48 protein-coding genes and 1 pseudogene (1 of these 49 running past the window's edge) are annotated in these 57671 nt (G+C 72.0%); 32 read left to right on the plus strand and 17 right to left on the minus strand.

Annotated features, from left to right (window positions below; genetic code table 11):
- The 18 genes from H0E84_RS16805 to H0E84_RS16890 form a co-directional block, all read left to right on the plus strand.
- A partial coding sequence (locus H0E84_RS16805) for a cation diffusion facilitator family transporter (protein ID WP_219339803.1) occupies positions 1-959 on the plus strand: 959 nt, incomplete at its 5' end.
- A gap of 105 nt (positions 960-1064) precedes the next feature.
- Positions 1065-1622: a ribosome recycling factor gene (frr, locus tag H0E84_RS16810; protein WP_180679808.1), complete on the plus strand. Its 558-nt coding sequence runs from the start codon at positions 1065-1067 to the stop codon at positions 1620-1622.
- 81 nt (positions 1623-1703) lie between these two features.
- The gene (gene uppS, locus H0E84_RS16815; RefSeq protein ID WP_180679809.1) at positions 1704-2510 is read left to right on the plus strand and encodes a polyprenyl diphosphate synthase; all 807 of its coding nucleotides are present in this window, start codon (positions 1704-1706) and stop codon (positions 2508-2510) included.
- A complete protein-coding gene (locus tag H0E84_RS16820; protein WP_180679810.1) occupies positions 2507-3343 on the plus strand; it encodes a phosphatidate cytidylyltransferase in 837 nt (278 codons plus the stop codon). The genes uppS and H0E84_RS16820 overlap by 4 nt, the downstream gene beginning before the upstream one ends.
- A gap of 100 nt (positions 3344-3443) precedes the next feature.
- Entirely contained in the window at positions 3444-4622 is a 1179-nt protein-coding gene (gene dxr, locus H0E84_RS16825; protein ID WP_180679811.1) for a 1-deoxy-D-xylulose-5-phosphate reductoisomerase, read from the plus strand.
- Positions 4623-4632: 10 nt separating this feature from the next.
- On the plus strand, positions 4633-5988 hold the full coding sequence (gene rseP / locus H0E84_RS16830) for an RIP metalloprotease RseP (protein ID WP_180679812.1): 1356 nt from the start codon (positions 4633-4635) through the stop codon (positions 5986-5988).
- Between the two features lie 61 nt (positions 5989-6049).
- The gene (bamA, locus tag H0E84_RS16835) at positions 6050-8584 is read left to right on the plus strand and encodes an outer membrane protein assembly factor BamA (RefSeq protein ID WP_180679813.1); all 2535 of its coding nucleotides are present in this window, start codon (positions 6050-6052) and stop codon (positions 8582-8584) included.
- Positions 8585-8609: 25 nt separating this feature from the next.
- Positions 8610-9635 (plus strand): UDP-3-O-(3-hydroxymyristoyl)glucosamine N-acyltransferase, encoded by a 1026-nt coding sequence (gene lpxD, locus H0E84_RS16840; protein ID WP_180679814.1) that lies wholly within the window; start codon positions 8610-8612, stop codon positions 9633-9635.
- Positions 9632-10093 carry a 3-hydroxyacyl-ACP dehydratase FabZ gene (gene fabZ / locus H0E84_RS16845; RefSeq protein WP_180679815.1) on the plus strand — a complete coding sequence of 154 codons (462 nt, stop codon included), beginning with the start codon at positions 9632-9634 and terminating at the stop codon, positions 10091-10093. The genes lpxD and fabZ overlap by 4 nt, the downstream gene beginning before the upstream one ends.
- The gene (gene lpxA, locus H0E84_RS16850; RefSeq protein ID WP_180679816.1) at positions 10090-10878 is read left to right on the plus strand and encodes an acyl-ACP--UDP-N-acetylglucosamine O-acyltransferase; all 789 of its coding nucleotides are present in this window, start codon (positions 10090-10092) and stop codon (positions 10876-10878) included. Before fabZ ends, lpxA begins: the two co-directional genes overlap by 4 nt.
- Before the next feature lie 39 nt (positions 10879-10917).
- Complete coding sequence (lpxB, locus tag H0E84_RS16855) at positions 10918-12126, plus strand: lipid-A-disaccharide synthase (RefSeq protein WP_180679817.1); 1209 nt, start codon at positions 10918-10920, stop codon at positions 12124-12126.
- Positions 12123-12761, plus strand: coding sequence for a ribonuclease HII (locus tag H0E84_RS16860; protein WP_180679818.1), 639 nt, complete (start codon positions 12123-12125; stop codon positions 12759-12761). The genes lpxB and H0E84_RS16860 overlap by 4 nt, the downstream gene beginning before the upstream one ends.
- Positions 12762-12865: 104 nt before the next feature.
- The gene (gene dnaE, locus H0E84_RS16865) at positions 12866-16441 is read left to right on the plus strand and encodes a DNA polymerase III subunit alpha (protein WP_180679819.1); all 3576 of its coding nucleotides are present in this window, start codon (positions 12866-12868) and stop codon (positions 16439-16441) included.
- Between the two features lie 91 nt (positions 16442-16532).
- A complete protein-coding gene (locus H0E84_RS16870) occupies positions 16533-17492 on the plus strand; it encodes an acetyl-CoA carboxylase carboxyltransferase subunit alpha (RefSeq protein WP_180679820.1) in 960 nt (319 codons plus the stop codon).
- Between the two features lie 38 nt (positions 17493-17530).
- Entirely contained in the window at positions 17531-18265 is a 735-nt protein-coding gene (locus H0E84_RS16875) for a tetratricopeptide repeat protein (RefSeq protein WP_180679821.1), read from the plus strand.
- 210 nt (positions 18266-18475) lie between these two features.
- Complete coding sequence (gene tilS, locus H0E84_RS16880; protein WP_180679822.1) at positions 18476-19852, plus strand: tRNA lysidine(34) synthetase TilS; 1377 nt, start codon at positions 18476-18478, stop codon at positions 19850-19852.
- A gap of 52 nt (positions 19853-19904) precedes the next feature.
- On the plus strand, positions 19905-20192 hold the full coding sequence (locus tag H0E84_RS16885) for an exodeoxyribonuclease VII small subunit (RefSeq protein WP_180679823.1): 288 nt from the start codon (positions 19905-19907) through the stop codon (positions 20190-20192).
- Positions 20185-21171, plus strand: coding sequence for a polyprenyl synthetase family protein (locus H0E84_RS16890; RefSeq protein WP_180679824.1), 987 nt, complete (start codon positions 20185-20187; stop codon positions 21169-21171). The genes H0E84_RS16885 and H0E84_RS16890 overlap by 8 nt, the downstream gene beginning before the upstream one ends.
- A 5-nt stretch (positions 21172-21176) precedes the next feature.
- Here the strand turns inward: H0E84_RS16890 and H0E84_RS16895 are convergent, their stop codons facing one another.
- From H0E84_RS16895 to pmbA, 3 genes are all read right to left on the minus strand, one after another.
- Positions 21177-21605: a magnetosome magnetite crystal formation protein family gene (locus H0E84_RS16895; RefSeq protein ID WP_180679825.1), complete on the minus strand. Its 429-nt coding sequence runs from the start codon at positions 21603-21605 to the stop codon at positions 21177-21179.
- 148 nt (positions 21606-21753) lie between these two features.
- Complete coding sequence (locus H0E84_RS16900) at positions 21754-22206, minus strand: DUF4870 domain-containing protein (protein ID WP_257644271.1); 453 nt, start codon at positions 22204-22206, stop codon at positions 21754-21756.
- A gap of 92 nt (positions 22207-22298) precedes the next feature.
- On the minus strand, positions 22299-23666 hold the full coding sequence (pmbA, locus tag H0E84_RS16905; protein ID WP_180679826.1) for a metalloprotease PmbA: 1368 nt from the start codon (positions 23664-23666) through the stop codon (positions 22299-22301).
- 71 nt (positions 23667-23737) lie between these two features.
- Between pmbA and yjgA the strand changes: the two genes are divergently transcribed.
- Entirely contained in the window at positions 23738-24277 is a 540-nt protein-coding gene (gene yjgA / locus H0E84_RS16910) for a ribosome biogenesis factor YjgA (RefSeq protein ID WP_180679827.1), read from the plus strand.
- 169 nt (positions 24278-24446) lie between these two features.
- Here the strand turns inward: yjgA and tldD are convergent, their stop codons facing one another.
- The 4 genes from tldD to H0E84_RS16930 form a co-directional block, all read right to left on the minus strand.
- On the minus strand, positions 24447-25934 hold the full coding sequence (tldD, locus tag H0E84_RS16915) for a metalloprotease TldD (protein WP_180679828.1): 1488 nt from the start codon (positions 25932-25934) through the stop codon (positions 24447-24449).
- 46 nt (positions 25935-25980) lie between these two features.
- Complete coding sequence (locus H0E84_RS16920; RefSeq protein ID WP_180679829.1) at positions 25981-29850, minus strand: YhdP family protein; 3870 nt, start codon at positions 29848-29850, stop codon at positions 25981-25983.
- A gap of 165 nt (positions 29851-30015) precedes the next feature.
- Complete coding sequence (rng, locus tag H0E84_RS16925) at positions 30016-31506, minus strand: ribonuclease G (RefSeq protein ID WP_180679830.1); 1491 nt, start codon at positions 31504-31506, stop codon at positions 30016-30018.
- Complete coding sequence (locus tag H0E84_RS16930) at positions 31503-32141, minus strand: Maf family protein (protein WP_219339805.1); 639 nt, start codon at positions 32139-32141, stop codon at positions 31503-31505. Before H0E84_RS16930 ends, rng begins: the two co-directional genes overlap by 4 nt.
- Before the next feature lie 122 nt (positions 32142-32263).
- Between H0E84_RS16930 and H0E84_RS16935 the strand changes: the two genes are divergently transcribed.
- The 3 genes from H0E84_RS16935 (at position 32264) to H0E84_RS16945 (ending at position 34145) form a co-directional block, all read left to right on the plus strand.
- Positions 32264-33001, plus strand: coding sequence for an SIMPL domain-containing protein (locus tag H0E84_RS16935; protein ID WP_180679832.1), 738 nt, complete (start codon positions 32264-32266; stop codon positions 32999-33001).
- A 1-nt stretch (position 33002) separates the two neighbouring features.
- Positions 33003-33194, plus strand: a complete 192-nt coding sequence (locus H0E84_RS16940) for a hypothetical protein (protein ID WP_180679833.1) — start codon at positions 33003-33005, stop codon at positions 33192-33194.
- A 219-nt stretch (positions 33195-33413) separates the two neighbouring features.
- Entirely contained in the window at positions 33414-34145 is a 732-nt protein-coding gene (locus H0E84_RS16945) for an energy transducer TonB (RefSeq protein ID WP_180679834.1), read from the plus strand.
- Positions 34146-34149: 4 nt separating this feature from the next.
- Here the strand turns inward: H0E84_RS16945 and rlmH are convergent, their stop codons facing one another.
- From rlmH to leuS, 6 genes are all read right to left on the minus strand, one after another.
- The gene (rlmH, locus tag H0E84_RS16950) at positions 34150-34620 is read right to left on the minus strand and encodes a 23S rRNA (pseudouridine(1915)-N(3))-methyltransferase RlmH (RefSeq protein ID WP_180679835.1); all 471 of its coding nucleotides are present in this window, start codon (positions 34618-34620) and stop codon (positions 34150-34152) included.
- The gene (gene rsfS, locus H0E84_RS16955; RefSeq protein WP_180679836.1) at positions 34617-35033 is read right to left on the minus strand and encodes a ribosome silencing factor; all 417 of its coding nucleotides are present in this window, start codon (positions 35031-35033) and stop codon (positions 34617-34619) included. The genes rlmH and rsfS overlap by 4 nt, the downstream gene beginning before the upstream one ends.
- 28 nt (positions 35034-35061) lie before the next feature.
- The gene (gene nadD, locus H0E84_RS16960) at positions 35062-35751 is read right to left on the minus strand and encodes a nicotinate-nucleotide adenylyltransferase (RefSeq protein ID WP_180679837.1); all 690 of its coding nucleotides are present in this window, start codon (positions 35749-35751) and stop codon (positions 35062-35064) included.
- Between the two features lie 64 nt (positions 35752-35815).
- Positions 35816-36850 carry a DNA polymerase III subunit delta gene (gene holA, locus H0E84_RS16965; protein ID WP_180679838.1) on the minus strand — a complete coding sequence of 345 codons (1035 nt, stop codon included), beginning with the start codon at positions 36848-36850 and terminating at the stop codon, positions 35816-35818.
- 31 nt (positions 36851-36881) lie between these two features.
- Complete coding sequence (locus H0E84_RS16970) at positions 36882-37388, minus strand: LPS-assembly lipoprotein LptE (RefSeq protein ID WP_180679839.1); 507 nt, start codon at positions 37386-37388, stop codon at positions 36882-36884.
- Positions 37389-37435: 47 nt separating this feature from the next.
- Positions 37436-40198 carry a leucine--tRNA ligase gene (gene leuS / locus H0E84_RS16975; RefSeq protein WP_180679840.1) on the minus strand — a complete coding sequence of 921 codons (2763 nt, stop codon included), beginning with the start codon at positions 40196-40198 and terminating at the stop codon, positions 37436-37438.
- A 143-nt stretch (positions 40199-40341) separates the two neighbouring features.
- On the opposite strand from leuS, the gene H0E84_RS16980 reads away from it, so the two are divergent.
- Together H0E84_RS16980 and H0E84_RS16985 are read left to right on the plus strand one after the other, a co-directional pair.
- Complete coding sequence (locus tag H0E84_RS16980) at positions 40342-41649, plus strand: metal-dependent hydrolase family protein (protein WP_180679841.1); 1308 nt, start codon at positions 40342-40344, stop codon at positions 41647-41649.
- The gene (locus H0E84_RS16985; protein ID WP_180679842.1) at positions 41646-41897 is read left to right on the plus strand and encodes a SemiSWEET transporter; all 252 of its coding nucleotides are present in this window, start codon (positions 41646-41648) and stop codon (positions 41895-41897) included. The genes H0E84_RS16980 and H0E84_RS16985 overlap by 4 nt, the downstream gene beginning before the upstream one ends.
- Here H0E84_RS16985 and H0E84_RS16990 read toward each other — a convergent pair.
- On the minus strand, positions 41878-42459 hold the full coding sequence (locus tag H0E84_RS16990; RefSeq protein WP_180679883.1) for a DUF998 domain-containing protein: 582 nt from the start codon (positions 42457-42459) through the stop codon (positions 41878-41880). The genes H0E84_RS16985 and H0E84_RS16990 overlap by 20 nt on opposite strands.
- 164 nt (positions 42460-42623) lie before the next feature.
- On the opposite strand from H0E84_RS16990, the gene trxA reads away from it, so the two are divergent.
- The 5 genes from trxA (at position 42624) to H0E84_RS17015 (ending at position 49250) form a co-directional block, all read left to right on the plus strand.
- A complete protein-coding gene (gene trxA / locus H0E84_RS16995) occupies positions 42624-43514 on the plus strand; it encodes a thioredoxin (protein WP_180679843.1) in 891 nt (296 codons plus the stop codon).
- 338 nt (positions 43515-43852) lie between these two features.
- Positions 43853-44302, plus strand: coding sequence for a DUF4442 domain-containing protein (locus H0E84_RS17000; RefSeq protein WP_180679844.1), 450 nt, complete (start codon positions 43853-43855; stop codon positions 44300-44302).
- A gap of 271 nt (positions 44303-44573) precedes the next feature.
- On the plus strand, positions 44574-46631 hold the full coding sequence (locus H0E84_RS17005) for a bifunctional serine/threonine-protein kinase/formylglycine-generating enzyme family protein (RefSeq protein ID WP_180679845.1): 2058 nt from the start codon (positions 44574-44576) through the stop codon (positions 46629-46631).
- A gap of 31 nt (positions 46632-46662) precedes the next feature.
- A complete protein-coding gene (locus tag H0E84_RS17010) occupies positions 46663-47340 on the plus strand; it encodes a DUF502 domain-containing protein (protein ID WP_180679846.1) in 678 nt (225 codons plus the stop codon).
- 65 nt (positions 47341-47405) lie between these two features.
- The gene (locus H0E84_RS17015) at positions 47406-49250 is read left to right on the plus strand and encodes a DUF885 domain-containing protein (RefSeq protein WP_180679847.1); all 1845 of its coding nucleotides are present in this window, start codon (positions 47406-47408) and stop codon (positions 49248-49250) included.
- Positions 49251-49893: 643 nt separating this feature from the next.
- On the opposite strand, the pseudogene H0E84_RS17020 reads toward H0E84_RS17015, so the two are convergent.
- From H0E84_RS17020 to H0E84_RS17030, 3 genes and pseudogenes are all read right to left on the minus strand, one after another.
- Positions 49894-51287: pseudogene (locus tag H0E84_RS17020) on the minus strand (DEAD/DEAH box helicase).
- Positions 51288-51618: 331 nt separating this feature from the next.
- Positions 51619-52386 carry a response regulator gene (locus H0E84_RS17025; RefSeq protein ID WP_180679849.1) on the minus strand — a complete coding sequence of 256 codons (768 nt, stop codon included), beginning with the start codon at positions 52384-52386 and terminating at the stop codon, positions 51619-51621.
- Positions 52383-53450 carry a sensor histidine kinase gene (locus tag H0E84_RS17030; protein ID WP_180679850.1) on the minus strand — a complete coding sequence of 356 codons (1068 nt, stop codon included), beginning with the start codon at positions 53448-53450 and terminating at the stop codon, positions 52383-52385. Before H0E84_RS17030 ends, H0E84_RS17025 begins: the two co-directional genes overlap by 4 nt.
- Before the next feature lie 271 nt (positions 53451-53721).
- Between H0E84_RS17030 and H0E84_RS17035 the strand changes: the two genes are divergently transcribed.
- The 3 genes from H0E84_RS17035 to H0E84_RS17045 form a co-directional block, all read left to right on the plus strand.
- Entirely contained in the window at positions 53722-55338 is a 1617-nt protein-coding gene (locus H0E84_RS17035; protein ID WP_180679851.1) for a FecR domain-containing protein, read from the plus strand.
- Entirely contained in the window at positions 55335-56534 is a 1200-nt protein-coding gene (locus H0E84_RS17040) for a CHASE2 domain-containing protein (protein WP_180679852.1), read from the plus strand. The genes H0E84_RS17035 and H0E84_RS17040 overlap by 4 nt, the downstream gene beginning before the upstream one ends.
- A gap of 89 nt (positions 56535-56623) precedes the next feature.
- Positions 56624-57671: the 5' portion of a monovalent cation:proton antiporter-2 (CPA2) family protein gene (locus H0E84_RS17045; protein ID WP_180679853.1), read on the plus strand. 803 nt of this gene lie beyond the right edge of the window; 1048 of the gene's 1851 nt are visible here — the first part of the coding sequence; it begins with the start codon at positions 56624-56626; its stop codon lies off the right edge, out of view.

A 57671-nucleotide genomic window follows, 5' to 3' on the forward strand; every position in this document is an offset into this window, starting at 1 on the left:
GCCCCGGCGCGACTGCCGGGATGGCGCCCACCGTCACCCCGTGGCAGGCTTGCACGGTGCATGCCCACCACCATCACCACCCGAAACCCGGTTCCGGGTCGGCGACCCGGGCATTCGCTGCCGTCACCCTGATCAATCTGGCCTATACCGTACTGGAGGCCGGCTACGGCTTCGCCATCAACTCGCTGGCCCTGCTGTCCGATGCGCTCCACAACCTCGGCGACGTGCTCGGCCTGGCGCTGGCCTGGGGGGCCGCGGTGCTGGCCCAGCGCCCCGCCCGGGGGCGCCTCACCTACGGCTGGGGCCGCGCCACCCTGCTCTCGCCGCTGGCCAACGGCCTGCTGATCGTCGGCTTCGCCGGGGCGCTGCTCTGGGAGGCGCTGCGCCGGATCGCGCAACCGCCCGAGGTCCCGGGGTCGACGGTGATCGCCGTGGCGGCGCTGGGCATCGCGGTCAACCTGGGCGCGGCCTGGTTCGTGCGCGGTGGCCATACCCACGACCTGAACCGCCGCGGCGCCTACCTGCATCTGATGGCCGACGCCGCGGTGTCGCTGGCGGCGGTACTGGCGGGCGTGGGGATGCTCGTCTTCGGCTGGGCCTGGCTCGACCCGGCGATCGCGCTGCTGATCGGCGTGGTGATCGCCTGGAGCGCGGCCGGGCTGCTGCGCGAGAGCTTCGAGGCGGTGATGGATGCGGTGCCTCCGCAGGTCGACCAGGCACAGGTCCATGGTTTCCTCTCGGGCCTCGACGGCGTCCGCGCCGTCCATCACCTGCACATCTGGCGGCTGGCGGCCGGCCGGATCGCGCTGACCGCGCACCTGGTGCGCGACCCGGCCGCGGACCACGATGCCTTCCTGCGAGCAGCGGCGGAGGCGCTCGACCACCGCTTTTCGATCAATCACGCCACCCTGCAGATCGAGCACGAAGGCGCCTGCGGGGGCCCGCCGGCTGCGCACTGACCGCGAGCCACGGCCCGCGGCGCGGCGGCCGCGCCCGCCGCGCCGGGCAGCGCCCGCCTGCCCCGCTATAATCCCGCGGTTACCGATAACCGACCGGAGCCGGCGATGCTCAACGAAATCCACAAGGACGCGCAGACCCGCATGCAGAAGAGCATCGAGGCGCTGCGCCACGACCTGACCAAGGTCCGCACCGGGCGCGCCTCGACGGCACTGGTCGACCACCTCAAGGTCAACTACTACGGCTCGGAGATGCCGCTGTCGCAGGTCGCCAGCATCGCCGTGACCGATGCGCGCTCGCTGACCATCACCCCCTGGGAGAAGCAGATGGTCGCGCCGGTGGAGAAGGCGATCCTGGCCTCCGACCTCGGCCTGACCCCCAACACCGCCGGCACGGTGATCCGCATCAACATGCCGGCGCTGACCGAGGAGCGCCGCCGCGAGCTGTCCAAGCACGTCCACAACGAGGGCGAGAACGCCAAGATCGCGATCCGCAACATCCGCCGCGACGCCAACCAGAAGGTCAAGGAGCTGCTGAAGGAGAAGCAGATCAGCGAGGACGAGGAGCGCCGCAGCGAGGATGAGGTGCAGAAGCTGACCGACCAGGCGATCCGCGACGTCGACGACGTGGTCAAGGCGAAGGAGCAGGAGCTGATGGCGGTATGAAGGCCGTGATTGGTGATTCGTGATTCGTGATTCGTGATTGGCCAGAAGCCACAGCCTGGAGAGGCCATACCATTGTCTGAAATGCAGGATTCGCAGGACCGCGCTCCTTCGAATCGCCAATCGCCAATCCCCAATCACGGCGCCCTGCCCCGCCACATCGCGGTGATCATGGACGGCAACGGGCGCTGGGCGGCGCGCCGTCGGCGCCCGCGCATGATCGGCCATCGCGCCGGCGCGCGGGCCGTCAACCTGTGCATCGACTTCTGCCTCGAGCGCGGCATCGGCGCGTTGACGCTGTTCGCCTTCTCCAGCGAGAACTGGGGCCGCCCGGAGGACGAGGTGGGCGCGCTGATGAAGCTGTTCCTCAACGCGCTCGAGCGCGAGGTCGAGGAGCTCGACCGGCGCGGGGTACGGATCCGCTTCATCGGCGAACGCGAGCGCTTCGCCGCGGCGATCCGCGAGCGCATGGACGCCGCCGAAGAGCGCACCAGCGGCAACGCCCGTCTGCACCTGGTCGTCGCCGCCAGCTACGGCGGGCGCCAGGACATCGCCGCCGCGGCCCGGGCGCTCGGCACGGAGGTCGCCGCCGGCAGGCTGCGGCCCGAGGACATCGACGAGCGCGCCGTGGGCGCGCGGATGGCGCTGTCCGACCTGCCCGACCCCGACCTGTTCATCCGCACCGGCGGCGACCTGCGGATCAGCAATTTCCTGCTCTGGCAGCTCGCCTACACCGAGCTGTGGTTCACCGAGACCCTGTGGCCGGAACTCGATACCGCCACGCTCGAGCGGGCGCTGGCCGACTACGCGGCGCGCGAGCGCCGCTTCGGACTGACCGGCGAACAGAGCGGTGCCTTCCCCAACCCCCACTCGGAGCGGGCCCCGGAATGACGAGAACACGCGTACTCGCGGCGATGATCATGGCGCCGGTGGCGATCGCCGCGGTGCTGCTGCTGTCCACCCCCTGGATGGTGGCGGCGGCGGCGGTGCTGTTCCTTGCCGGGCTGTGGGAGTGGTTCCGCCTGGCCGAGATCGACGACGCGCTGGCGCGCGGCGTGCTGCTGCTGGCCAACCTGCTGCTGATGGTGGCGCTGGTCTGGGCCTCGTCCACCGACGGCAGCGGCTCGCTGGTGCTGTTCAAGCTGCTGGCGCTGCTCGGGCTGGTCTGGTGGTTGCTCGCGGCGCTATGGCTGCGGCGCCCGCAGTTCGCATCCGACCACGACACCCACGCCCGGGTGCTCAAGCTGGCCGCCGCCACCGCGAGCGTGATCCCCGCATGGTGCGCGCTGGCGGTGATCCACGCCGGCCAGCCTCACGGCCACCGCTGGCTGCTGATCGCCCTGGCGATCGTCTGGGCCGCCGACACCGGCGCCTACTTCGCCGGCCGCCGCTTCGGGCGGCGCAAGCTGGCGCCGCGAATCAGCCCGAACAAGACCATCGAAGGCCTGCTCGGCGGCATCGTCGCCGGCGTCCTGGTGGCGGTGCTGGCGGCGCCGCTGGCCGGCGCCGGCCTGGCGCAGCTGCCGCTGGTGGCGCTGGTGGCGCTGCTGACGGTGCTGTTCTCGGTGATCGGCGACCTGTTCGAGAGCCTGCTCAAGCGCCACGTCGGCGCCAAGGACTCGGGAACCATGATTCCCGGCCATGGCGGCCTGCTCGACCGCATCGACGGCGTCCTGGCAGCGCTGCCGGCCTTTGCGGTCGCCCAGATCTGGCTCGGATTCTGAGCCCGGTGCGGACCTCGACGGCCCCGCGGTTCCGGATGCCCGGCGCCGGCACGGTCCCGGCGACGGGCCTGTCCGCGGCGCACCCCGCGGGGCTGCGCACGTGACGACTCGGCGCACCGTCGCGGTACTGGGCGCCACCGGCTCGATCGGCGGCTCGGCCCTGGACGTCATCGCACGCCACCCGCAGCGGCTGCGCGCCAGCGTGCTGGCCGCCGGGAGCAACGTCGATGCCCTGCTGGCGCTGTGCCGCACGCATCGCCCCGATCACGCGGTCGTCGCCGACGAATCGCGCTTCGCGGCGCTTCGCGACGGCCTGCGCGCGGCCGGCCTGCCGGTCCGCGCCCATGCCGGCGCCGCTGCCCTGGACGCGCTGGTGGCCGGCGAAGCCTGCGACATCGTGGTGGCGGCGATCGTCGGAGCGGCGGGCCTGGACTCCACCCTGGCCGCGGCGCGCGCCGGCAAGCGCCTGCTGCTGGCCAACAAGGAATCGCTGGTGCTGGCCGGGGAACTGCTCACCGCGGCGGCGCGCGCCGGCGGCGCCACGATCGTGCCGATCGACAGCGAGCACAACGCGATCTTCCAGTGCCTGCCGGAAGGAAGGGTCGACGCGGGCGTGCGGCGCATCGTGCTGACCGCCTCGGGCGGGCCGTTCCGCGGGCGTTCGCGCGATGCGCTGGTCGCGGTCACCCCCGCACAGGCCGTGGCCCACCCGAAGTGGTCGATGGGCCCGAAGATCTCGGTCGACTCCGCGACGCTGATGAACAAGGGCCTGGAGGTGATCGAGGCTCACCACCTCTTCGGCCTGCCCGACGACCGCATCGATGTGCTGGTGCATCCGCAAAGCCTGGTGCACTCGCTGGTCGAGTTCGTCGACGGCTCGACCCTGGCGCAGATGGGCCTGCCCGACATGCGCACCGCGCTGGCGGTGGGGCTGGGGTGGCCGCGGCGGATCGCCTCGGGCGTCTGCGGGCTGGACCTGCTGGCCCACGGGCGACTGGATTTCGAGGCCCCCGACCCGCAAGCCTTTCCTTGCCTGGGACTGGCGCGCCAGGCGCTGCAGGCGGGGGGCACCGCCCCGGCGGTGCTCAGCGCAGCCAACGAGGTGGCGGTTTCAGCCTTCCTTCAGGGCCGAATCGGTTTCCTGAACATTCCCGATCTGGTCGCCGACGCCCTCGCGGCGCTGCCCGCGGGGGCGGCCTCCACCTTGGAGGAGCTGCGCGCAGCGGACGCTGCAGCCCGTCGCCACGCCCTTTCCGCCCTCCCGCGCCACGCCCCATGAGCCTGTCCGCATGACTACATTCCTCGGTTCGGTCTGGTGGCTGCTCGTCAGCCTCGGCGTGCTGGTGACGTTCCACGAGTTCGGCCACTACTGGGTGGCGCGGCGCAACGGGGTCAAGGTGCTGCGCTTCTCGGTGGGCTTCGGCCGGGCGCTGTGGTCGCGGCGCGGCCGCGACGGCACCGAATACGTCATCGCGATGCTGCCGCTGGGCGGCTACGTGAAGATGCTCGACGAGCGCGAGGCGCCGGTGGCGGCCGAACAGCTGTCGCAGGCGTTCAACCGCAAGTCGGTCTGGCGGCGGATCGCCATCGTCGCGGCCGGCCCGGCGGCCAACCTGCTGCTGTGCGTGGCGCTGCTGTGGGCGATGTTCGTGGTCGGCCGCCCGGACTACGCCCCGGTGGTCGGCCACAGCGACGGCATCGCCGCCGAGGCCGGCCTGCGCCGCGGCGACACCATCGAGGCCGTGGGCGGGCGCCAGACCCCGACCTGGAACGAACTGCAGCTGGCGCTGCTGCCACCGGCCCTGGATCGCGCCGACGTCCCGCTGCGCGTGCGCGGGGCCGATGGCGCCGTCGGCACGCGCACGCTGCCCCTGTCACGGCTGGCGGCAGATCTCGACGACCGGCAGTTGCTGTCCGGGATCGGCCTGCTGCCGCGGCACCGGCTGCTTCCGCCGGTCGTCGGGCGGGTGATCCCCGATTCCGCGGCCTGGGGCGTGCTCGCCGAAGGCGACCGCGTCACCGCGGTCGACGGCGCCGCGGTCTCCACCTTCGACGAGATCGGGCCGCTGGTGCAGGCCCTGGGCGGCGACAGCGGCATGATCGAGGTCGAGCGCGACGGCGTGCGCCTGGCCCTGGAGATCGCCCCGCGCCTGGACGAGGACCCGCGACGCGGCGAGTACTGGGTGCTCGGGATCAATCCCGCGGCCGCCACTGCGCCCCCGCGCGACGCGCTGCAGCGCCACGGTCCGCTGCAGGCGTTCCCCGCGGCCCTGCGCGAAACCGGGCACCTGACCGGGCAGCTGTTCGGCATGATCGGCCGCGCCTTCAGCGGCCGGGTGGCGGTGGAGAACACCGTGGCCGGCCCGATCACCATCGCCCGCGCCGCCAATGCCTACGCGCAGCAGGGGATCGCCTGGTACCTGACGATCCTCGCGCTGCTGTCGCTGAGCCTGGCGATCCTCAACCTGCTGCCGATCCCGCTCTTGGATGGCGGGCATCTCCTGTATTACCTTATCGAGTTGGTCAAGGGCAGTCCGTTAAGCGAACGTGCCATGGTCGCCGGGCAATATGTCGGGCTGGCGCTGCTGGCAAGCCTGATGGGACTGGCGTTCTACAACGACATCCTGCAACTGATGTACCGATGACTGCCCGCAACCCGTCCTCGCGGCTCCGCGACGGCGAGAACTCCCCAAACGGACGCACTAGATGACGCGAATTCCAAGCCGCCGCCTGCTCGCCCTCGCCCTGACCGCGGCCATCGCCGCCCCCGCCTGGGCCCAGACGGAACCGGCGCCGCCGCCATCGGGAACGTCCACCGCCAGCGCCAGCTTCACCGTCTCCGACATCCGCGTCGACGGGCTGCAGCGCATCGGCGCCGGCACGGTGTTCACCTACCTGCCGATCGAGCGCGGCGACCAGGTCGACCAGACCCGCGTCGGCGAGGCGATCCGGTCGCTGTACCGCACCGGATTCTTCGAGGACGTACGGATCGGCCGCCAGGGCGACATCCTGGTGGTGACGGTCACCGAGCGTCCGGCGATCAACCGCCTCACCCTGACCGGCAACAAGGACATCAAGACCGAGGACCTGACCAAGGGCCTGAACGAGATCGGCCTGGCCGAAGGCGACACCTTTGACCGCCTGGCCCTGGACCGCGTGACCCAGGAACTCACCCGCCAGTACAACAACCGCGGCAAGTACAACGTCGAGATCACTCCCACCGTATCGCGGCTGGACCGCAACCGCGTCGACGTGACCATCGCCGTCGACGAGGGCAAGGCCGCCAAGATCCGCCACATCAACCTGGTCGGCAACGAGGTGTACGAGCAGGACGACCTGCTGCAGAACTGGGAGTCGGCCGAGAGCAACTGGCTCAGCTGGTACCGGCGCGACGACCAGTACTCGCGCGAGAAGCTCGACGGCGACCGCGAGAAGCTGCAGAACTTCTACCTGGACCGCGGCCACCTCGACTTCAGCGAGGACGGCATCCAGGTCTCGATCAGCCCCGACAAGCGCGACATGTACATCACCGCCGGCATCAGCGAAGGCGAGGTGTACCGGATCTCCGGCGTCGAGATCACCGGCGACACCATCCTGCCGAAGGAGCAGATCGAGCAGCGCGTGTTCCTGCGCGAGGGCCAGATCTTCTCGCGCGCCCTGCTCGAGCTCAGCTCCGACTCCATCATCGCCACCCTGAGCAACATCGGCTACGCCTTCGCCCAGGTCAATCCGATCCCGGAAGTCGACCGCGAAAACCGCACCGTCGCGATCAACATGCAGGTGGTGCCCGGGCCGCGGGTGAACGTGCGCCGCGTAGTGTTCAAGGGCAATACCCGCACCTCCGACGAGGTGCTGCGCCGCGAGATGCGCCAGTTCGAGGGCAGCTGGTACTCGCAGGCCGCCGTCGACCGTTCCAAGGTGCGCCTGCAGCGGCTCGGCTACTTCGAGTCCGGCAGCGTCAACGTCGAGACCGAGCCGGTGCCGGGCAGCCCCGACGAAGTCGACGTCGTGTTCAGCGTCACCGAGACCACCTCGGGCAGCTTCGTGTTCGGCCTGGGCTACTCGCAGCTCTCCGGCGTCACCACCTCGATCCAGCTGTCGCAGAACAACTTCCTCGGCAGCGGCAACCGCGTCTCGATCGAGGCCAGCCGCAACAGCTACCTGCAGCGCTACGCGTTCTCCTACCTCAACCCCTACTTCAACGACAGCGGCCTGTCGCTGGGCTACAACCTGTGGTGGCGCGAGTTCGACAACTCGGACTTCAACACCGCGCAGTACTCCTCGACCAGCGCCGCCGGCCAGACGGTCCTCGGCATCCCGATCACCGAGCACGACAGCTTCTCGCTGCTGTTCGGCCTCGACCGCAACGAGCTGATCACCTTCCGCGGGTCCACGCCGGACTCGATCGTCGACTACATCGACGCCTTCAACCAGCGCACGTTCCACGCCTGGCGCACCGAGGTCGGCTACGCCCGCGATACCCGCAACGACTTCCTCCAGCCGACCAGGGGAACCTACCAGCGCATATCCGCCGAGGTCTCCCTGCCCGGCTCCACCGCCGAGTACTACAAGCTCAACTACGAGTTCTCCAAGTACTGGCCGATCACCCGCGCGCTCGTGCTCAACACCCGCGCCGAGCTGGGCTACGGCGACAGCTACGGCAGCGACGTGACCCGCAACGTCTGCTACAACAATCCGGTCCTCGAGGATCACGACGACGACCCGGAGACCCCGCCGGTCTGGGTCCCCGGCGCGGATCCCTCGGATCCCTGCGATCCGTCCTCCCCGGACTTCGTCAGGACGGTGACCGCCAGCGGCCTGCCGTTCTACGAGAACTTCTACGCCGGCGGCACGCGCTCGGTGCGCGGCTTCCGCGACAACACCCTGGGCCCGCGCGAAGCCGCCGGCAACAGCACCTTCCTGCAGCCGCTGGGCGGCGCGCTCAAGACCGTCGGCTCGCTGGAGATGTATTTCCCGACCCTGCTCGACTCGCCGGCGGCGCGCATCTCCGCATTCGTCGATTTCGGCAACGTCTACAGAGGCTTCGACGACTTCGAGGCCAAGGAGCTGCGCATCTCCGCCGGCGTGGCGCTGATGTGGCGCGCGCCGGTCGGCCCGATCTCGATCAGCTACGCGTTCCCGATCGAGAAGCAGGACCCGGTGCGCGGCGGTTCGGGCGACCTGATCCGCCAGGGTGACGAGGTCGAGCGCCTGCAGTTCACCTTCGGCGGCGCGTTCTGAGGGCGCGGCGACGTCCGGACCGCCGATGGATGCCAGCCACCCCCTGACCACCGCCGAACTGGCGCAGCGGCTCGGACTGGAGTTGCGCGGCGATCCCGCCGTGCGCCTGCGCGGCGTCGGCTCGCTGGAGGGCGCCGGCCCGGACGAACTCGCGTTCCTGTCCAGCCCGCAATACCGCGCCCGGCTGGCCGCCACGCGCGCCGGCGCGGTGCTGCTGCGGGAGGAGGACGCCGCCGGCCACGTCGGCACTGTGATCCTCGCCAGGGATCCCTACGCGGCCTACGCGCGGGCCGCGGCGTTGTTCCACCCGCGGGCGGTGGCCCGGCCGGGCATCCATCCCGCCGCCGTGGTCCATCCCGAAGCGGAGATCGATCCGGCCGCCGAGATCGGGCCGCTGGCGTGCATCGGCGCGCGCAGCCGCGTGGCTGCCGGCGCGATCGTCGGTGCCGGATGCGTGATCGGCGAAGACTGCGAGGTCGGCCGCGACTGCGAGCTGGTCGCGCGCGTCACCCTGGTGACGCGGGTGCGGCTGGGCGCACGGGTGCGGATCCATCCCGGAGCGGTGCTCGGCGCCGACGGCTTCGGGCTGGCGATGGACGGCGGGCGCTGGCTCAACGTGCCCCAGCTGGGCGGCGTGCGCATCGGCGACGACTGCGAGATCGGCGCCAACACCACGATCGACCGCGGCGCCATCGACGACACCGTGCTGGAGGAGGACGTCCGCCTGGACAACCTGATCCAGATCGCCCACAACGTGCACGTCGGCGCGCATACGGCCATGGCCGGCTGCGTCGGGGTCGCCGGCAGCGCGAGGATCGGGCGCTACTGCATGATCGCGGGCGCCGCAGGCGTCGCCGGCCACCTCGAGATCTGCGACCATGTGACGGTCACCGCGATGAGCATGGTCTCGCAGTCGATCCGCGAGCCGGGCGAGTATTCTTCGGGCATCTCGGTCATGCGCAGCCGCGACTGGCGCAGGAACGCGGCGCGCCTGCGCCAGCTGGACGGCTTCGCGCGCCGCGTCATCGCCCTCGAAAGGGAACAGGAATGATCCAGGAACCATCGCTGCCGATCGACATCCACGGCATCCAGCGACTGCTGCCGCACCGCTATCCGTTCCTGCTGGTCGACAGGGTGGTCGAGTTCGAGCGCAACCGCCGGGTCCGCTGCTACAAGAACGTCTCGGCCAACGAGCACTTCTTCCAGGGACATTTCCCGGGCCGCCCGGTGATGCCGGGCGTGCTGGTGGTCGAGGCCCTGGCGCAGGCCGGCGGCGTCCTCAGCCACCTGAGCAAGGACATCGAGTGCACGGGCCGGATTTCCTACCTGGTCAAGGTGGACAAGGCCAGGTTCGCGCGCATGGTGGTTCCCGGCGACCGCCTCGAGCTGGACGTGGAGATCCGCCGCGAGATCCGCAACATGACGCTGTACGCCGGCACCGCCAGCGTGGACGGCGCGGAGGTCGCCTGCGCCGAGATCCTCTGCGCCGAGGTCCAGGAGCGGGAATGACCGACGCCGCGGCGATCCACCCGTCCGCGGCCGTCGATCCGTCGGCGCGGATCGGCGCGGGCGTCTCGATCGGCGCCTTCACCATGATCGGGCCGGAGGTCGAGATCGGCGCCGGCACCAGCGTCGGGCCGCACTGCAGCATCTCCGGGCCGACCCGGATCGGCCGCGACAACCGCATCCACGGCCATGCCGCGATCGGCGGCGAGCCGCAGGACAAGAAGTACCGCGGCGAGCGCGTCGAGCTCGAGATCGGCCACCGCAACACCGTCCGCGAGTTCGTCACCATCAACCGCGGCACCGGCGAGGGCGGCGGCTGCACGCGCATCGGCGACGACAACTGGCTGCTCGCCTACGTCCATATCGCCCACGACTGCCGGGTCGGCAGCCACTGCGTGTTCTCCAACAACGCCACCCTCGCCGGGCACGTCGAGATCGGCGACCACGTGATCCTCAGCGGCTTCGTCGGCATCCACCAGTTCTGCCGGATCGGCATGCACGCCTTCGTCGGCATGGGCGCGTTCGTCAACGGCGACGTCCCGCCATTCGTGATGGTGGCGCAGGAAGGCTACGGTCGCCCGCGCGGGATCAACGGCGAGGGCCTGAAGCGCCGGGGTTTCGACGCCGCACGCACCGCGGCGATCAAGCGCGCCTACCGCGCCCTGTACCTGTCCGGCGGCAGCCAGGAGGAGATCCGCGCCCGCCTGGCGGAGATCGCCGGCGAGAGCGAGGACGTCCGCCGCATGCTCGAGTTCGTCGAGGCCGGCCAGCGCCCCCTGCTAAGATGAGCCGCCCCGGGCCGCGATGACCGCGACGACCGCCGAGCCGTGAACAGCGCATCGAATCCCGCCGCCACGGCCCCCCGCCCCCCGCCTCACGCCCCGCCCGCGCCGCGCTTCGCGCTGGTCGCCGGCGAGGCGTCCGGGGACCAGCTCGGCGCCGGCCTGATCCGCGAGCTGCGGCAGCGTCATCCGGCCGCGACATTCGCCGGCGTCGGCGGCAACGCCATGCGCGCGGCGGGGCTCGATGCCTGGCACGACGCTTCCGAACTCGCGGTCATGGGGCTGAGCGAGGTGCTCTCGCACCTGCCGCGGCTGCTGATGCTGCGTGCCGCGCTGCGGCGCCGGATCCTGGCGTGGCGGCCCGATGCCTTCATCGGCGTCGACGCGCCCGACTTCAACCTCGGCCTGGAACGCATGCTGCGCCTGCGCGGCGTGCGCACGGTGCACTACGTCAGTCCCTCGGTCTGGGCATGGCGCCGCGGCCGCGCGCGCGGCATCGGGCGCAGCGCCGACCGGGTACTGTGCCTGTTCCCGATGGAGCCGGAGATCTACGCCGGCTACGGCGTCGATGCGCGCTTCGTCGGCCACCCGATGGCCGACGAGATGGCACTCGACCCGGACCGGCGCGCGGCGCGAACGCGCCTCGACGTGCCCCGCGACGCTACCGTTCTGGCGGTGCTGCCCGGCTCGCGTCAGGGCGAGATCGCGCGGCTCGCGGAGGTGTTCCTGGAAGCCGCGGCGCTGGTGGCGGCGGAGATCCCGGGGCTGCAGGTGCTGGTGCCGGCGGCCGATGCGCACTGTGCGGAGGCGCTGCGCGCGCGGATCGCCGCCTCGCCGCTGCGCGGCGCCGGCGTACGCCTGCTCGACGGCCAGGCGCGCGAGGCGATGGTGGCGGCCGATGCGGTACTGCTGGCGTCCGGCACCGCCGCCCTGGAGGCGATGCTGGCCAAGCGCCCGATGGTGGTCGGCTACCGCATCGCCCGCGGGACATCCATCCTGGTCAGGGCCCTGGGCCTGCTGAAGATCGACCGCTATTCGCTGCCCAACGTCCTCGCCGGCGAGACGCTGGTCCCTGAACTCGTGCAGGAGCAATGCACCGCTCCCAACCTCGCGGCCGCCGTGCTCGGCTGGCTGCGCGATCCCCAGGCCGTGGCCGCGCTGGAGCCGCGGTTCCGCCAGATCCACACCACGCTGCGGCGCGACGCCTCGGCGCGCGCCGCCGACGTGGTCGAGGCGCTGGTGGCCCGCCGGTGAGCATTCTCGTCGCCGGCATCGACGAGGCGGGACGCGGGCCGCTGGCGGGGCCGGTGGTCGTCGCCGCCGTGGTGTTCGATCCGGCCCGGCCGCGCATCAACGGGCTCGACGATTCCAAGCGGCTGTGCGCGGCGCGGCGCGAGACGCTGTACGGACGCATCGTCGAGCGCGCGCTGGCCTGGCGCATCGTGTTCATCGAGGCCGACGAGATCGACCGCATCAACATCCTCCAGGCCACCCTGCTGGGCATGCGCCGCGCGCTGGAGGGCGTGCTGGAGACGGTCGGGGACCCGGCCGCCTGCGTCGCCCGCGTCGACGGCAACCAGCTGCCGCCGGGGCTGCCGTGCGCGGCCGAGGCGCTGGTCGGCGGCGACGCGCGCGAGCGTTCGATCATGGCCGCATCGATCCTGGCCAAGGTGGCCAGGGACCGCGCAATGCACGAGCGCCATGCCCACCATCCCGGCTATCGCTTCGACCTGCACAAGGGCTATTCGACGCCCGCCCACCTGGATGCCCTGGGCCGGCTCGGTCCCTGCCCGGAGCACCGTCGCAGCTTCGCGCCGGTGCGCCTGGCCGCACAGGGGTCGATGTTCGCGCTCGCCGCTTCGCCACTGCTGCCGGAAGCGTCAACCTGAACCGGCGCGACGCGGCCGGCGTCGGGCGCCGGGCCCGGCCGCTGTCAAGCCTTGTCGGCACCGCCCCCCCGCCCTACCCTGCGTGCTGACGCGACGGTCGTCCGATGTCCACACGCTTCGTTCACCTCCACCTGCACAGCGAGTACTCGCTGGTCGATTCGACGATCCGCATTCCGCAGCTCGTTGCGCGCTGCGCTGCGCTCGGCCAGCCGGCGACGGCGATCACCGACCGCAACAACCTGTTCGCGCTGGTGGAGTTCCACCGCAAGGCGGAGGCCGCCGGCCTCAAGCCGATCACCGGCGCCGACGTGATGATCGCCGAGGGCGGCGAGGCGGCCTGGCCGGTCACCCTGCTCTGCCGCAACCGCGACGGCTACCTCGGACTGTCGCGGCTGCTCACCCGCGCCTGGATGGAAGGCCATCGCAACGACGGCGTGGTCGCCCGCCCGCAGTGGCTGCGCGACGAGTGCGGCGACCTGTTCGCGCTGATCGGCCGCCACAGCGAAGCCGGACGCCTGGCCGCGGCGGGCCGCCACGAGCTGGCGCTGCAGTGGCTGGCCGACCTGCACGCCGCCTTCGGCGACCGCCTGCACCTGGAGCTGACCCGCTGCGGCCGCGAGGGCGAGGAGGCGTTCAACGAGTTCGCGCTGCATGCGGCATCGGTCCGCGGCATCCCCGTGGTGGCCAGCAACGACGTGCGCTTCATCGACGCCGAGGGCTTCGCCGCCCATGAGGCCCGGGTCTGCATCGCCTCCGGCCGGGTGCTGGAGGATCCGCGCCGGCCGCGCGACTACAGCCCGCAGCAGTACCTCAAGTCCGCCGAGGAGATGGCGGCGCTGTTCCCCGACCTGCCCGACGCGCTCGACAACACCGTGGCCCTGGCGCAACGCTGCAACTTCGAGCTGAGCCTGGGCAAGTACTATCTGCCGGCATTCCCGGTGCCCGACGACCACACCCTGGAGACCTGGATCCGCAAGGAGGCCCGCGACGGCCTGGCGGCGCGGCTGGCCAGGCACCCGCTGGCCGCCGGCCACACCCGCGAGAGCTACGCCGAGCGCCTGGAGACCGAACTCGGGGTCATCATCTCGATGGGTTTCCCCGGCTACTTCCTGATCGTCGCCGACTTCATCAACTGGGCCAAGCGACAAGACATCCCGGTCGGCCCCGGACGCGGCTCGGGCGCCGGCTCGCTGGTGGCCTGGTCGCTGGGCATCACCGACATCGACCCGCTGCCCTACGACCTGCTGTTCGAGCGCTTCCTCAACCCGGAACGCGTATCGATGCCGGACTTCGACATCGACTTCTGCATGGACCGCCGCGACGAGGTGATCGACTACGTCTCGGCCAGGTACGGCCGCGACCGGGTCAGCCAGATCATCACCTACGGCACGATGGCGGCCAAGGCCGTGGTACGCGACGTCGGCCGCGTGCTCGGCTATCCGTACGGCTTCGTCGACGGCATCGCCAAGCTGGTGCCGCTGGTGCTGGGCATCTCCCTGTCCGACGCGCTCGGCCGGACCGAAAAATCGCAGAAGGACGAGAACCTGCGCTCGGCCGAACTGATCCAGCGCTACGCCGAAGAGGACGACGTCCGCGACCTGATCGACCTCGCCCTGCAGCTCGAGGACCTGACCCGCAATGCCGGCAAGCACGCCGGCGGCGTGGTGATCGCGCCGAGCCCGCTCTCGGACTTCTGCCCGCTGTTCGCCGAGCACGACAGCGACGGCCGCGGCAAGCAGCCGGTGACCCAGTTCGACAAGGACGACGTCGAGGCGGTCGGCCTGGTCAAGTTCGATTTTCTCGGCCTGCGCACGCTGACGATCATCGACTGGGCGGTGAAGGCGATAAACGGGAATCGGGAATCGGGAATCGGGAATCGGAAAGGCGGAGATCCTGCTTCTGCCGATTCCCGATTCCCGATTCCCGATTCCCGGCCACTGGACATCACCGCCCTTCCGCTCGACGACAAGGCCACCTACGAGCTGTTCGCGCGCGGCGACACGGTGGCGGTGTTCCAGTTCGAGTCGCGCGGCATGCGCGAGCTGCTCAAGCGGGCGAAGCCGGACACGTTCGAGGACATCATCGCGCTGGCGGCGCTGTTCCGGCCCGGCCCGCTGGGCTCGGGAATGGACCGCGAGTGGGTCGACCGCAAGCACGGCAACACCGAGGTCAGCTATCCGCACCCGGCGCTGGAACCGGTGCTCAAGCCGACCTACGGCGTCATCGTCTACCAGGAACAGGTGATGCAGATCGCCCAGGTCCTGGCCGGCTACTCGCTGGGCGGCGCCGACCTGCTGCGGCGCGCGATGGGCAAGAAGAAGGCCGAGGAGATGGCCAGGGAGCGCGCCAAGTTCGAGGCCGGCGCGGCCGCGAACGGCGTCGACGCGCGCACCGCCACCCAGATCTTCGACTTGATGGAGAAGTTCGCCGAGTACGGCTTCAACAAGTCGCACTCGGCCGCCTATGCGCTGGTCGCCTACCAGACCGCTTGGCTCAAGGTCCACCATCCGGCCGAGTTCATGGCCGCGGTGCTGTCCTCGGACATGGACAACACCGACAAGGTGGTCGGGTTCCTCGAGGAAGCGCGCGCGCGCGGCCTCACCGTGCTGCCGCCCGACGTCAACGCATCGGGCTACATGTTCGAGGCGATCGACGCCGCCACGATCCGCTACGGCCTGGGCGCGGTGAAGGGCGTGGGCCGTGGCGCCTGCGAGGCGATCGCCGCCGAGCGCGCCGCCGCCGGCCCGTTCGCCGACCTGCTGGACTTCTGCCGCCGCGTCGGCACCGCACGCTTCAATCGCCGCACCCTGGAAGCGCTGATCCAGTCCGGCGCGATGGACGCGCTGGGCAGCCAGCGCGCTTCGCTGATGCTGCAACTGCCCGAGGTAGTCAAGGCCTGCGACCAGCTGGCCCGCGAGCGCGATGCCGGACAGGTCTCGCTGTTCGGCGGTGGCGAGTCGGTCCCGGCGCTGGAGATCGAACTGCCGGAAGCGGCGCCCTGGCCGCTGGCGCAGACCCTGGCCGGCGAGCGCGAGACCCTCGGCCACTATCTCAGCGGCCATCCGATCGATCCCTGGCGCGAGGAGCTGCGCGACCTGGTCGGGCACGACCTGGGCGGGCTGGATGCGGTGTGGGCGGCGCGCCCGGAGGACGCACGCAGCTGGCGGCCGGAGGTGTCCACGATCGTCGCCGGCCTGGTCACGGCGATGCGCAGGCGCGGCGAGTCGCAGGCGTTCGTGCAGCTGGAGGACGGCCGCGGCAGGCTGGAGTGCGCGTTCTTCGCCGAGGCGTGGCAGGAGTACGCACCGCTGCTGACCCGCGACCGGATCCTGATCGTCGAGGGCGGTCTGCGCGAAGACGAATTCAGCGGCGGCTTCGCGCTGCGGGCGCGGCGCTGCTGGGACTTCCAGCAGCTGTGCCCGCAGATCGCACGACGACTGTGGCTGCGCCTGGACCTGAGCGATCGTGGGCTGCTGGCGCGCATCGAGCGCCTGCTGGCCGCGCACCGGCCAGGCCAGACCCCGTTGCGCTACGACCTGCTGCTGCCGGCCGGCTCCGCCGGTTCGCTCGATCTGAACGGCGGCCAGAGCGTGCGCGTGGATGCGGAACTGCTGGGGGAACTGCGCGCGCAGCCGGGGGTGCAGGGCGTGAAGGTGTCGCTGCAGCGTCCCTGGGGATGAGCCGCGCCCCACGGGCGCGGCCATCCCTGGCCGTACGCGGGCGCGGGCCCGGTTCGGCTAGACTGTCGCCTTTCCGCGGCCGATCCCGCCGATGAACCCGAATTACCTCGATTTCGAACAGCCCATCGCCGACCTGGAAGCCAAGATCCAGGAACTGCGCCAAGCCAGCTCCGGGCCCGCGGTCAACATCGACGCCGAGATCCATGCGCTGCAGGACAAGCTGCGCAAGCGCACCGCGCAGATCTTCCGCGACCTCAGCCCCTGGCAGGTCTCGCAGCTCGCCCGCCACCCGGCCAGGCCGTACACCTACGACTACGTGCGGGTGATGTGCGACGAGTTCGAGGAGCTGGCCGGCGACCGCGCCTTCTCCGACGACGCCGCCATCGTCGGCGGGCTGGGCCGCATCGACGGACGCAGCGTGATGATCGTCGGCCACGAAAAGGGCCGCGATACCAAGGCCAAGGTGCGCCGCAATTTCGGCATGCCGCGACCGGAGGGCTACCGCAAGGCGCTCCGGCTGATGAAGATGGCCGAGCGCTTCGGCCTGCCGCTGCTGACCTTCATCGACACCCCCGGAGCCTACCCCGGCATCGGCGCCGAGGAGCGCGGGCAGTCCGAGGCGATCGCGCGCAACCTGCTGGAAATGGCGGAACTGCGCGTCCCGATCGTCTGCACGGTGATCGGCGAGGGCGGCTCCGGCGGTGCGCTGGCGATCGGCGTGGGCGACCGCACCCTGATGATGGAGTACAGCACCTACTCGGTGATCTCTCCCGAGGGCTGCGCCTCGATCCTGTGGAAGGATGCCGAGAGGAAGCGCGACGCCGCCGAGCAGCTGGGGCTGACCGCTCGGCGCCTGCTCGAACTCGGACTGATCGACAAGCTGGTGCGCGAGCCGATCGGCGGCGCCCACCGCAACCCGCGGCAGACCGCCACCCGGCTGAAGGCGGTGCTGCTCAACGAACTGGACGCGCTGCAGCAGCTTCCGCTGCCGGAGCTGCTGGAACGCCGCTACCGCCGGCTGCGCGGCTATGGCGCCTACGAGGCCGCCTGATCCGGCTGCCGGCCGTCCGCCACTGACAGGGAGCGTCGATGAGCCCGATCCTGCTGTTCTCGATCCTGCTGCAGATCGGCTGCGCGGTGCACGTGGTGCGCACCGGGCGCCCGCTGTACTGGGTCTTCATCCTGCTGATCGGTTCGTACATCGCCGTGGCGATCTACCTGGTCGCCGAGGTACTGCCCGGCACGGGCGGCGGCCGGGTCCGGCCGGTGATCCGCGGCCTGCACGACCGGATCGACCCCGAACGCGGAAAGCGCCAGGCCGCCCGCCAGCTCGAGCTGGCGGACACCGGCGACAACCGCCGCAGGCTGGCCGAGCAGAGCCTGGCCGCGGGCGACTACCAGCAGGCCTCGGAGCTGTACCGCTCCGCTCTCCGCGGCATCTACGCCACCGATCCGTACCTCATGCTCGGACTGGCGAAGGCGCAATTCGCGCTCGAACTGCCGCACGAGGCCAGGAAAACGCTCGACGGGCTGATCGCCGCGAATCCGGACTTCCGTTCCAGCGACGGCCACCTGCTGTACGCCCGCGCCGTCGAAGCCAGCGGCGACGTCGCGGCGGCGCTGCACGAGTACGAAGCGCTGGCGCCGGGCTATCCCGGCGAGGAAGCGCGCGTCCGCCATGGCCTGCTGCTGAAACGGACCGGCGATCGCGACGCGGCCGCCGAACTGTTCAGGGAGACGCTCAAGCGCGCGGAGACCTCGCCGCCCTACTACCGGCGTGAACAGCGCGAGTGGATCGCCATCGCCGAGCGCGAACTGGGCTGAACGCCGCCTGCGGACCGCCCTTGGCGCCCGAATCGGCGGAAGGCTACCATCGGGCGACCGGCACGGCCCGGCATCGGGCAAGAGACGCATGACCACCCAGGGAACCGCCGCGCTTCGGACCGCCAGGGTCGCCGGCATCCGGATCGCAGCCGAATGAGCCGTTCCGTGCAGCGGAGCCGGACCCGACGGCCGGGCGACCGTCCCCCAGCGATGCGCATTTCCACCCTGCAGGCGCAACTGTCGCGATACGCGCACCTCGCCGAGGCGCATCCGCTGCTGATCGGCTACAGCGGCGGCGTCGACTCCACGGTGCTGCTGCACGCTCTCCTGGAGAGCCGGGCGCCAGGGCGCAGCCGCGGCCTGCGCGCGATCCACGTCCATCACGGGCTGCAGCCCGAGGCCGATGCCTGGGCCGCCCACTGCCGGCGCACCTGCGATGCGCTCGGCGTGCCGTTGCGGATCGTTCGCGTCGACGTACGCAGCGACACCGGCACCGGCCCGGAGGCGGCCGCCCGCGCGGCGCGCCACGCCGCGTTCGAGGCGGAACTCGAGCCCGGCGAGGTCCTGGCGCTCGCGCACCACCGCGACGATCAGGCCGAGACCTTCCTGCTGCGCGCGCTGAGAGGCGCGGGTGCGGACGGCCTGGGCGCCATGGCGCCATGGCGGCGCCATGGCCGAGGCTGGCTGTGGCGGCCGCTGCTCGGGGTCGCGCGCGCCGAGCTTCTGGCCGAGGCGCGGGCGCGCGGCCTGGAATGGATCGAGGATCCCGCCAACGCCGAGAGCCGCCACGACCGCAATTTCCTCCGCCACCAGGTGCTGCCGCTGCTGCAGCAACGTTGGCCGCACGCCCACGCCGCGTTCGCCGAAAGCGCACGGCTGTCCGCCGAGGCCTGCGCGCTGCTCGGCGAGGAGGACGCCCTGGCGCTGGCGATGGCGCGCACCGCCGATCCGCAGGCGCTGTCGGTCGCACGCCTGCTGCAGTTGCCGGAGCCCCGGCGCGCGCGGGTGCTGCGGCTGTGGGTGGGAGCCGCAGGGCTGCCGCCGCTGCCGGCGCGCGGAGTGCGGCAGATCGAGGCGCAGCTCCTGCACGCCGGCGTCGACCGCATCCCGGCTTTCGCCTGGCACGGTGCGGAGCTGCGGCGCTGGCGCGGGCAGCTGCACGCCGACTGGCAGCGCCCGGCGCTGCCCGCGGATCTCGATCTCGCCTGGAAGGCGCCATACGCGCCGCTGCCGCTGCCGGGCGGCGGCCGGCTGGCGTTCGATCCGCCCATCCACGGCCATGCGGATGCGCCGGCCGACGAGGCGCCCGCCGGCGCTTCGCTCGGGTCGACGCTCCGGGTGCGGGCACGCCGCGGCGGCGAACGCATCCGCCTGCCCGGGCGCCGCCACAGCCATTCGCTCAAGCACGTGCTGCAGGCACTGGGCGTTCCGCCCTGGGTGCGCGAGCGGATGCCGCTGCTGGTGAACGACGACGGCAGCGTGCTCGCCGCCGGGTGCGTGGCGGTCTCCGCCTCCCTCGACGCCTGGCTGCGCGTCCGGCGGCTGCGACTGGCCTGGTCGCCGGACCCGGACCCTGACACGGACTGACCGCGACCGCCGCCGGCCTGCGTCCGCGCAACGCTTCGCTTAGACTTGTCCGATGCCGCGCAAACCAGCCCCCGACACCGACCCGACCCCCGGCGTCGCCGACTTCGAACAGTCGCTCGACCAGCTCGAACAGCTGGTGGAGAAGATGGAAGGCGGCGAAATGAGCCTGGACGAATCCCTGGCCGCCTACGAACGCGGCGTGGGCCTTTACCGGCGCTGCCAGCAGGCACTCGAGCGGGCCGAGCTGCGCGTGAAGCTGCTCAGCGAACCCGAGCGTCCCGACAGCGCCGAGCCCTTTCCAGGCGCGTCCCGCGCACCCGGCGCTGGCGACGATGCCTGAGACGGTCGCGGGGCCCGACCTGCAGCCGCGGCTGCAGGCTTGGCGCGGGCGCGCCGACGCCGCGCTCGAACGCGCACTGTTCTCGCTCCGCCACGGCGAGCCGCGGCTGCTGGCGGCGATGCGCTACGCGGTGCTGCCGGGCGGCAAGCGCATCCGGCCGCTGCTGGTCTACGCGAGCGGCCACGCATTCGGCGCCGCGGACGACGTCCTGGACGCACCCGCGGCGGCGGTGGAACTGATTCACGCCTATTCCCTGGTGCACGACGACCTGCCTGCGATGGACGACGACGCGCTGCGCCGCGGCCGGCCGACCCTCCACGTCGCCTTCGACGAGGCGACGGCGATCCTGGCCGGCGACGCGCTGCAGGCGCTGGCCTTCTCGGTGCTGGCCGAATCGCCGGTGGACAACGGGCGCCGCGTGGCGATGCTGCGCGAGCTGGCCGGCGCCGCCGGCGCCGACGGCATGTGCGGCGGGCAGGCGCGCGATCTGGCGGCGACGGGAAAGAAAAGGGGTCAGAGTCATTTTTTGGATCGGGAACCTGAAGCGACCCGGCATCTACCTCCAAAAAATGACTCTGACCCCTTTTCTTCTTTTCCGCCCGCCGATCTCGAACGCCTGCACGCCATGAAGACCGGCGCCCTCCTGCGCGCGGCGGTGCGGCTGGGCGCGATCGCCGCGGGCGCAGACGCTTCAGCGCGGATGCATCTCGACCGCTATGCGGCGGCGCTCGGCCTCGGTTTCCAGATCCGCGACGACCTGCTCGACATCGAGGGCGACAGCGCCACCCTCGGCAAGACCGCCGGCAAGGACGCAGCCCAGGCCAAGGCCACCTTCCCGGCCGTCCTCGGGGTGGAGGCCTCGCGCAGGCGGCTGGCCGAACTGGACGACGAGATGACCGGCGCGCTCGACGCGCTCGGAGCGGGCTCCTTCGCCCCGCTGCGGCACCTCGGTCGCCAGGCGATCGAGCGCAGCCACTAGTCCGCTCAGGTCAGCACGCGGATGCTCAGCGGGTAGCGGTAGGTCTCGCCGTTCCAGGCCTTGACCATGGCGACGATGCTGCACACCAGCCACAGCAGGGCGATCGCCGCGATCAGCAGCAGCAGTACGATGCCCGCCGGGATGGTGAGGATCGCACCCAGCCCCAGCGTCAGCACCGTCGCACCGACCAGGGCAACGCCCGCGGCCAGCGCGACGGCGGCGTAGATCAGCATGCTGAGGTTGAAATTGACCGCTTCGCGCGCGTGTTCGGCCGCGAACGGCGAATCGTCGCGCTTGAGCAGATAGACGATGCCTGCGCCCACCACACCGGCCACGCCCACCAGCCAGCTGGTCATCAGCGCCAGGATCAGCGCCGCGAGGTGCGCGGCGGCGGCCCACTGCCGCTCCGTGGCGGCCGGGTTCGCGGTTTGCACGGTAGGTTCCATCGCTCGACTCCCGCCGGAAGGAGATTGTCCGGCCATAGTCGATGATGGGGCCACGGCTCCCGCGCTCAAGCCAACTCATGGCCTATGCCGGGCATGCCGGCCGTGCACGCGGCGCCCGGCCGCCGTCGCGGAGGCGCTACTTGACCAGCCGGATGGCGAACGGATAGCGGTAGGCCACGCCCTCGTTGGACTTGATCGCCGCAATGACGATGAACACCAGCGCCGCGACGCCAATGATCAGCATGAGCGGGATGACGATCAGGAAGCCGATGCCGAAGGTCAGGATGCCGAGCATGAACAGCACCAGGAACAGCCCCGCCAGGGTGATGTTGAAGTTCAGCGCCTCCCTGGCCTGGTCCGCGACGAAGGGCATGGTCTCCTTCTTCACCAGCCAGATGACCAGCGGACCGATGAAGCATCCGATGCTGCCCGCCCAGCCGGCCGTGACCAGGCCGCCCAGCAGCGCGGACAGATGCGCGAACATCGCCCACTGCCGCTCCTCGGCGCCGATGCCGCTGGCGTGCTCGGGTGCGGGCGCGGGTGGCGGCGCCGGTGGTGGTGGTGGTGCGGTTTCGTGTGGATCGGTCATGAAAGCCCCCTCTGCGCCGACGCGTTTCACCCGCCGGGACAGGCGCGTTCCCGGCGGCCGTTGGGACCGAGTCCCATCCCCCAAGCTTAACGTCAATCGCCGCCGGCGACGGTCATCCGGCCGATCATGATGGAACCGGTGCGTATGTGAGAGCGCGGATCGACGTCGTTGCCCACCGCCTCGACACCGCCGAACATCGCCCGCAGGTTGCCGGCCACGGTGATCCCGTCCACCGCATGGGCGACCGCGCCGTCCTCGACCCAGAGCCCGGAAGCGCCGCGCGAATAGTCGCCGGTCACCGGGTTGACGCCCTGCCCCATCAGTTCCGTCACCACCAGGCCGCGGCCCATCCCGCGTACCAGCTCCTCGAAGCCGCCGGCGTTGGACGCCACCTCGATGTTGTGCACGCCGCCGGCGTTGCCGGTGGTGCGCAGGCCGAGCTTGCGCGCCGCATAGCTGCCGAGCACGTAGCGCTGCAGCACGCCGTCCTCGACCAGCGGCGACTCGCGCGTGGCCACGCCGTCGTCGTCGAAGCTGGTGGAGCGGAAGCCGCGCATCAGGAACGGCCGTTCGCGGATCGTCATCCATTCCGGGAACAGCCGCTCGCCGACGCTGTCGAGCAGGAAGCTCGCGCGCCGGTATTGCGCACCGCCAGAGACCGCACCGAGCAGGTGGCCGACCAGGGAGCGCGCCATCTCCGCAGCGAACAACACCGGGTACTTCCCGGTCGGCACCGGGCGCGGATCCAGCCGCGCCAACGCCCGTTGCGCGGCCTTGCGCCCGATCGCGACCGGCGCATCGAGGTCGCCCTCGGCAAGGCCGATGCTGTACCAGCCGTCGCGCTGCATCCGATCGCCGCGCCCGGCGATCAGTCCGCAGCCGATGCTGTGCTGGGTGTCGCGATCGACACCGGTGAAGCCGTGGGAATTGGCATACACCGAAAGCGACTCGCCGCTGCCGACGGATGCACCGTCGGAGTTGGCGATCCGTGCGTCGTAGTCGCGTCCGCCGGCCTCGCAGGCCAGAGCCAGCGCGGCGGCGCGCTCGGCGTCGAGCGCCCACGGATGCCAGGTGTCGAATTGGCGCACTTCGCCGGCCATCAGCGCCGCGTCGGCAAGTCCGGCGGCCGGATCCTCCTCGGTGAAGCGGGCGATCGCACAGGCCTGCTCGACGGTGGCGCGCAGGCTTTCCTCGCGCAGGTCGGCGGTGCTCGCGGTGCCCTTCCGGCGACCGAAGTACACCGTCAATCCGATGCCGCGGTCGCGCGTGGCCTCCACCGTCTCCACCTCGCCCATGCGCACTCCCACGGTGAGGCCGCGCTCCTCGGTGCACGAAACCTCGACCTGCGAGGCGCCGGCCGCGCGCGCAAGCGCCAGCATCCGCTGGGCGGTCTCGCGCATCCGCTCCAGGCGCAGCGCGGAATCGTCGGACGTGACGGGCGTGAGGGCGATATCGGTCATCGATGACTTATCCTTGGCTCTGGTTCGGATGGCGGCTCCGCGTCGCGGCGTCGCCCCCTGCGGAAGGACGCATGCGCGGCATCGACGAAGACAGCGGCGAGTACCTCGGCCCCAGCCGCAGCCAGCAGCGGCGCGAAGCGCTCGGAGTGCTGGAGCTGGGCGAACGGCTTGCGGCACTGTCGCCGGCGCAACTGCAGCAGCTGCCGCTGCCGGAGGCGCTGCTGGCGCAGGTGCTGGAGACGCGCAGGATCACCTCGCACATCGCCCGCAAGCGCCAGCTGGCGTTCCTGGCCAAGCAGATGCGGCGCGAAGACGACGCCACCCTGCAGGCGATCCGCGACGCCCTGGAAGCCGGCGGCGAGGCGGCGCGCCAGGAAACCGCGCTGCTGCACCGCGCCGAGGCCTGGCGCGAGCGCCTGCTCGCCGACGGCGATGCGGCGCTGTCCGAATTGCTGGACGCCCACCCGGCCGTGGACCGCCAGCACCTGCGCCAGCTGGTGCGCAACGCGCTGGAAGAACACCGCCGCGGCAAGCCGCCGCGGGCGCAGCGCGAGCTGTTCCGGCTGCTGCGCGAGCTGCTGGAGCAGCCGGGAATCGCGAATAGGGAATAGGGAATCGAAAAGCCGAAAAGAAGGGGTCGAAGAAAAAGGGGTCAGAGTCATTTTTCGGATCGAGATCCTGAATCGACCCGGCATCTTCCTCCGAAAACTGACTCTGACCCCCTTTTTTCCGGGGCGAGGCGCTTTTTCGAATCGCCAATCGCCAATCTCCCATCACCAGTCACGGCTCCTGGGCCTGCGTTCCGCCCACCGTCAGCCGGTCGATCAACAGCGAAGGCTGCCCGACGCCGACCGGCACGCTCTGGCCGTCCTTGCCGCAGACGCCGACGCCGTCGTCGAGAGCGAAGTCGTTGCCGACCATGGTCACGCGCTGCATCGTCTCCGGGCCGTTGCCGATCAGCGTCGCGCCCTTGACCGGCGCGGTGACGCGGCCGTCCTCGATCAGGTACGCCTCGGTGGCCGAGAACACGTACTTGCCGCTGGTGATGTCGACCTGGCCGCCGCCGAAATTGACCGCGTACAGGCCCTTCTTCACCGAGCGGATCATCTCCTCGCGCTCGTGGGCGCCGCCCAGCATGTAGGTATTGGTCATCCTCGGCATCACCAGGTGCGCGTACGACTCGCGGCGGCCGTTGCCGGTGGGCCGCGCGCCCATCAGCCGGGCGTTGTGCGTGTCCTGCATGTAGCCGGCGAGCACGCCGTCCTCGATCAGCGTGGTGCACTGGGTCGGCGTACCCTCGTCGTCGATGTTGAGCGAGCCCCTGCGGGCCTCCAGGGTGCCGTCGTCGACGATGGTGACGCCCGGCGCGGCCACGCGCTGGCCCATGCGCCCGGCGTAGGTGCTGGTGCCCTTGCGGTTGAAGTCGCCTTCCAGCCCGTGGCCGACGGCCTCGTGCAGGAGCACCCCGGGCCAGCCGGCGCCCAGCACCACCGGCATCACCCCGGCCGGCGCGTCCACCGCCTCCAGGTTCACCAGCGCCTGGCGCAATGCCTCGCGCGCAAAGCTCTCCGGACGGTCGGCGGCCAGCAGTTCCGCGTACGAGTAGCGGCCTCCGTAGCCCGCGGAGCCGGATTCGCGGCGCCCACCCTGCTCGACGATGACCTGCACGTTCAGCCGCACCAGCGGCCGGACGTCTCCGGCCAGCACGCCATCGCTGCGTGCGACCAGCACGGTGTCCACCACGGCGCTCAGGGCCACGACCACCTGGCGCACCCGCGGGTCGGCGGCGCGCAGCATGCGATCGACCCGGCGCAGCGCTTCCACCTTGACGGCACTGCCCAGCGCATCGATCGGATCCTCCGGACGGTACAGCGAACGCCCTGCCCCGGCGACCAGCCCCCGGGCGCCGTGGGCGTTCCCGCTGCGCGCGATCGCCCGCGCCGAGCCCGCCGCGGCCAGCAGCGCATCGGCATTGATCTCGTCGGAATAGGCGAAGCCGGTCTTCTCGCCGGAGATCGCGCGCACGCCCACGCCCTGCTCGATCGAGTGGGCCCCGTCCTTGACGATGCCGTCCTCCACCGTCCAGCCCTCGCGCCGGGTGTGCTGGAAGTAGAGGTCGCCGAAATCGACCCCCGGGCCGAGCAGGGCGGCGAATGCGCGCTCCAGGCCGCGTTCGTCGAGGCCTGCGGGGCCCAGCAGGCGACTGCGGGCGAGCGCGAGCGGGTCCTGCGCGGCGGCGATGGCGGTCCGGGTCGTGTCGTCGGTCATGGCTCTCGATCTTGGGGTGCGGGATGCGGATGGCAAGCGGCCACGGTCAGCCGCCCGATTGCCGGGCATCGCGATCGGCCACGCGCGGCGGCTCCCGGCGGATCACCTCCACCTTGGGCTCGCTCCACGGGCCAGTGACCCGGTAAGTGGTCGCACCGAGCTCGCCGAGCGGCTTCCTGAGCACCGCGTTGGCCACCGCGCCGACCGCCGCGCCCACCGGCCCGGCGGCGATCGCGCCGACCGCGGTCAACAGGTTGCCCGATTTCGGCAGCACGTCGATGGTCTGGTCGTAGGTCCGGGCACGCAGGTCGGCGCTGCCGGCGATGCGGATCTCGGCCGCCGGGCCGTCGATCAGCAGGTCGTCGGCGCGCGCCCGGCCGCGATCGAATCGGACCTCGCCGGCGATCCGGTTGAAGGCGAAACCCCTCTCGAAGAAGTCGCGGAAATCCAGGGTCAGGCGCCGCGGCAGCTCGGCGACGCTGAGCAGGCCGAGCACGCGGCCCGCGCCGGGCTCGATCTCGACCAGTTGCCCGTCCTTCACCTTCAGCGCCAGGGTGCCGTTCACGGCCTCGGCGCGGAACCCGGCGGGGCTGCCCGGCCAGGCCCCGTCCAGCCGCACCTCGCCCTCGCCGCCGCGGATGCGGCCGGCGAGCCCCAGTCCGCCGAGCAACTCGCCGAAATCCTTGCTGCCGATATCGATCGCCAGGCGGGTCCGGGCGCCGCCGCCGCGGCCCGTCCAGTCGCCGTCCGCATCGATGCGCTGGCGTGCCGAGCGCGTCTGCAGCTGCTCCACGCGCAACCCGCCCGGTGTCGGGCGGGTACGCAGCGCGGCCTCGCCCAGTTCCACCCCGCGTACGCGCAGGTCGCCGACCCGCAGGTCGATCGGCGGGATGCGCGCTGGATCCATCGCCTGCGAGGGGTCCGCAGGATCCGCCCGGGGCGCGTCCTCCGGTCGGGGCGCGGAAGCGCGCGGCCCGGCCGCATCGCGCCAGTGCAGGCGCTGGAACTGCCCGGCGAGCGCGCCAGCGGGTCCGCCCGACAGCGACAGCGCGCCCGCCAGCGCGGGGCCGTCGAAACGCAGGGTGGTGGCGACGCCTTCGCGGGCGCCGCGAATGGCGGTCTCGGGGAACGCGCCCCCGAGTAGCAGCAGGCGGTCGACCTGCAGGTCGATGCGCTGCAGGTCGGGCCCGCCGCCCGCATTCGCCGCAGCGGGATCGCCACCGTCGCCGACGCCGGCCGCGGCCACCGCCAGCGCCGCCCATTCCAGCGCGTCCAGCGCGGCGGTCCGGCCGCCGATGGTCAGGCCGGCGTCCGGCGGCGCGGCCGCCTCGGCGCCACCGAGCATGATGCTGGTGCCGTCGCGCGAGCGCAGCGCCAGGCGCTCGCCGAGCCGGACCGACAGCTCCCCATCGCCGAGCGGCAGCGGGGTCTCGATGCGACTGGGCAGCGCCGCCGCCGCCGGCTTGTCCAGGGGCGCGGGCAGCTGCAGGGCGGTGCCGGCCAGCTCGGACGCCATGTGCAGGCGTGCCGGTGCGGACGGCCGCCCCGGGGGCGCGGAAGCCGGGACCGCCACCGCAACGGTCCAGTCGGAAACGCCGCGCACGTGCGGCCGCAGCCAGGCGAGTTCCGGCGCCTGCGCCAGCAGCTCGGCCGCATCCAGCGGGGCGTGCAGCTCGCCCTCGAAGGCCTGGGCAGGATCGCGCACATGCCCTGCTCCGGCGCGCAGCACCAGGGTGCCGGGCCGGCCCTGCTGCAGGGCCGTCAGGCGCTCGGCGGCGAAACCGTGCTCATCGTAGCGAGCCTCGCCGCGCACTTCGTCCAGAACCAGGCCCCATTCCGGCATCCGCGCACGCGCGCCGTGCAGCTGCACGCGGCCGTCGATGCGCGGCCCGCCACCGCCGCCGTGCAGCGGCAGCGTCATCGCGAAGCTCGCATCGGCGGCGCCGGCCACTGCCAGCTGGTCGAGCGCTCCGCCCCTCAGGCCCTGCAGCGGGCTCTCGCGCAACAGCGCCAGCAGCGCAGCCGCATCGGTGCCGGTCCGCGCCTCCACCTGCAGCAGCGCGCGGCCGAAGCGCGGGATGCCGCCCTCGAGCCCGCTGAAGGCCACCTTGCCGAGCGCGCCGCGCCCGCGCACGTCGAAGCCGTCGGCGATGAACCGCACCGTGCCGGAAAGTCCCTGCGCAGCGGGCCAGTCTGGCTGGAACTTCAGCTCCACCCCGTCCAGCTCCGCCTCGGCGTGGAACAGGCCCGGCGCCGGGACCGAGCCCGCCGCCCGGAACGGCCAATCGTCGAGGTCGCCCGAGACCACAGCACGCGCGTTGCGCACCATGCCGTCGACGAGCGCCGAATCGAGCCAGTCGATCGTCGCCTCGGACATTTCATGGCGAATCCAGAAGCGCTTCGCCACCGACACGTGCGCATCGTCCAGACGGGCGGCCAGATCGATGCGCGGCCGGCCGGCGCCGAAACGCAGGCCGCCACGGAGGTCGGCACCGTAGCCGCGGCCGTCGATCCGCAGCGCCGGCGTCTGCACCTGCCAGTGGCCGTCGTCGCGCCAGGCCACCAGGTCGCCGCGCAGGGCGATGTCGTGCGCCTCGCCGAACCCGCTGGGCCAGTCCACGCGCACCCCGGCGTCGGGATCGAACGAAAGCACCAGGCCGTCGCCGCTGCCGTGCAGCGCCCCTTTCACGCCCTGCATCCCGGGGCGGTCGCCGACGCTGGCGAAGGCCAGGTCTTCGATGCGCGCGTGCAGCCGCAGCGCACCGCCGCGCATGCCGGCGAGCTCGACATCGCCCAGTACCGCGGCGGGCCGCGCCCGGCGCAGCCAGTCGCGCAGGCCGGCCGGGATCCGGTCGCTGAGTGCCAGCAGCGCCAGCGCCGGCCCGGCGTCGAGGCGCTCGGCGGCGAAGGCGTAGCGCTCGCCGGCCGCCAGCAGCAGCCCGTCGAGCGATCGTTCTTCGCCATCGTCGCCGGCGATGCGCAGCAGCGGTACGTCGATGCGCCAGCCGCCGCCGGTATCGACCCAGTGCAACTGCGTGCGGATCGCTGCGAAATCGACGCGCGACGGCGCTCCGCCGGCGGTGCGGGTCGAGCGCAGCCCGACCTCCTCCAGCGTCGCGCGCAGGCCGAGCGCGGTGATGCGATGGCCGCGCAGCGTCGCCCATGCCTCGGCACGGCCGTGGCCGTCGTCGACGGCGACTCCGGCGTAGCGCATCAGCGGGGCCCAGCGATCGAGGTCGGCGTCGCGTAGCGCGGCGTAGGCGCGGCCGTCGCCCCCGTCGCGCTCCAGGTCGAACGCCGCGTGGACGGGCGCGCGGTCGTCGGCCATCCAGGCGCGCGCGGCCGCCCGCACCCGGCGGCCGTCCACGCGCAGGCGCAGATCGATCCGCGGCACCGTGGCGTCGATGTCCAGCTCCGGGGCCAGCACGGTCAGGCTGCCGCCGATCACATGCAGCTCGCCGAGCCGCTCCAGCGCCGCGAAGCGGTCGTCGTCAGCCCGGTCGTGTCCCGGCAGGCCGCGTACGCTCCAGCGCCCGTCGCCGTCGCGCTCGAGGGTCAGCGCGAGATCGCGCAGGCGCAACTCGGTCAGCGAGCGCCCCGGCAGCAGCCCGGCATACTGCGCGACCAGGATCTCGGCGGCACCGACCTGCACCGCATCCTCGCCGCTGCCGATGCGCAGACCGTCCAGGCGCAACAGCGGCCCGCGCCTGGTCCACTCGGTCTCCAGCCTGTCGAATCCGATCTTGCGGCCGACGCGCTCGCCGAGCCAGTCCGCGACGCGATCGGGATGCCGCTCCACCAGCGGCAGCATCTGGCTGGTGATGCCGGCGGTCAGCGCCATCAACACCAGCACCACGGCCAGTCCCAGCCACAGCACGCGGCGCAGCGCCCGCAGACGATGGCGCAGCAGGCTCACCGGCGCGCTTCGCGCGCCGGTGGCGCCGGGAATCGGGAACCGGGAATCGGGAATCGGAAAAGCGCTGTCGAGGAGTGCCTGGGAACGTCGATTCCCCGCTTGCACGATCCGGGAGCATCGACATGGACCTGCCCATTCCCGATCCCCGATTCCCGATTCCCGGCCCTAGAGCAGCACGACATCGAACTGTTCCTGCAGGTACTGCTCGTCGGGCTGGAAGCGGATCGACTTGCCCAGGAACTCCTCGAGCTCGGCCACCGCCGCCGATTCCTCGTCGGTGATGCGCGCCACCACCTTGGGCGAGGCGATCACCAGCAGCCGCGCCGCCTCGAACTGGCGCACCGCCCGGGTGATCTCGCGGAAGATCTCGTAGGTCACCGTTTCCGAGGTCTTGAGCATGCCGCGACCGCCGCAGGCGTGGCACGGCTCGCTGAGCTGGCGCTGCAGGCTCTCCACGGTGCGCTTGCGGGTCATCTCCACCAGGCCCAGCGGCGAGAAGTCGTACACCGTGGTCTTGGCATGGTCGCGCGCCAGCGACTTCTCCAGCGTGCGCAATACCTGGCGGCGGTGCTCCGGATCGACCATGTCGATGAAGTCGATGATGATGATTCCGCCCAGGTTGCGCAGCCGCAGCTGGCGCGCCACCGCCTGCGCGGCCTCGAGGTTGGTCCGGTAGACGGTTTCCTCGAGATTGCGCTGGCCCAGGAACGAGCCGGTGTTGACGTCGACCGTGGTCATGGCCTCGGTCTGGTCGATGACCAGGTAGCCGCCCGACTTGAGCGGCACCTCCTTGTCCAGCGCGCGCTGGATCTCGTCCTCGACGCCGTACAGGTCGAACACCGGCCGCTCGCCGCCGTAGTGCTCGATCTTCTCGGCCAGGCCGGGCATGTACTGGGCGGCGAAGGTGCGCAGGCGCTGCCAGGTTTCGCGCGAGTCGACCTTCACCTTCTCCACGTCGCGCCGCATCAGGTCGCGTACGGCACGCATCGGCAGGGTGAGATCCTCGTACACGCAGGCGCCAACGCGCGCTTCGCGCACCTGCTGCTCGACCAGGGCCCAGACCCGCGCCAGGTAGGCGATGTCCTCGGCCAGCGCCTCGGCCGGCTGGCCCTCGGCGTTGGTCCGCACGATGTAGCCGTGGCTGGAGCCGGCCAGCGCCAGTTCGGCCACCAGGCCCTTGAGCCGCGCGCGCTCGGCCTCGTCCTCGATCCGCGCCGAGACCCCGACCACGCTCGACTGCGGCAGCAGCACCAGGTAGCGCGAGGGAATGCTGATCTGGGTGGTCAGGCGGGCGCCCTTGGAGCCGATCGGCTCCTTGACCACCTGCACCACCACGTCCTGGCCCTCGCGCAGCAGCTCGGCGATCGGCAGCACCGGCGGCGGCACCGACAGCGCCGCCGGCTCGCCTTCGATCTCGGCCGGGGGCAGGGATCGCATCACGTCGTTGGCGTGCAGGAACGCGGCGCGGTCCAGGCCGATCTCGACGAACGCCGCCTGCATCCCGGGCATCACCCGCTGCACCCTGCCCTTGTAGATGTTGCCGACCACGCCGCGGCTCCAGCCGCGCTCGATGTGCAGTTCCTGCAGCATGCCGTTCTCGACCACCGCAACGCGGGTCTCGCGCGGGGTCACGTTGACCAGGATCTCCTCGGTCACGGCGCCGCCATCCCGGCATCGGCGGCGATGTCCGCGATGGCGCCAGCGCCGATGTCGGCATCCACGGGAAGCAGGCCGGCGGCGCGAAGCAGGCGGTCCGTCTCGAACAGCGGCAGCCCCATCACGGCCGAATAGCTGCCTTCCAGTCGCTCGACGAACGCCTCGGCCGCGCCCTGGATGGCGTAGGCGCCGGCCTTGCCCATGGCCTCGTCTCCGGCGACGTAGGCGGCGATGCGCGCCTCGGACAGCGGCGCGAAGCGCACCCGCGTCACCGCGACCGCCTCGCGCTCGGTATCCGCCGCGGCGAGGACGACCGCGGAGATCGCCAGATGGTCACGCCCCGACAGCCGTCGCAGCATCGACGCGGCATCATCGCGGTCGACGGGCTTGCCGAACACCACGTCGTCCAGCACCACCTCGGTGTCCGCACCGAGCACGGCGGGTCCTCCGCCGGCGGCGCCGAGCATCCGTAACCCGGCGCGCGCCTTGTCGCGCGCCACCCGGCGCACGTAGGCTTCGGGCGACTCGCCAGCCGCGCGCACTTCCGGGACGTCGACGTGAAGGGGCACGAACGGCACGCCGAGGCGCTCCAGGAGTTCGCGGCGGCGGGGGGATTTCGAGGCGAGATGCAGCATCCGCACAGGATACCCCGCAGCCCCGGCGCGACCGCGCCTTCGCCCGCTTCGACCCCGTTCCGGCTCACGACCCGTTCACCGGTTGGATTCGACCCTGTCCCCCATCGATCGAGGAGATCCGCATGACCCGTCACGCCCTGTTGCCCCTGCTGCTGGCCGCCGCGCTGGCCGCCCCCGCCGCCGTCGCCGTCGCGCAAACACCGACCGGCCCCCAGGCCGCCGTCACCGACGGCACCCTGCTTTCGGTCTCGGCCCAGGCCGAGGCCAGCCGGGTTCCCGACGTGGCCACCCTCTCGGCCGGCGTGGTCACCCAGGCGCCCGATGCCAATGCCGCGCTGCGCGCCAACGCCGCGCAGATGCAGCAGCTGATGGCGGCGGTGCGCAAGGCCGGCATCGCCGAGAAGGACACCCAGACCAGCGGCCTGAACGTCCACCCCCAATACCGCCACGATGGCGACAAAGCGCCGACCATCACCGGCTACCAGGCCAGCAATACCGTTTCGCTGAAGGTCCGCGACATCGGCTCGCTGGGCGACGTGCTCGACGCCCTGGTCGCCAGCGGCGCCAACCAGGTGAACGGACCCAGCTTCGAGATCGACCAGCCCGACGAAGCCTACGACGAGGCGCGCCGCGCCGCCCTGGTCAAGGCGCGCGAGCGTGCGGACATGTATGCCGAATCCCTGGGCCTGCGCGTGCGCCGCATCGTCAGCATCAGCGAAGGCGGCGGGTTCATGCCGCCGCCGAGGCCGATGATGCGGATGCAGGCCGAGGCGATGGACATGGCGGCCTCCAGCCCGGTCTCGCCCGGCGAGAGCACGCTGACCGCCAATCTCGACGTCGTCTTCGAACTGGGACGCTGACGTGACTCCGGAAAAGAACCCCGACAAGTCCACCCCCGCCGGCCGCGACGACGACAAGTCGGGCTACGCCGAACGTCTGCCACGCGACCGCGACGACGCGCGCAACGTCGGCAAGCCGCCGAAGACCGATCCGGACGCCGGGGGCCTGGAGCGCGATCCCGAGGACGATGCGGATCCGGCCGAGGACGACTGACCGCGTCCGCGCGGACACCGGTGGCAGGCGACGGGCGGAAGCGGCGAGGCGACCGCCCGTCGCTTTCGCCACGCCGGCCGTCCGCGCGCGGCTTGCCTGAACCGCCCCGCCGGCGCAGCGTGAAACCGCTGTCGAGCCGGTCGCCGGATGCGGAACCGCCTGACCCCGCACCGCCCGTCCGGCCGTTGTCCGTCACGCACGACAACCCGGAGGTGGATCATGGTCCCGCAGCACGCCCACGCACACGCCCGCCCGCACTCCCGCGCACACGCCCATGCAGCGCCGTCCGTACGCGGCGCCCCTCCGCACCCGGACCCGGTGCGCATCGCCGGGATCAGCGGCACCCTGCTGCTCAACATCGTCGCCCTGGCCCTGCTGCTGGTTCCGATGGCCAACCCGGGGCTGATCGCGCCGCCGGAGGCCGGCCAGCTCGAAATGCGCTGGATCGAGCCGCGGCCGCTGCCGCCGGATCCACCGCCGCCACAGGTGGAGGTGATGCCGCAGCAGCCCGTGCCCCCGCAGATCCGGACCCATTCCCCGCCCCGGGTCGAGGCGCCGGCGATCGCGCCGGTGGTGGTGGATACGGGCCCGCTTGCCGCCACCCCGATCGTCGAGCCGCTGCCGGCGGGACCGCAAGCCCCGGCATTCGACGACCCGGCGACTCCGGCGCAGGGCATGCGGCTGGAATACGCCAGCGCCCCGGCGCCACGCTATCCGAACGAAGCGCTCGCCAAGGGCCTGCAGGGCACGGTACTGCTCGAAGTCCTGGTCGACGTCGACGGCACGCCGATCGAGGTGCGCATCCACCAGAGCAGCGGCCATCGCGTGCTCGACGCCAGCGCACGCCGCCACGTGCTGCGCAACTGGCGGTTCCGGCCGGCCGTACGCGACGGGCAGCCGGTGCAGGCGATCGGCCTGGTGCCGATCGACTTCAGCCTGGAGCGGGGATGAGCCGCTAGGCGCGGTGGTAGGGGTGGTTGGCGAGCATCGCAGCGGCGCGGTAGAGCTGCTCGGCGGCGACCAGGCGCACCAGCATGTGCGGCAGGGTCAGCGGGCCCAGCGACCAGCGCTCGTCGGCGCGCGCCAGCACCTCCGGGGCATGGCCCTCGGGGCCGCCGACCAGCAGCGCCAGGTCGCGCCCCAGGCCACGCCAGTGCTCGAGCCGCTGCGCCAGTTGCTCCGAACTGTAGTCGCGGCCGCGGCCGTCCAGCGCCACTACCTGGGCTTGCCTGGGCAGCGCCGCCAGCACCCGCGCGCCTTCGTCGTGCATCGCGCGCGCGGCGTCGCGGCCCTTGCCGCGCAGGCCGGGCTCGATCTCGACCAGTTCCAGCGGCAGCCAGTGCGACAGCCGCTTGCGGTACTCGGCGAAGCCTTCGGCCACCCACGCGGGCGGTCGCTCGCCAACGGCGACCAGCCGCGCCTTCAACGCGGGGCGGCACTCCCGCCGTCGCCATCCTCCGGCGGCTGGTCGCCGACCGTCCACAGGCGCTCGAGCGCGTAGAACTCGCGGATCCGCGGCAGCATGACGTGCACCACGACGTCGCCGAGATCGACCAGCACCCATTCCGCCTCGCGCTCGCCCTCGACGCCGAGCGGCTGCACGTCGAGACGCTTGGCGTATCGGACCACTTCCTCGGCGATCGACTTGACGTGGCGGCTGGAGGTGCCCGAGGCCACCACCATGTAGTCGCAGACGCTGGTCTTGCCGCGCACGTCGATCTCGACGACGTCCTTGGCCTTGAGCTCGTCGATGGCGTTGCGCACGTGCGCGAGCAGCACCTCGACGGGCGGCGGCGGATCGGGAAGGCGGGTCTTGATGACGTGTGCGGGGCTGGTCAAAGCGCTGGACTCTGGGATGAGCGGCGGATTATAGCGGAGCGGCCGTGTCGCCACCGTCACGATACAGGCCGTGGCGGTCGATGTAGCCGGCCACGGGCGCGGGGACCAGCGCACGCCAGTCGCCGCCGGCGGCGACCAGCGCGCGCAGGCCGGTGGCCGATTCGCCGCTCAGCGGCTGGCCCAGGCGGAGGATGCGGCCGGCCGGCCCGCCTTCCAGCGCCGCGGGGTCCGCGCATCCGCGCGCGTCGAGTTCGGCCGCCAACGGTGCGGGCAGATCGTCGAGCGCGTTTCCGGCACGCTCGGCGACCACCAGGTGGGCAAGGCTGAACAGATCGCGCCAATCCTTCCACGACATCAGCCCGGCGAAGCTGTCGGCACCCATCAGCAACGCCACCGGGGCGGCCGGTTCTGCGCGACGCAGCGCGCGCAGGGTATCGACCGTGTAGCTGCGGCCGTCGCGCTCCAGCTCGCGCAGATCCACGCTCAGGCCGGGCTCTTCCGCCACCGCCAGCCGCAGCATCGCCGCGCGGTGCCGCGCGTCGGCGCCCGGCGGCGGCCGGTGCGGCGGGTCGGCCGCCGGCATCATCCGGACCGGGCGGCGCAGGCGATCGCGCGCGGCACGGGCGATGGCCAGGTGGCCGTTGTGCACAGGGTCGAAGGTGCCGCCGTACAGCAGCAGCAGTCCCGGGCGCCCGGATGTCTCGACGGCGCCGCTCATGCTACGGACCCCACCTGCGCGCTGCGGCGGGCGGATCGCGGCCGCCGCGGATGGACCCGCACGGTCATCCCTGCCCGAGCAGCGTCATCGCGCGCGGCTCGGCGACCGCCAGCAGCAGGCGCTCGAGCACCTGCCAGGCATCCCCGGCGGCGCGGCCCTTGGCGATGCGGTCGATGCGCCCTGCCTCGGCCAGGAACCGCTCCCACCGGCCGGCGCCGTGGCGCTGCAGCGCGCGCCGGTACACCGCCTGTTTCGATTCCCAGACCCGCTGCGCGCGGAACTCTCCGGCCAGGTTGCCTCCGCGCGCCTGCACCTGCGCCAGCGCGGCGGCGCGCTGCAGTTCCATCACCACCATGCCCATCAGCGCCGGCACCGCCTCGCCCTCGGCCCGCAGGCCGCCGAGCATGCGCGAGACCTGCGCGGGCTGGCCGTTGAGCGCGGCGTCGACCAGGCGGAAGACGTCGTAGCGCGCGGCATCGGCCACCAGCGCTTCCATGCGCGCGGCATCGAGGGGGGTGCCGTCGGCGAGCAGCGCCAGCTTGTCGATCTCCTGCGCCGCGGCCAGCAGGTTGCCCTCGACCCGCTCGGCCAGGCGCAGCACCGCGTCGCGGTCCGCGGCCACGCCGCGGCTGCGCAGGCGCCGCTCGATCCATTCGGCCATCTCGTGCGGCTTGACCGCCCAGGCCACCACCACGTGGCCGATCCGTCCGATCGCCTCGCTCCACTTGCCGCCGTGCTGGCGGCTCCACTCGCCGCCGGTGACCAGCAGCAGCACGTCGGCCGGCGGATCCGCGCAGAACCCGGCGATAGCCGCCGATCCCTCCTTGCCCGGCTTGCAGGTCGGCAGGCGCACCTCGACGACGCGTCGGGTGGCGAACAGGCTGGGTGCGCGAAACGTCGCCTCGACGGCGCCCCAGTCGAAGCCGCGGCCGTCGGCCTCGAAGACCTCGCGCTCGGCATAGCCCTCGGCTCTCGCCTTCGCACGCACCGCGTCGGCCGCCTCCAGCACCCGCAGCGGCTCCGGGCCGGCGATCAGGTACGCCGGGCTCAGCGTCCCGCCCTCGAGCTGGGCCGCCAGGCGTTCCGGGGTCAGTTCCACGGCGGGGGCGGGATGCGGGCGGCTGCCGCGGTCACGGCATCGGCTGGCGCGAAGCGCCGTCGATGCGGCGGATGATCGAAGCGGTCATCTCGCGCTCCAGCTCGCGCCCGAGCAGGTCGCGCTCGCTGTCGGTACCGATCAGGTCGTCGGGGCTGGCGATGTAGTCGCGCGCCAGTTCGACCGCCTGCTGCGGCACGATGTCCTCGCCGTCGGCGTCCCGCAGGCTGAAGACCACCGCATAGCGCAGGGCGTACTCCTGTGCCCGGCCGCGGGCGTCGATGCTGATCGGCGTGGACGCCCATCGCTCCGAAAGGATCGCCAGCGTGGCCACGTCCCCGCGCTCGCGGCTGGCGCGGCTGACGTCCGCCCCGGCGCGCGCGAGCGACTGCACCAGCGCCTCGGGCAGCGGGCTGTACGGGTCCCGCGCCACCACCTGGATCGGGCCGAGATCGGGCGGCAGCGACAGCGCGCTGCGCAGATGGAAGCCGCAGGCCGCCAGGGCCAGGGCGAGGAACGCGAGAGCGATGGACCGGATCATGGCCGGAGTCTGGCCGAGGCGGCGGCTGGCGGCAAGATCATCGCGGTTCAGGCAACCACCACGTTCACGATCTTGCCGGGCACCACGATCACCTTGCGCACCGTGCCGTCGCCGATGAAGCGCCCGACATTGGGCTCCGCCAGCGCCTGGGCCTCGATCGCCGCGCGGTCGGCGTCCACCGCCACCTCGATGGTGCCGCGCAGCTTGCCGTTGACCTGCACCGCCAGGGTCACCGCGTCGCGCTGCAGCGCAGCCGGATCCGGCTGCGGGAACGGCAGGTCCTCGAGCAGGGTCTCGGGGTGGCCGAGTCGTTGCCACAACGCGTGGCTGGCGTGGGGGGTGATCGGATTGAGCAGCAGCACGATCGCCTCGAAGGCCTCCTGGCGCAACGCGCGGCCGTTGCCGCTGGGATCCTCGAATTTCGCCAGGTGGTTGAGCAGTTCCATCACCGCGGCGATCGCGGTATTGAAGCTGTGGCGGCGGCCGTAGTCGTCGCCGACCTTCTGGATGGTCTCGTGCAGCTGCCGCCGCAGGGTCGCCTGCGCAGCCGTCAGCGCCTCGCGGTCGAGCGCCGGCACCGCGCCCCCGGCGCCATGGCGGGCCACCTGCGCCCACAGCCGGCGCAGGAACCGCGCCATGCCCTCGACACCGGCCTCGTTCCATTCCAGCGACTGCTCCGGCGGCGCGGCGAACATCGAGAACAGCCGCACCGTGTCCGCCCCGTACTTGTCCACCATCGATTGCGGGTCGACGCCGTTGTTCTTCGACTTGGACATCTTCTCGATGCCGCCGACATGCACCGGCCCGCCGTCGGATTTCGCCCGTGCGCCGGCGATGCGGCCCCGCTCGTCGCGCTCGACCTCCACCTCGGCGGGATTGATCCATTCCCTCGACCCGTCGTCCTGGTCGCGGTAGAAGGTCTCGGCGATCACCATGCCCTGGGTGAGCAGGTTGACCGCAGGCTCGTCGCTGCGCACCAGCCCTGCGTCGCGCATGAGCTTGTGGTAGAAGCGGAAGTACAGCAGGTGCAGGATCGCGTGCTCGATGCCGCCGATGTACTGGTCCACCGGCGTCCAGTAGTCGGCGCGGGCATCGACCATGTCGGCGGCGCCCGGGGAGGTGTAGCGGGCGTAGTACCAGCTCGACTCCATGAAGGTGTCGAAGGTGTCGGTCTCGCGCTCGGCGCCGCCGCCGCACTGCGGGCAGCTGGTCCTGCGCCATTCGGGGTCAGCCTTGAGCGGCGACTGCACCAGGCCGCTGGCGAACGCCGCCTCGACGTCCTCCGGCAACAGCACCGGCAGCTGGTCTTCCGGTACCGGCACCACGCCGCAGGCCTGGCAGTGGATCACCGGGATCGGGCAGCCCCAGTAGCGCTGCCGGCTCACGCCCCAGTCGCGCAGGCGGAAGTTGACCCGCCGGCCGCCGCGGCCCTCGCGTTCGAAGCGCGCGGCCAGGGCGTCGAACGCCTGCTGGAAATCCATGCCGTCCAGCTCGCCCGAGTTGACCAGCCAGCCGCGGCCGGTCCAGGCGCCCTGCTCGGCGATGCCGCGCTGGAAGTCCTCGACCACCTGGACGGCGGCGCGGGTGTCGTAGGCGTCCACGGCGCCGGCTCCGCCCAGGGCGCTGCGCATCGGGTCGGCATGGCTGTCGACGTCGCGACCGACCTCGTCCAGGGCATCGCGCACCTCGTTCGGCACCACCACCATGCGGATCGGCAGCCCGTAGGTCCTGGCGAACTCCCAGTCGCGCTGGTCGTGGCCGGGGACGGCCATCACCGCGCCGGTGCCGTAGCCCATCAGCACGAAATTGGCCACCCAGACCGGGATGCGCTCGCCGGTCAGCGGATGCACCGCGCGCAGGCCGGTGTCCATGCCGCGCTTGACCTGGGTCTCCAGTTCGGCCTCGGACACGCCGCCCCGGCGCAGTTCCGCGACGAAGTCCGCCAGCTCCGGATTGCCGCGGACGGCGTGCTGCGCCAGCGGGTGCTCGGCGGCGACCGAGAGGAAGGTCACGCCCATCAGCGTATCCGGGCGCGTGGTGTAGACCTCGACGCGCTGGTCCAGGCCCTCGATGTCGAAGGCGATCTCCAGCCCCTCGCTGCGGCCGATCCAGTTGCGCTGCATGGTGCGCACCGATTCCGGCCAGCCCTCCAGCGTCTCCAGTCCATCGAGCAGTTCCTGCGCGTAGTCGGTGATCTTCAGGAACCACTGCGGGATCTCCCGCTTCTCCACCGGCGCGCCCGAGCGCCAGCCGCGGCCGTCGACGACCTGCTCGTTGGCCAGCACGGTCTGGTCGATCGGGTCCCAGTTGACCACCGCATTGCGGCGGTAGGCCAGGCCCTTCTTCAGCAGGCGCACGAACATGCGCTGCTCGTGCACGTAGTAGTCGGGCCGGCAGGTGGCGAACTCGCGGCTCCAGTCGATCGCGTAGCCCAGCGACTTGAGCTGCGCGCGCATGTGGTCGATGTTGGCGTAGGTCCACTTCGCCGGCGCCGTGCGGTTCTTGATCGCCGCATTCTCGGCGGGCAGGCCGAAGGCGTCCCAGCCCATCGGCTGCAGCACGTTCTTGCCGGTCATCCGCTGGTAGCGGCTGATCACGTCGCCGATGGTGTAGTTGCGCACATGGCCCATGTGAAGGGCCCCGGACGGGTACGGCAGCATCGACAGGCAGTAGAACTTCGGCCTCGGGTCGTCTTCGCCGACCTCGAAAGCGCGAGTGGCGTCCCAGAAGCGCTGGGCGTCCGTCTCGAGGGCGGCGGGCTGGTAGGCGGACGGATCGGCTGCGGGAGACGCTTCGGACACGGCGGGCATCGCGGGACGAGGACCGGCAAGCGTACCGCAGCGCAACACGCCCCGCCACGCGCCGGCGCGGGGGCCTTCCCCGGGCCTGGCCCCGGCCCCGGCGCCGGCCGCGCTGTGCTTCAATTCACGCCTCTTCACCGGGGAACCACACCATGTCCGTACCCAACGTCCGCGCCGCGCTCGCTGCCCTGGCCCTGCTCCTCCCCGTCGCCGCGGCGGCGGCCGGGCCCAGCGCCGTGCACTGCGGCAAGTTGTTCGACGCGCGCAGCGGGCGGATGCTGGGGCCGCACACGATCCTGGTGCGCGACGGCCGCATCGACTCGCTGGTCTCCGGCGGCAATGCCAGCGTCCAGGGCGTCGAGGACATCGACCTGCGCGACCGCGTCTGTCTGCCCGGCTGGACCGACCTGCACGTGCACCTGGGTTCGCAATCGAGCCCGCAGAGCTATTCGGAGGGGTTCCGGCTGGACCCGGTGGACTACGCGTTCCGCGCGGTCGGCTACGCCGAGAAGACCCTGCTGGCCGGCTTCACCAGCGTCCGCGACCTCGGCGGCGAGGTCGCGCCGCACCTGCGCGACGCGATCAATCAGGGCCTGGTGCGGGGGCCGCGGATCTTCGCCGCCGGCAAGTCCATCGCCACCACCGGCGGCCATGCGGATCCCAGCAACGGCTACAACTCGATGTTGTCGCACCTCATGGGCCCGCCGGGTCCGACCGAAGGGGTGATCAACTCGGCCGACGACGCGCGTCAGGCGGTGCGCCAGCGCTACAAGGACGGCAGCGACGTGATCAAGATCACCGCCACCGGCGGAGTGCTCTCCTACGCCCGCTCCGGCGACGCTCCGCAGTTCACCGAGGACGAGGTGCGCGCGGTGGTCGAAACCGCCCGCGACTACGGCTACCGCGTCGCCGCCCACGCCCACGGCACCGAGGGCATGCTGCGCGCGGTCGAGGCGGGAGTGACCAGCATCGAGCACGGCACTCACATGACCGACGAGGTGATGCGGCTGATGAAGCAGCGCGGTACCTGGTACGTACCGACCATCCACGCCGGCCGCTTCGTCGCCGACAAGGCGAAAGAGGACGGTTACTTTCCGGAGATCGTGCGGCCCAAGGCCGCGGCCATCGGCGCGCAGATCCAGGAGACCTTCGCCCGCGCCTGGCGCGCCGGCGTGCCGATCGCCTTCGGCACCGACATGGGCGTAGGCCCTCACGGCGACAACGCGCGCGAGTTCCTCTACATGGTCGAGGCCGGCATGCCTGCCGCCGAGGCCCTGCAGGCGGCCACCGTGCACGCCGCCGAGGTGCTGGGCGTGGACGACCAGGGCGTGATCGCGCCGGGCCGTCGCGCCGACATCATCGCCCTGGCGGCCGATCCGCTGGAGGACATCCAGGCCGTGCTCGACGTGCGCTTCGTGATGAAGGACGGCGAGGTGTTTCTCGGCCCCGGGACCCGATGAGCGCGGAATGGCTCGGCTACGCGGCAGCGGTGCTCACCAGCATCGCCTTCGTGCCGCAGGCGATCAAGACGGTGCGCAGCCGCGATACCCGCAGCATCTCGCTCGGCATGTACGTGGTGTTCACCGTCGGGGTGGGGTTCTGGTTCGCCTATGGCGTGGCGCTGATGTCCTGGCCGATGATCCTCGCCAACAGCGTCACCTTCGCGCTGGCGGCGACCATCCTCGGGCTCAAGCTGCGCTACGGTTGAGCGCGGCCGCCAGCCGCCACGGCGCCAGCGCCAGCCAGCCGAACCAGGCCGCGAACGCCAGCCGCTGCGCCAGCGCCGGCGGCAGCGACTCGAGCGGCGCCAGCGCCAGCCCAGCGACCGCTGCCGCCGCCACCGGCCCGGCGATCCGCAGCCGCGGCACCGCCGCCAGCAGCAGCGCTCCGGGTACGAAAGCCACCCACCACAGCGTCCAGGCGCTGCCGTGCAGCCGGCCGCTGCCGCCGTCGAGTTCGCGCAGGTCCAGCGGCAGGAACCCCTGCGCGGCGAACGCCAGCGTCGAGAGCAGCAACAGGCGCGCGCCGATGCGCGGAGCCCATCCCGACGCCGGCGGCAGATCGCGGTAGACCGCGAGCGCCGCTACCGCCGCCAGCAGTCCGGGCAGCGCCAGCCCCAGCGCGTTGAACGCCGTCGCGCCCGGCACGCCGCGGGCACCGAGCAGCGCCACGGGGTGCAGCAGGTGCGAATAGCCCTGCGGCAGCAGCGCGAAGCCCGCCACCGCTCCGGCGAACAGCACCCCCGCCAGCCATCCCGCATGCCGGGCCATCGACCACCAACGGTTGACCGTCACGTTTCCTCCGGATTCTCGCGCACGCCCGGCGCGCGCGGGCGAAGTCCGCCCGGCGCCGGCGGCGACCGGCCGCACCGCAGGCGGTTGGATTCGCCGCCATCTGGCACCATCTGCTCCTGACGCTATCAGGAAATCGCCGAATGTCCGCAGAGTCCCCCGCCAATCCGCACGTCTTCGACGCCACCGCCGCCAATTTCGAGACCGAAGTGCTGCAGAAGTCGCTGCAGACTCCGGTCCTGATCGATTTCTGGGCCGAGTGGTGCGGGCCGTGCAAGACCCTGGGTCCGATCCTCGAGAAGCTGGCGGCCGAGTACAACGGCGCCTTCCTGCTGGCCAAGGTGGACGTGGACAGCGAGCAGCAGCTCGCCGCGGCCTTCCAGGTGCGTTCGATTCCGACCGTGTTCCTGCTGGTCGGCGGCCAGCCCGTCGACGGTTTCCCGGGCGCCCTGCCGGAGGGGCAGCTGCGCGAGTTCCTGCAGCGCCACGGCATCGAGCCGGCAGCGCCGGCGCTGGCAGGGATCGAGGCCGCCGGCGCCGATGCGGCCCCGCCTCCCCCGCCCGACCCCCACACCGAGGTGCAGCGGCTGCGTCGCGAGGTGGAAGCCGCGCCGGATCGCGACGAGCTCAAGCTGGACCTCGCCCTCGCTCTGCTGCGTACCGGCGCGGCCGCCGAGGCCGAGGGGCTGCTCGACGCCCTGCCCGCCAACCTGGCCACCGACGAGCGCAGCGTACGGGCGCGTGCGAGCCTGGGCTTCGCCGCACTGCTGCAGGACGCCCCGCCGCCGGAGACCCTGGAAGCGGCGGTCTCCGCCGATCCCGACGATCTGCGCGCCCGCCACCTGCTCGGCGCCCATCGCCTCGTCGCCGGGAACGCCGAGGCGGGCCTCGAACAGTTCATCGAGATGCTGCAGCGCGATGCCGGATACGAGGATGGGCTGCCCAGGCGGGTGCTGATCGACGCTTTCCGCGTGATCGACGATGCCGCGCTGGTCGGCCGCTACCGCAGGCGCATGGCTTCGCTGCTGTTCTGAGCCGCAGCCGGCAGGCGCGCGCCTGGGAGGCGCCCGGTGCTGCGGAACGCCTCGCCCCGCCGGCGATGCGGCGCCCCCCGACCGGGCATGGCAGCTCCCGTAGAGCCGAGCTTGCTCGGCTGCTCCGCCTCGGCTGCTCCGCCTCGGCTGCTCCGCCTCGGCTGCGCGGCCTCGGCTGCGCGGCCTCGGCTGCGCGGCCTCGGCAGTCGCGAAGCGAAGGGCGATTTCGCTCGACCGCGCGGGGGCGGGAGCCGCGCCGGGTGCTCGAATCCCGACCCCGCACGGTCCATACCATCGCGTATGGTAGCCTTGGATCCCGCCCATCGGCCTAGCCATCGATGAAGCCCAGCACCCTGCGCCTGGTCATGAACCTGTGGCCGCCGTTCCTGTTCTCGGGCATCCACGTCGACCGCATCGGCGTCGACTGGCGCAGCGCCCGGGTCGAGCTGCGGATGCGTCCGTGGAACCGCAACTACGTGGGCACCCACTTCGGCGGCAGCCTGTTCTCGATGACCGATCCGTTCTGGATGCTGCTGGTCAAGGAGTCGCTCGGGCGCGACTACATGGTCTGGGACCGCGCCGCGGAGATCGAATTCCTGAGCCCCGGGCGCGGCACGGTCCACGCGGAATTCGCCGTCGACGAGGACATCCTGCGCACGATGCGCCAGGCCACCGCCGGCGGCGACAAGTACCTGCACTGGTTCGCCACCGACATCGTCGACGCCGCGGGCGAGGTGGTCGCGCGGCTGCGCAAGCAGATCTACGTGCGCCGCAAGAAAGGGCGCTAGAAAAATCCCCAGTCCGCCGCCGGCTCGCGCAGTTCGGGGGGAAGCATCGCTCTCCACTCGTCCACTGCCGTCCCGTAGAGCGAGATCCTCAAGCCCGTCCCGTCGGGGGTGAACGCGAGGCCGCGCGCTGCTTCCGCGCACCGGCAGGCCCGCCATTCCCGCCTCGTCCTGCCATGCGCCCGAGCTCGCGCGCACGCTCCGGACCCGTGATCCGGGTTCACAAAGCCATGGCGCAGGATCGCTATGCTTCCCGATGGAGACAGGGGGCCGGATGTCGGAAGGATCGAGCCAGCGCGACGACGCGCCGCTGCCGGAGATTGCCGGATACAGGCTGCTGCGCGTGATCGCGCACGGAGGCATGTCGACCGTCTATCTCGCCCGACAGGAGGCGCTCGGGCGCGAGGTGGCGATCAAGGTGATGCGCCCGGAGGCGCTGTCGGACGAGGTCAGCAGGCGCCGCTTCGAGAACGAGGCGCGCACCATCGGACGCCTCGAGCACCCGCACATCGTCGGCATCTACCAGATCGGCCGCACCGCTGCGGACCTGCCCTACTACGTGATGCCGCACATGCCGCGCGGTCACCTGGGGCAGCGCGATTTCCGCGGCCACGAGGAACGCGTGCGCGAGATCCTGCGCGCGTTGCTTTCCGCGCTCTCCTACGCGCATGCGCGCGGCGTGATCCATCGCGACGTCAAGGCGGAGAACGTCCTGTTCGACGAAGCCGAACGCCCCCTGCTGGCGGATTTCGGCATCGCCCTGCGTCGCGGCTACGGCAGCCGCGTCACCAGTGCCGGGCTGGCGTTGGGCAGCACCGCCTACATGGCGCCGGAACAAGCGCGCGGCGAGGAGGTGGACCCGCGCGCCGACCTCTATAGCGTCGGCGTGCTGGCCTGGGAGATGTTGACCGGCGAGCTGCCGTTCAAGGCCGGCGATGCGCTGTCGATGGCGGTGATGCATGCCCAGGACCCGGTTCCCAGGCTTCCGCGCCAGCTGCGCCACTGGCAGCGCTTCATCGACAAGGCGATGGCCAAGGGGCCGCTCAAGCGCCACCTCGATGCCGACGACATGCTGCGCGCCCTCGAACGCGTCTCGCGTCGCGGCCCGCGAAGGACCGACGCCCTGCAGGACGCGCTCCGGACGATCCCGGCGCGGCTGCGCGCGCTGCCGCGCGCGTCGTGGATCGTCGCCGGCCTCGCCGTCGCGGCCGCTGCCGGCCTGGCGCTGCGCCAGACCGGCAGCGATCCCGGCAGCGAATTCTTTCGTGCCGGCAACGCCGAAGCCCAGGTGTCCGCAGGGCGGGGCCTGCCGTCGCCCACCGCGGGCGGGGCGGGCATGCTGGCCAATCCGGACGACGCGCTGCTGCGCGCCGCGCCGGAGTCGCAGGCCAGCAGGCTGATCGCCGCCGCCGAGCGGCAGATCCGCGCGGGCCGCCTGTACGCGCCACGCAACGACAACGCCTTCGACAACCTCGCCAATGCCGCAGCGGCGGACCCCGATCACCTGCAACTGCCGCAGGCGGTTGCGGCGCTAGCCTCGGCGCTCGCCGCCGAGGCCAGGCGCAGGATCGGCGCCGGCGACACCGACGCAGCGGTGGAGCCGCTGCGTCGGCTGGCGCGGATGTCGGAACGGATGCCTCCGGACACCCTCGCCGGCCTCGCCGATCTGCGTCGCAAGGCGGCCGCGGCGATGACTGCGCGCATCGACGCCGAGGCCGCACGCTTCGACCGCGACGCGGCGCTGAAAGTGGCCGGACTGGCGCGCAGCGCAGCTCTGGACGAGGGCGCCGTCGACGCGCTGCGCCGGCGCGCCGCGGCGATTCCGGCCGTCGGCGAGCGGATCCCCGGCGAGGCCGCGGAGATGATCGTGATGCGCAAGGGCGACGACGCCTACGCGATCGCGCGGCGCACGGTCGGGGTCGACGAGTACCGCCGCTTCGCCGGGGCCACCGGCCGCGACGCGTCGCTGTGCCGCGAGCGCGCCTCGGTGCTGCGGGTGTTCTCGCCGCGCGACTGGACATCGCCGGGGTACGCGCAGGACGGCGGCGACGCCGTGGTCTGCGTGTCGTGGGCCGATGCCGACGCGTACGCGCGCTGGCTGGGCGAGCGCAACGGCCACCGCTACCGGCTGCCCACCGCGAGCGAGGCGCGCGGCCTGGCGCACCACGCCGGCGCCACGGCCGTCGCCGAGTGGCTGCTCGATTGCAGCAGCGCCGGCTGCGCGCGCCGCCAGATCCGCGGCGCGAGCTGGCGCCAGGACGCCGGCACCCGCGACGGCGACGCCGCGCGCGGCTACGACGACGTCGGCTTCAGGCTGGTGCGCGAGCCCTGAATCGATCGGCGCACGGGGCTAAGATGTGCCCATGTCGCACCCGCCATCGCTCGCGCGGCGCCTGCAGCGCCTGTTTCTCGCCGGACTGCTCACCCTGCTGCCGATCTGGCTGACCTGGGTGGTGGTCAAGTTCGTCTTCGTATTGCTGGGCGACGCCAGCAAGCCATGGGTCGCCCCGCTGTCGCGGCGGATCGCGGCCTGGTTCCCCGACTCGATGGGCTGGGTCAATGCGCTCTGGGTGCAGAATTTCATCGCCCTGGTCGCCACCGTCGCGGCGATCCTCGGCGCCGGCTGGCTGACCCGGCGTGTGGTCGGCCAGCGCATGCTGGGCTGGTTCGAACGGCTGATCGCGCGCATCCCGCTCGCCAGCACCATCTATTCCAGCGCGCGCAAGCTGCTGGACATCCTGCAGACCAAGCCCGGGACCACCCAGCGCGTGGTGCTGATCGATTTCCCGCATCCGCAGATGAAGTCGGTGGGCCTGGTGACGCGGGTGATGCGCGAAATCGGCAGCGGCCGCGAACTGGCCGCGGTCTACGTGCCGACCACGCCGAATCCGACGTCCGGCTACCTCGAGATCGTCCCGGTCGAGATGCTCACGCCGACCGACTGGACCGTGGACGAGGCGATGGCGTTCATCATTTCCGGCGGCGCCTCGGCGCCCGATACGATCCCGTTCTCGCCCCCCGGACAGCGCCCATCGCCCTGAGCGGGCCGAATGACCTTTGGCCCATGTCCGCCGGCGGCCGAGCGGCGAGGCTGGCCGGTCTGCCCATGCCCGGAACCCTCATGATCCTGCGTCCGCTCGCACTCGCCGTCCCGCTCGCCCTCGCCGCCGTCCTGGCCGCGTGCGGGCCCTCGCCCGACACCGGAAGCAGCGCCCGGCCCGAGTCCGCCGCCGGCCAGGAACAGGCCGGGGACCGCGCCGCCCGGCTGAACGCGCTGTACGAGGAGTTCTGGGAGGAAACGCTGCAGCTCAACCCGGTGCAGGCGACGTTCCAGGGCGATCACCGCTACGACGACCAGCTACCCGATTTCGGTTCGGCCGAATACCGGCAGCAGGTGCACGATTTCAACACCCGCTGGCTGCAGCGCGTCGAGCAGGTCGGCGAAGAGGGCCTTGAGGGCCAGGATCTGTTGAGCTACCGGATCTTCGTGCGCGAGCGCCGCGATGCGCTGGAGGCCGAGCGCTTTCCCTCGTGGATGATGCCGGTCAACCAGATGGGCAGCCTGGCCAGCTACGCGGTGATGCTCGGCTCCGGCTCGGTCGCGCAACCGTTCAAGACGGTGAAGGACTACGACAACTGGCTGGCGCGCGCCTCGCGCATCCCGGTGCTGCTCGACACCGAGATCGCCAACATGCGCGCCGGCATGGAGGCGGGCGTGGCGCAGCCGCGGGTGGTGATGGAGAAGGTGCTGCCGCAGCTGGACGCGGTGATCGTCGACGATCCGGAGAAGAGCCAGTTCTGGGGCCCGATCTCCGGCATGCCCGAGGACTTCTCCGCGGAGGACCGCGAGCGCCTGACCGCCGCCTACCGCGAGCTGATCGCCGACCAGCTCATGCCGGCATTGCGCGAGCAGCGCGACTTCATCGCCGACGAATACCTCCCGGCGGCCCGCGACTCGGTCAGCCTCGCCGCGCTGCCCGAGGGCGGCGACTGGTACGCGTTCTCGGCCCGCCAGAGCACCACGACGGACCTGCCGCCGGAACGGATCCACCAGATCGGCCTGGACGAGGTGGCGCGCATTCAGGGCGAGATCCGCACGGTGATGGAGGAGGTCGGCTTCGAGGGTTCGCTGCAGGAGTTCTTCGCGTTCATGCAGAACGACGCGCAGTTCGAGTTCGAGTCCGAGGAGGCCCTGCTCGCCCACTACCGCGGCTTGGAAGCCAAAGTGAACGAGCGGGTCGGCGAGCTGTTCTCGCTGACCCCCGAGGCCGGCTTCGAGATCCGCCCGGTGGAGGCGTTCCGCGCCGAATCGGCGGCCGGAGGCTCGTACATGACGCCGAGCGAGGACGGCAGCCGCCCCGGTATCTTCTACGTCAACACCCATGACCTGCCCACCCGCAAGACCTGGGACGCCGAGGACCTGTTCCTGCACGAGGCCATCCCCGGCCACCATTTCCAACTGGCCCTGCAGCAGGAACTCGAGGGCGTGCCGGCGTTCCGCCGCTTCGGCGGCGAGACCGCCTTCATCGAGGGCTGGGGCCTTTACGCCGAGGGCCTGGGCCGCGACCTCGGCCTCTATACCGATCCGTACAGCTACTTCGGCCGCCTCCAGGGGGAGCTCTGGCGCGCGGTGCGGCTGGTGGTCGACACCGGGCTGCACAGCAAGGGCTGGACCCGCCAGCAGGTGCTCGACTACATGTTCGAGAACTCTTCGGTCAGCGAGCCTGACGCGATCGCCGAGGCGGAGCGCTACATCGCATGGCCGGGCCAGGCGCTGGCCTACAAGATCGGCGAGTTGAAGATCAAGGAACTGCGCGCCAGGGCCGAGCAGGCGCTCGGCGACCGCTTCGACGTGCGCGCCTTCCACGCCGAGGTGCTGAAGGACGGCTCGGTGCCGCTGGAAGTGCTGGAAAGCAAGATCGATGGCTGGATCGCGGCACAACAGGGCTGAACGGTACGGCCACCGCCTGCACGGCCTGCCCCATCCTTTCGCACCGCAAGGGCCGGCATGGCCGGCCCTTGCCCATCCGTTGCGAGGATCCATCACCGTCGCCGCGCCAGGCCGTCCCATCCGTCGTTGTGATCCATCACCGTCGCCACGGGGCGGCGCCAATGAATAGTCGTGTCTGGCAGATGGTTCCAAAGAGCGCCTTCGATTGACCGCGCGGGGCGGGAGCCGCGCCGGGGTGTTGCTCCGCCCTTCGGTCCGGCCGCGCCAGGCAGTTCCATCCATTGCGGGGATCCATCACCGCCGCCACGGGGCTGCGTCAATGAATCGCCGCGTCTGGCAGTTGGTTCGTCGGAAGACCGCCTTCGGTCGACCGCGCGGCGCGTGAACCGCGCCCCGGCGCGACTCCCGCTTGAACGTTGTTGGGCTTCGGAGGGATGGGTTGCCGAGCATCCGAAAGCGAATGACAGGCCGCTTGCGCGGTACTGGCGCGCGGCCCGTGCGAACGGCACGCCCGGGGCGCGCAACGGCACGGGTCCGCGGCGGCGAGCCGGGGAGCACATTCCGGCCCGGGCGCCGCTGCCCCGAAATCCGCGAACTCGCCTCGACCGTGACGCGACACGCAAGACTCCCTGGCACCCGCGCATTAAAAAGGGCCGGCATTGCCGGCCCTCTTCGTTCCGCGATCGCAACCGGGTCTCAGGCGCGCGCGCCGCGGCGCGCACCGGCCGGCTTGCCGCCGCCGCGGTGCTGCTTGGGACCGGCGTGGGCCTGGGGGCCGCGCGCCTGCGGCTTGCCGTGGGCGCGGTGCGTCGGCTTGGCCGGAGCGCGCGCCTGGGTGCGCTGGCCCTGGCGCTGGCCGCCACCGCCGTTCTTCGGGATCGGGGCGTTGAGGTCGATCGGGCGGCTCGGCTCGAAGCCCGCGACGGACTCGACCACCACGTCGGCCTTGAGCATGCGCTGGATCTGGCGCAGCAGCCCCCCCTCCTCCGGCGCCACCAGCGACAGCGCTTCGCCGGACGCGCCGTTGCGGCCGGTACGGCCGATGCGGTGGATGTAGTCCTCGGCCACCATCGGCAGGTCGTGGTTGATCACCAGCGGCAGATCGGGGATGTCGAGGCCGCGCGCGGCCACGTCGGTGGCGACCAGGATCCGCGCCTTGCCGGCCTTGAACGCGATCAGCGCCTTCTGCCGCTGCGCCTGGCTCTTGTTGCCGTGGATCGCCACCGCCGGCAGCCCGGCCTGCTCCAGCTGCTCGGCGAGCCGGTTGCAGCCGTGCTTGGTCTTGCCGAACACCAGCACCCGCTCGGTATGGCGGCGGGCCAGGATCTCGACCAGCAGATCGCGCTTGCGCGCGCCGTCGACCGGGTGCACCCGGTGGGTGATGGTCTCGGCGATGGTGTTCTGGGCGGCCACCTGCACCTGCTTCGGGTCGCGCATGAACTCCAGCGCCAGGGCCTTGATCCGCGGCTCGAAGGTGGCCGAGAACAGCAGCGTCTGGCGGTCCTTGGGGACCCGCGCCAGCACCCGCTTCATCGCCGGCAGGAAGCCCATGTCGAGCATCCGGTCGGCCTCGTCCAGGACCAGGATCTCGACCGCATCGAGCTTGGCATGGCCGTTCTCCATGTGGTCGAGCAGGCGGCCCGGGCAGGCCACCAGGATGTCCACGCCGCGGCGCAGGTTCTCGATCTGCGGCTGCATGCCGGCGCCGCCGAAGATCGTCGCCACGTGCAGGCGCAGGTGGCGGCCGTAGGCCTTGAGGCTGTCGCCCACCTGCACCGCCAGCTCGCGGGTCGGCACCAGGATCAGCGCGCGCGGCTTGCGCGGGCCCTTGGGCGGGGTTTCCTTGGCCAGACGCTGCAGCAGCGGCAGGCCGAAGGCGGCGGTCTTGCCGGTGCCGGTCTGGGCGCCGCCCAGCAGGTCGTGGCCGGCCAGCGCCAGCGGGATCGCCTGGGTTTGGATCGGTGTGGGTACGGTGTAGTTGCTGTCGGACAGCGCGCGCAGCAGCGCGGGCGAGAGCCCGAGGGTTTCGAACGTCATGCGTTTGATGCTCCTGTACGTCGCGGCGCGGCGCCGGCCGCCATGGGGCGGGCCGGTCGGGCGACCGTGACGGCTTACTCGGAGCTATCCAGAACCGCGCTGCGAGTAATTGGTGACGGTGCGGAAAGGTTCCGGACCGTTGATCTGCGCGACGTTGGACGTGCGGAATAAGTTGCCGGGGAATCCCCGCGGCGGGCATACCAGGATCGTCTCTGCCCGTGGGCAGGGGGAGCCGTGTTGCAGAACAGCCGCGGAGTCTACGCTAGCCCGGACCGCCCCGCCAGCGCCGCCTGCGCCGGGCGTTCAGCCGCCGCGCCCGGACGCGCACGGCTCAGACCGTGTGCAGGCCCTCCCCGCCCCGCAGGTGCGGCGCGCGGGAGATGCCCAGCGCCTGCCGCAACTGATCGCGGTAGCTGCGACCCGAGGTCACGCACGCGCCGCTGCGCAGCCGCAGCCAGTACTGCGCCGCGCCCCAGGCCTCGATCTGCTCGATCGCGTCGATGCGCACGATCCGCGAGCGGTGGATCCGCACGAACCGCCGCGGATCGAGTCGCTGCGCGAACGCCGCCATGGTCTCGCGCAGCAGCAACGCACGGCCGTCCAGGTGCAGCTCCAGGTAGTTGCCCTGGGCGAGCACGTACTCGATGTCGGCCACCGCGACCATGCGCAGGCGCTGGCCGTCCGGCACCGCCAGGCGCTCGGGATAGTCGCCGCTGGCGGGCGCCGCGCCGCCGGCCAGCCGCAGCCGGAGCCTGGCCACGGCCTCGCGCAGCCGCTCCGGCGCCACCGGCTTCATCAGGTAGTCCACGGCAGCGGCGTCGAACGCCTGCAGGGCGTGGGCGGAATACGCGGTCACGAACACCACCAGCGGGCGCCGTGCCGCAGGCAGCCGCTCGAGCATCGCGAAACCGTCGACATGCGGCATCCGCACGTCGACGAAGGCCACGTCCGCCGCCGCCTGCAGCAGGCCCGAGGCGGCCTGGAGCCCGTCGGCATACTCGGCCACCACCTCCACGTCGCCCTCGGCCTGCAGCAGGCGCGCCAGGCGCGCGCGCGCCAACGGCTCGTCGTCGACGATCGCGACGCGCAGGCGGCTCACGCCGCCACCGCCCGGCGCCCGCACGGCAGCCGCACCCGCGCCGTGGTGCCGCCGCCCTCGCCGATCTGCAGTTCGACGGCCTGGTCGTCGCCGAACAGATAGTGCAGGCGCGCGCGGATGTTGCTCAGCCCGGTGCCGTGCCGGTGCGCGCCCGGGACGCCGTCGCCGTCGTCGCTGACCTCGAGCAGCAGGTGGGCGCCCTCGCGCCGCGCCACCACCTGCAGCAGTCCGGCCGCGGTCCGCGGGGCGATGGCATGGAGAATCGCGTTCTCGGCCAGCGGCTGCAGCACCAGCGGCGGCACAAGCACATCGTCGAGCCCCGGGTCGACCCGCCAGCGCAGCCGCAGGCGCGCGCCGAGCCGCACTTTCTCGATCTCCAGGTAGTGGCGCAGCAGCCGCAGCTCCTCGCCCAGCGGCACCAGCTGCGAACGCTGGTGGTCGAGGCTGCTGCGCAGCAGCTCTCCCAGCCCCACCAGCATGCGGTCGGCGGCATCGGCGTCCCGGTGCACCATCTCGGCGATCGAATTGAGCGCGTTGAACATGAAATGCGGGTTGAGCTGCGCTCCCAGCGCCTCCAGTCGGGTCTCGGTCAGCCGCGCCTGCAGCTGTTCGGCCTCGCGCTCGCGCTGGCGCGCGCGCTGCGCGTACAGCCAGGCGTGGGCGACTCCGACCATCAGGCAAAGCAGCAGGAAATTCCTGGGAAAACTCGCCGCGAGTTCGCGCCAGAAGCCCGGGAACTCCTGGTACCAGCCGATCCACGGATTGAGCAGCGCCACCGCCGCCACGCGCAGCATCACCAGCGCCACCACCAGCAGCAGCGCCGCGACGATCGAGACCACCAGCCGCGGGCGCTCGATCGGGAGGGTCCGCAGCCACCACAGCAGCACCACGACCATGGGGACCCAGAGCAGGCCCGAGGCCATGCCGAGGCGGAACGCGGTCGCCGTCGCCATCCTGGTGCCGTCGGCGAGGTCCATGGTCAGCAGCTGGGCCGACAGCAGCAGGCCGTAGAGCGTCCAGCCACCGACGATCGCGAGCCAGAAAAGGGGCGAACGGAAGCTCATCCGACCAAGCTAGGCCAGCGCGGCCCCGTCCGCAACAGCGGGAAGTCGTTCGTCCCCGCGGGTCGACCGTTGGTCCCGCCCTGAGTGCCGCGAGCGGCGGCGCGACTGGCGCGGACACGGCTGCCACGCATGAACGCCATCGCCTACAATGGCGCCGGTCCCCGCCAGAGCGTCGGTATTGAAGCGCAACCACGGCAACGCGCCGCCAGCGTACGGACACGCGCCTGACGGGGATGCGGCATGCCGCCCCCGGCGCTCCAGCATCGTCTGGGTGCTCGCGATCCTGCTGGCGCTGCTGGCCAGCGGCACGGTCGCCGCGCAGGAGTGGCGCTACCGGGTGCGTCCGGGCGATACCGTCTGGGACCTGAGCCGGAAACACCTGCGCCCGGACATCCCGTGGCAGCGCCTGCAGGCGCACAACGCCATCGACGATCCCTGGCGGATGCCCCCGGGCATCCAGGTGCGGATCCCGGTCGCCTGGCTACGAGTGCAACCGGCCACGGCCACCATCGTCGCGCTGCACGGGGAGGCGAGCGTCGCCGACGCCGGCGGCAGGCAGGATCCGGCGCGCACCGGGATGCAGGTCGGCGCCGGCAGCATCGTCCGCACGGCCGACGATGCCAACCTCACCCTGCGCTTCGCCGACGGCTCGCGGCTGCAACTGCACGCGGACAGCGAACTGCGCCTGGACAAGCTCAGCGCCTACGGCTCCACCGGCATGGTCGACACCCGCACGCGCCTGCTTCGCGGCCGCAGCACCAATTCGGCCGCCCGCGCCCGCGGCCCGGCCTCGCACTTCATCGTCGACACTCCCGGCACCATGGCCTCGGTCCGGGGCACCGGGTTCCGCATCGGCTACGACACCCAGGCGCGCACCACCCGCTCCGAGGTGCTCGAAGGCCGCGTGGCGGTCAGCGGCGGCGGCCGCAGCCTGCTCCTCGGCGCCGGGCTCGGCACGCTCAACGACGACCGCAACCGCCCCCGGCCGGCCGCCCCGCTGCTGCCCGCGCCGGACCTGTCCTCGTGGCCGGCGGAACTGCAGCAGATGCCCGCCCCGCTGAGCTGGCCGGCGCTGGACGGCGCACAGGGATACCGCTTACAGCTGGCCGCGGACCCCGAGTTCCTGACCCTGCTGCAGGACCGCACCAGCGACACGCCCGTCGTCGAACTGTCCGCGCCGGGCGACGGCGTCTTCCACGCGCGCGTCCGCGCGATCGACGCGCGCGGGCTGGAAGGCCTGGACGCGGTGCGCGAGGTCCGGGTCGCCGCCAATCCCCCGCCGCCGTTCGCGATCGCGCCGATCGAGGAGGGCGCCACGCACGGGCCGCGGCCGCGGTTCCGCTGGACCCGCAGCGAGGGGGCCGCACGCTACCGTCTGCAGGTCGCCGCCGATGCCTCGTTCGCCACGCCGCTGATCGATCGCGCCGGGCTGGCCCGCACCGAGCTCCGGGCGCCGCAGGAGCTGCCGCCGGGCGACTACTTCTGGCGCATCGGCGCCATCGATGCCGACGGCAAACACGGCCCCTACGGCAAGCCCGTCCGGTTCGCGCTGCGCGACCCGGAGCCGGGTCCGGCGATCGGCACCGGCGACGTCGACCGCGACAGGCGCAGCCTGCAGGTGCGCTGGCCGGCCGGCGGCGACGACCAGCGCTACCATTTCCAGCTCTCTCGCGACCGCGACTTCGCGCGCATCGAGCTGGAACGCGAGCTCGACGAAAACCGCATCGAACTGCCCGGGCTCGGCTCCGGTACCTGGTACATGCGCACCCGGCTGGTCGACAGCGACGGCTACGCGCATCCGTTCGGTCCGGTGCAGAGCGTCAGGATCGGCTGCCTGCCGTGCAGGATCGCGCTGGGCGTCGGCGCTGCGCTTCTGCTGGTGCTGTGACCGCATCCGGCAGCCGGCGGCGCGAAACGGCCGGGCGCCTGGCGATCGGCCTGCTGGCCTGCCTGTGCGTGTCCGGGCTGCTGGCGCGCGACCTGACCTGGCGCATCGACACCTGGATCTACGACGCCCTGCTGGCGGGCACCCAACAGGACGTCGACGAGCGCATCGTGGTGGTCGCCATCGACGAGCGCAGCCTGGCCGCGCTCGGGCGCTGGCCCTGGCCGCGCGACACCCACGCCCGGCTGCTCGACCGCCTTCACGAGGCCGGCGCGCGCGGCGTGGCGCTGAACGTGGTTTTCGCCGAACCGGCGCGCGACGGCGGCGACGGGGATGCACGCCTGGCCGCGGCACTGGCGCGCAGCGGGCGTGCCGTCCTGCCGGTCATGGCCGAGCCGTCGGAACCGGACGGGATGCTCATCGAGGTGCTGCCGATGCCCGACCTCATCGAGGCCGCGGCCGGGCTCGGGCATGTCGAAGCCGCCGTCGACCGCGACGGTGTGGCCAGGGATGCCTACCTGCGCGCCGGCCTGGGATCGGCGCACTGGCCGGCGCTGGCGCTGGCGCTGCTGGAAGCCGGCACCGCGCCGCCCGCCGCCCTGCCGGGCACGCGCGATCCGCAGCCCCGGCAGCCCTCGCCCTATCACTGGGTGCGCGACCACCGGATCATGGTGCCCTACGCGCCCGACGCATTCGCGCAGGTGTCCTATCTCGACGTGCTGCAGGGCCGGGCCGGCGACGCGCTGCTGCACGATCGCTGGGTGCTGGTCGGCACCACCGCCGCCGGCATCGACCAGGGCGTGCCGTCGCCGCTCACCGGCCCCGGTCGAAGCCTGCCGGCGATCGCGTACCACGCCAACCTGCTCAACACGCTGCTCCTCGACCAGGCGATCGCGCCGCTCACCCGCCTGCAGCAGTGGATCCTCGCGATCGGCCTGGTGCTGCTGCCGGTGATGCTCTACGGCGGGAGCGCCCCGTGGCGCCGCCCATGGGCGATGGCGCTGCTGGGCGTCGCCGTGACGCTGCTGTCGAGCGCGCTGCTGCTGCGCTACGGCCGCTACTGGTTCCCGCCGGCCGCGACGGTGGCGGTGTTGACGGCCGGCAGCGCGGTCCTGGCGCTGTGGCGGCCGAGCCGCTCGCACCGCACTGCCGCGGACGTGCTGGGGCAGCGTCCGCCGCCCGGGGTTCCCGGCGGATGAGCGGCCGGCGGACGCCCTCGAAGCGCTTCCCGTCGACCGGCGGCCACGCGCCGCCGACCGGCGCTCCGGTCGTCCGCAGGAGCTGAGCGATGGCGCTGGAAGGCGATGCCGGGCAACTGGTCAAGGTGGTGACCCTGCTGGGCGCGGCGGTGGTGGCTGTGCCGCTGTTCCGCCGCCTCGGGCTCGGCTCGGTGCTCGGCTACCTCGCCGCGGGGCTGGCGATCGGTCCGTTCGGGCTGGCACTGTTCGCCGAGCCCCAGGCCATCCTGCATTTCGCCGAACTGGGCGTGGTGATGTTCCTGTTCGTGGTCGGGCTGGAGATGCGCCCCTCGCACCTGTGGAGCCTGCGGCGGCAGATCTTCGGCCTCGGCACCGTGCAGATCCTCGCCTGCACCGCGGCGCTGCTCGGGGTCGGGATGGCGTTCGGTTTCAGCCTGCCGGTGGCCTTCATCGGCGCGGCCGGTTTCGTGCTCACCTCGACCGCGATCGTGATGCAGCTGCTCGGCGAGCGCGGCGACATCGCCCTGCCCCGCGGCCAGCGCATGGTCTCGGTCCTGCTGTTCGAGGACCTGCTGATCGTGCCGCTGCTGGCGCTGGTGGCGCTGATGTCGCCGACCGCGGCCGATCCGGAGGCCGGGTCGCGGCTTGCCTCGATCGGCGTCGCGGTCGCCTCGCTGGCCGGCCTGATCGTCGCCGGTCTGTACCTGCTCAACCCGCTGTTCCGGATCCTCGCCGTGGCCGGTGCGCGCGAAGTGATGACCGCGGCCGCGCTGCTGGTGGTGCTGGGCGCGGCGCTGCTGATGGAGATGGGCGGCCTGTCGACCGCGATGGGAGCGTTCCTGGCCGGCGTGCTGCTGTCCGAGTCGACCTTCCGGCATCAGCTCGAGGCCGATATCGAACCGTTCCGCGGACTGCTGCTCGGCCTGTTCTTCCTCGCCGTGGGAATGTCGCTGGACCTGTCGGTGGTCGCCGCCAACTGGCCGCTGATCGCCGCCGCCGTGCCGGCGATGATGGTCGCCAAGGGCGCGTGCATCTACCTGGTCGCCCGCCTGACCCGCAGCAGCCACGGCGATGCCCTGGACCGCGCGGTGCTGATGGCGCAGGGCGGCGAGTTCGCCTTCGTGCTGTACGCGGCGG

This window comes from Luteimonas salinisoli (assembly GCF_013425525.1).
GTDB lineage: Bacteria > Pseudomonadota > Gammaproteobacteria > Xanthomonadales > Xanthomonadaceae > Luteimonas > Luteimonas salinisoli.

Excerpts from the sequence above, each read along its gene's own strand:
- H0E84_RS16980 (WP_180679841.1), top strand. The coding sequence starts at position 40,342 with ATGTCCGTACCCAACGTCCGCGCCGCGCTCGCTGCCCTGGCCCTGCTC.
- trxA (WP_180679843.1), top strand. The coding sequence starts at position 42,624 with ATGTCCGCAGAGTCCCCCGCCAATCCGCACGTCTTCGACGCCACCGCC.
- H0E84_RS16990 (WP_180679883.1), bottom strand. The coding sequence starts at position 42,459 with ATGGCCCGGCATGCGGGATGGCTGGCGGGGGTGCTGTTCGCCGGAGCG.
- H0E84_RS16875 (WP_180679821.1), top strand. The coding sequence starts at position 17,531 with ATGAGCCCGATCCTGCTGTTCTCGATCCTGCTGCAGATCGGCTGCGCG.
- nadD (WP_180679837.1), bottom strand. The coding sequence starts at position 35,751 with ATGAGCGGCGCCGTCGAGACATCCGGGCGCCCGGGACTGCTGCTGCTG.
- H0E84_RS17000 (WP_180679844.1), top strand. The coding sequence starts at position 43,853 with ATGAAGCCCAGCACCCTGCGCCTGGTCATGAACCTGTGGCCGCCGTTC.
- H0E84_RS16870 (WP_180679820.1), top strand. The coding sequence starts at position 16,533 with ATGAACCCGAATTACCTCGATTTCGAACAGCCCATCGCCGACCTGGAA.
- H0E84_RS16820 (WP_180679810.1), top strand. The coding sequence starts at position 2,507 with ATGACGAGAACACGCGTACTCGCGGCGATGATCATGGCGCCGGTGGCG.
- tilS (WP_180679822.1), top strand. The coding sequence starts at position 18,476 with ATGCGCATTTCCACCCTGCAGGCGCAACTGTCGCGATACGCGCACCTC.
- uppS (WP_180679809.1), top strand. The coding sequence starts at position 1,704 with ATGCAGGATTCGCAGGACCGCGCTCCTTCGAATCGCCAATCGCCAATC.
- yjgA (WP_180679827.1), top strand. The coding sequence starts at position 23,738 with ATGCGCGGCATCGACGAAGACAGCGGCGAGTACCTCGGCCCCAGCCGC.
- H0E84_RS16900 (WP_257644271.1), bottom strand. The coding sequence starts at position 22,206 with ATGACCGATCCACACGAAACCGCACCACCACCACCACCGGCGCCGCCA.
- lpxD (WP_180679814.1), top strand. The coding sequence starts at position 8,610 with ATGGATGCCAGCCACCCCCTGACCACCGCCGAACTGGCGCAGCGGCTC.
- H0E84_RS16985 (WP_180679842.1), top strand. The coding sequence starts at position 41,646 with ATGAGCGCGGAATGGCTCGGCTACGCGGCAGCGGTGCTCACCAGCATC.
- H0E84_RS17010 (WP_180679846.1), top strand. The coding sequence starts at position 46,663 with ATGTCGCACCCGCCATCGCTCGCGCGGCGCCTGCAGCGCCTGTTTCTC.
- H0E84_RS17030 (WP_180679850.1), bottom strand. The coding sequence starts at position 53,450 with ATGAGCTTCCGTTCGCCCCTTTTCTGGCTCGCGATCGTCGGTGGCTGG.
- dnaE (WP_180679819.1), top strand. The coding sequence starts at position 12,866 with ATGTCCACACGCTTCGTTCACCTCCACCTGCACAGCGAGTACTCGCTG.
- H0E84_RS16930 (WP_219339805.1), bottom strand. The coding sequence starts at position 32,141 with ATGCTGCATCTCGCCTCGAAATCCCCCCGCCGCCGCGAACTCCTGGAG.
- pmbA (WP_180679826.1), bottom strand. The coding sequence starts at position 23,666 with ATGACCGATATCGCCCTCACGCCCGTCACGTCCGACGATTCCGCGCTG.
- bamA (WP_180679813.1), top strand. The coding sequence starts at position 6,050 with ATGACGCGAATTCCAAGCCGCCGCCTGCTCGCCCTCGCCCTGACCGCG.
- H0E84_RS17005 (WP_180679845.1), top strand. The coding sequence starts at position 44,574 with ATGTCGGAAGGATCGAGCCAGCGCGACGACGCGCCGCTGCCGGAGATT.
- H0E84_RS16890 (WP_180679824.1), top strand. The coding sequence starts at position 20,185 with ATGCCTGAGACGGTCGCGGGGCCCGACCTGCAGCCGCGGCTGCAGGCT.
- H0E84_RS16970 (WP_180679839.1), bottom strand. The coding sequence starts at position 37,388 with ATGATCCGGTCCATCGCTCTCGCGTTCCTCGCCCTGGCCCTGGCGGCC.
- H0E84_RS16885 (WP_180679823.1), top strand. The coding sequence starts at position 19,905 with ATGCCGCGCAAACCAGCCCCCGACACCGACCCGACCCCCGGCGTCGCC.
- fabZ (WP_180679815.1), top strand. The coding sequence starts at position 9,632 with ATGATCCAGGAACCATCGCTGCCGATCGACATCCACGGCATCCAGCGA.
- H0E84_RS17015 (WP_180679847.1), top strand. The coding sequence starts at position 47,406 with ATGCCCGGAACCCTCATGATCCTGCGTCCGCTCGCACTCGCCGTCCCG.
- lpxA (WP_180679816.1), top strand. The coding sequence starts at position 10,090 with ATGACCGACGCCGCGGCGATCCACCCGTCCGCGGCCGTCGATCCGTCG.
- leuS (WP_180679840.1), bottom strand. The coding sequence starts at position 40,198 with ATGCCCGCCGTGTCCGAAGCGTCTCCCGCAGCCGATCCGTCCGCCTAC.
- H0E84_RS16935 (WP_180679832.1), top strand. The coding sequence starts at position 32,264 with ATGACCCGTCACGCCCTGTTGCCCCTGCTGCTGGCCGCCGCGCTGGCC.
- tldD (WP_180679828.1), bottom strand. The coding sequence starts at position 25,934 with ATGACCGACGACACGACCCGGACCGCCATCGCCGCCGCGCAGGACCCG.
- frr (WP_180679808.1), top strand. The coding sequence starts at position 1,065 with ATGCTCAACGAAATCCACAAGGACGCGCAGACCCGCATGCAGAAGAGC.
- rseP (WP_180679812.1), top strand. The coding sequence starts at position 4,633 with ATGACTACATTCCTCGGTTCGGTCTGGTGGCTGCTCGTCAGCCTCGGC.
- H0E84_RS16945 (WP_180679834.1), top strand. The coding sequence starts at position 33,414 with ATGGTCCCGCAGCACGCCCACGCACACGCCCGCCCGCACTCCCGCGCA.